General features: G+C 76.1%; 41 protein-coding genes and 1 tRNA gene (1 of these 42 running past the window's edge). 30 read left to right on the forward strand and 12 right to left on the reverse strand.

The features are described 5' to 3' along the window. Positions 1-656, reverse strand: a 656-nt coding sequence (locus tag EDC03_RS00005) for a DUF222 domain-containing protein (protein WP_148057963.1), incomplete at its 3' end; no start/stop codon positions are given. A gap of 500 nt (positions 657-1156) precedes the next feature. Beyond that, positions 1157-1864 carry a TIGR03085 family metal-binding protein gene (locus tag EDC03_RS00010; protein ID WP_199719805.1) on the reverse strand — a complete coding sequence of 236 codons (708 nt, stop codon included), beginning with the start codon at positions 1862-1864 and terminating at the stop codon, positions 1157-1159. 345 nt (positions 1865-2209) lie between these two features. Between EDC03_RS00010 and EDC03_RS00015 the strand changes: the two genes are divergently transcribed. The 7 genes from EDC03_RS00015 (at position 2210) to EDC03_RS00045 (ending at position 9815) form a co-directional block, all read left to right on the forward strand. Then, positions 2210-4300 (forward strand): ABC transporter ATP-binding protein, encoded by a 2091-nt coding sequence (locus EDC03_RS00015; protein WP_241966931.1) that lies wholly within the window; start codon positions 2210-2212, stop codon positions 4298-4300. Continuing rightward, positions 4297-6213 (forward strand): ABC transporter ATP-binding protein, encoded by a 1917-nt coding sequence (locus EDC03_RS00020; protein WP_123378195.1) that lies wholly within the window; start codon positions 4297-4299, stop codon positions 6211-6213. Before EDC03_RS00015 ends, EDC03_RS00020 begins: the two co-directional genes overlap by 4 nt. Further along, complete coding sequence (hisI, locus tag EDC03_RS00025; RefSeq protein ID WP_123378196.1) at positions 6210-6620, forward strand: phosphoribosyl-AMP cyclohydrolase; 411 nt, start codon at positions 6210-6212, stop codon at positions 6618-6620. The genes EDC03_RS00020 and hisI overlap by 4 nt, the downstream gene beginning before the upstream one ends. Further along, positions 6617-8209, forward strand: coding sequence for an anthranilate synthase component I (locus EDC03_RS00030; RefSeq protein WP_123378197.1), 1593 nt, complete (start codon positions 6617-6619; stop codon positions 8207-8209). The genes hisI and EDC03_RS00030 overlap by 4 nt, the downstream gene beginning before the upstream one ends. Then, positions 8206-8862 (forward strand): Trp biosynthesis-associated membrane protein, encoded by a 657-nt coding sequence (locus EDC03_RS00035; protein ID WP_158674148.1) that lies wholly within the window; start codon positions 8206-8208, stop codon positions 8860-8862. Before EDC03_RS00030 ends, EDC03_RS00035 begins: the two co-directional genes overlap by 4 nt. Positions 8863-9037: 175 nt before the next feature. Continuing rightward, entirely contained in the window at positions 9038-9337 is a 300-nt protein-coding gene (locus tag EDC03_RS00040) for an HGxxPAAW family protein (protein WP_123378199.1), read from the forward strand. 58 nt (positions 9338-9395) lie between these two features. Next, entirely contained in the window at positions 9396-9815 is a 420-nt protein-coding gene (locus EDC03_RS00045) for a DUF2752 domain-containing protein (protein ID WP_199719806.1), read from the forward strand. A gap of 122 nt (positions 9816-9937) precedes the next feature. Here EDC03_RS00045 and EDC03_RS00050 read toward each other — a convergent pair whose 3' ends face one another. Further along, positions 9938-10549: a DUF4190 domain-containing protein gene (locus EDC03_RS00050; RefSeq protein ID WP_123378201.1), complete on the reverse strand. Its 612-nt coding sequence runs from the start codon at positions 10547-10549 to the stop codon at positions 9938-9940. Positions 10550-10882: 333 nt separating this feature from the next. Between EDC03_RS00050 and trpC the strand changes: the two genes are divergently transcribed. The 7 genes from trpC (at position 10883) to pyk (ending at position 22982) form a co-directional block, all read left to right on the forward strand. Next, positions 10883-11710, forward strand: coding sequence for an indole-3-glycerol phosphate synthase TrpC (trpC, locus tag EDC03_RS00055; protein WP_123378202.1), 828 nt, complete (start codon positions 10883-10885; stop codon positions 11708-11710). Then, positions 11710-13122, forward strand: coding sequence for a tryptophan synthase subunit beta (gene trpB / locus EDC03_RS00060; protein ID WP_123378203.1), 1413 nt, complete (start codon positions 11710-11712; stop codon positions 13120-13122). Before trpC ends, trpB begins: the two co-directional genes overlap by 1 nt. Next, entirely contained in the window at positions 13119-13943 is an 825-nt protein-coding gene (gene trpA / locus EDC03_RS00065; RefSeq protein ID WP_241966932.1) for a tryptophan synthase subunit alpha, read from the forward strand. The genes trpB and trpA overlap by 4 nt, the downstream gene beginning before the upstream one ends. Beyond that, positions 13940-15037: a prolipoprotein diacylglyceryl transferase gene (gene lgt / locus EDC03_RS00070; RefSeq protein WP_199719807.1), complete on the forward strand. Its 1098-nt coding sequence runs from the start codon at positions 13940-13942 to the stop codon at positions 15035-15037. The genes trpA and lgt overlap by 4 nt, the downstream gene beginning before the upstream one ends. 201 nt (positions 15038-15238) lie before the next feature. Further along, entirely contained in the window at positions 15239-19897 is a 4659-nt protein-coding gene (gene gltB, locus EDC03_RS00075) for a glutamate synthase large subunit (protein ID WP_123378204.1), read from the forward strand. Next, a complete protein-coding gene (locus EDC03_RS00080; protein WP_123378205.1) occupies positions 19890-21383 on the forward strand; it encodes a glutamate synthase subunit beta in 1494 nt (497 codons plus the stop codon). Before gltB ends, EDC03_RS00080 begins: the two co-directional genes overlap by 8 nt. Positions 21384-21491: 108 nt before the next feature. Next, entirely contained in the window at positions 21492-22982 is a 1491-nt protein-coding gene (gene pyk, locus EDC03_RS00085) for a pyruvate kinase (RefSeq protein WP_123378206.1), read from the forward strand. A 63-nt stretch (positions 22983-23045) separates the two neighbouring features. On the opposite strand, the gene EDC03_RS00090 is transcribed toward pyk, so the two are convergent. Further along, positions 23046-23119, reverse strand: a tRNA-Leu gene (locus EDC03_RS00090). A gap of 75 nt (positions 23120-23194) precedes the next feature. On the opposite strand from EDC03_RS00090, the gene EDC03_RS00095 reads away from it, so the two are divergent. Both EDC03_RS00095 and EDC03_RS00100 read left to right on the forward strand, forming a co-directional pair. Continuing rightward, complete coding sequence (locus tag EDC03_RS00095; protein WP_123378207.1) at positions 23195-23863, forward strand: ANTAR domain-containing response regulator; 669 nt, start codon at positions 23195-23197, stop codon at positions 23861-23863. A gap of 254 nt (positions 23864-24117) precedes the next feature. Then, positions 24118-25470 (forward strand): ABC transporter substrate-binding protein, encoded by a 1353-nt coding sequence (locus EDC03_RS00100; protein ID WP_123378208.1) that lies wholly within the window; start codon positions 24118-24120, stop codon positions 25468-25470. Between the two features lie 286 nt (positions 25471-25756). On the opposite strand, the gene EDC03_RS00105 is transcribed toward EDC03_RS00100, so the two are convergent. The 4 genes from EDC03_RS00105 to EDC03_RS00120 are packed head-to-tail and all read right to left on the reverse strand — an operon-like array spanning position 25757 to position 29939. After that, on the reverse strand, positions 25757-26533 hold the full coding sequence (locus EDC03_RS00105; RefSeq protein ID WP_123378209.1) for an ABC transporter ATP-binding protein: 777 nt from the start codon (positions 26531-26533) through the stop codon (positions 25757-25759). Then, the gene (locus tag EDC03_RS00110; protein WP_123378210.1) at positions 26530-27627 is read right to left on the reverse strand and encodes an ABC transporter ATP-binding protein; all 1098 of its coding nucleotides are present in this window, start codon (positions 27625-27627) and stop codon (positions 26530-26532) included. The genes EDC03_RS00105 and EDC03_RS00110 overlap by 4 nt, the downstream gene beginning before the upstream one ends. Beyond that, positions 27617-28609, reverse strand: coding sequence for a branched-chain amino acid ABC transporter permease (locus tag EDC03_RS00115; protein WP_123378211.1), 993 nt, complete (start codon positions 28607-28609; stop codon positions 27617-27619). Before EDC03_RS00115 ends, EDC03_RS00110 begins: the two co-directional genes overlap by 11 nt. Before the next feature lie 13 nt (positions 28610-28622). Beyond that, complete coding sequence (locus EDC03_RS00120) at positions 28623-29939, reverse strand: branched-chain amino acid ABC transporter permease (RefSeq protein ID WP_199719808.1); 1317 nt, start codon at positions 29937-29939, stop codon at positions 28623-28625. Between the two features lie 345 nt (positions 29940-30284). On the opposite strand from EDC03_RS00120, the gene EDC03_RS00125 reads away from it, so the two are divergent. Continuing rightward, positions 30285-30818 (forward strand): GNAT family N-acetyltransferase, encoded by a 534-nt coding sequence (locus tag EDC03_RS00125; RefSeq protein ID WP_158674149.1) that lies wholly within the window; start codon positions 30285-30287, stop codon positions 30816-30818. A gap of 24 nt (positions 30819-30842) precedes the next feature. Here EDC03_RS00125 and EDC03_RS00130 read toward each other — a convergent pair whose 3' ends face one another. Then, complete coding sequence (locus EDC03_RS00130; RefSeq protein ID WP_241966933.1) at positions 30843-31376, reverse strand: hotdog fold thioesterase; 534 nt, start codon at positions 31374-31376, stop codon at positions 30843-30845. 114 nt (positions 31377-31490) lie between these two features. On the opposite strand from EDC03_RS00130, the gene polA reads away from it, so the two are divergent. Next, complete coding sequence (gene polA, locus EDC03_RS00135; protein WP_422393775.1) at positions 31491-34259, forward strand: DNA polymerase I; 2769 nt, start codon at positions 31491-31493, stop codon at positions 34257-34259. A gap of 67 nt (positions 34260-34326) precedes the next feature. Here polA and EDC03_RS00140 read toward each other — a convergent pair whose 3' ends face one another. Continuing rightward, positions 34327-35169 (reverse strand): class I SAM-dependent methyltransferase, encoded by an 843-nt coding sequence (locus EDC03_RS00140; RefSeq protein WP_123378213.1) that lies wholly within the window; start codon positions 35167-35169, stop codon positions 34327-34329. A 322-nt stretch (positions 35170-35491) separates the two neighbouring features. Here EDC03_RS00140 and rpsA point away from each other — a divergent pair, with 322 nt between their 5' ends. The 5 genes from rpsA to EDC03_RS00165 all read left to right on the forward strand — a co-directional run bounded on the left by rpsA (position 35492) and on the right by EDC03_RS00165 (position 42895). Beyond that, the gene (gene rpsA, locus EDC03_RS00145) at positions 35492-37033 is read left to right on the forward strand and encodes a 30S ribosomal protein S1 (protein WP_123378214.1); all 1542 of its coding nucleotides are present in this window, start codon (positions 35492-35494) and stop codon (positions 37031-37033) included. Positions 37034-37198: 165 nt separating this feature from the next. Further along, complete coding sequence (gene coaE / locus EDC03_RS00150) at positions 37199-38344, forward strand: dephospho-CoA kinase (protein WP_123378215.1); 1146 nt, start codon at positions 37199-37201, stop codon at positions 38342-38344. Between the two features lie 58 nt (positions 38345-38402). Continuing rightward, positions 38403-40514, forward strand: a complete 2112-nt coding sequence (gene uvrB, locus EDC03_RS00155) for an excinuclease ABC subunit UvrB (RefSeq protein WP_123378216.1) — start codon at positions 38403-38405, stop codon at positions 40512-40514. A gap of 246 nt (positions 40515-40760) precedes the next feature. After that, on the forward strand, positions 40761-41906 hold the full coding sequence (locus EDC03_RS00160; protein WP_123378217.1) for a TerC family protein: 1146 nt from the start codon (positions 40761-40763) through the stop codon (positions 41904-41906). Further along, positions 41903-42895 carry a TerC/Alx family metal homeostasis membrane protein gene (locus tag EDC03_RS00165; RefSeq protein ID WP_123378218.1) on the forward strand — a complete coding sequence of 331 codons (993 nt, stop codon included), beginning with the start codon at positions 41903-41905 and terminating at the stop codon, positions 42893-42895. The genes EDC03_RS00160 and EDC03_RS00165 overlap by 4 nt, the downstream gene beginning before the upstream one ends. Positions 42896-42911: 16 nt before the next feature. Here EDC03_RS00165 and EDC03_RS00170 read toward each other — a convergent pair whose 3' ends face one another. Beyond that, positions 42912-43568 carry an MBL fold metallo-hydrolase gene (locus EDC03_RS00170; RefSeq protein ID WP_241966935.1) on the reverse strand — a complete coding sequence of 219 codons (657 nt, stop codon included), beginning with the start codon at positions 43566-43568 and terminating at the stop codon, positions 42912-42914. Then, on the reverse strand, positions 43565-45403 hold the full coding sequence (locus tag EDC03_RS00175) for a glycoside hydrolase family 15 protein (RefSeq protein WP_123378219.1): 1839 nt from the start codon (positions 45401-45403) through the stop codon (positions 43565-43567). The genes EDC03_RS00170 and EDC03_RS00175 overlap by 4 nt, the downstream gene beginning before the upstream one ends. A gap of 193 nt (positions 45404-45596) precedes the next feature. On the opposite strand from EDC03_RS00175, the gene EDC03_RS00180 reads away from it, so the two are divergent. The 7 genes from EDC03_RS00180 to whiA form a co-directional block, all read left to right on the forward strand. Then, a complete protein-coding gene (locus tag EDC03_RS00180) occupies positions 45597-47060 on the forward strand; it encodes a glucose-6-phosphate dehydrogenase (RefSeq protein ID WP_199719809.1) in 1464 nt (487 codons plus the stop codon). A gap of 77 nt (positions 47061-47137) precedes the next feature. After that, positions 47138-50041, forward strand: coding sequence for an excinuclease ABC subunit UvrA (gene uvrA, locus EDC03_RS00185; protein WP_123378221.1), 2904 nt, complete (start codon positions 47138-47140; stop codon positions 50039-50041). Between the two features lie 313 nt (positions 50042-50354). Continuing rightward, a complete protein-coding gene (locus EDC03_RS17415; protein WP_158674150.1) occupies positions 50355-52622 on the forward strand; it encodes a bifunctional diguanylate cyclase/phosphodiesterase in 2268 nt (755 codons plus the stop codon). A gap of 30 nt (positions 52623-52652) precedes the next feature. Beyond that, the gene (uvrC, locus tag EDC03_RS00200; protein ID WP_123378222.1) at positions 52653-54836 is read left to right on the forward strand and encodes an excinuclease ABC subunit UvrC; all 2184 of its coding nucleotides are present in this window, start codon (positions 52653-52655) and stop codon (positions 54834-54836) included. A gap of 424 nt (positions 54837-55260) precedes the next feature. Further along, positions 55261-56109 carry an RNase adapter RapZ gene (gene rapZ / locus EDC03_RS00205; protein ID WP_422393776.1) on the forward strand — a complete coding sequence of 283 codons (849 nt, stop codon included), beginning with the start codon at positions 55261-55263 and terminating at the stop codon, positions 56107-56109. A 47-nt stretch (positions 56110-56156) separates the two neighbouring features. Next, the gene (locus EDC03_RS00210; RefSeq protein WP_123378698.1) at positions 56157-57155 is read left to right on the forward strand and encodes a gluconeogenesis factor YvcK family protein; all 999 of its coding nucleotides are present in this window, start codon (positions 56157-56159) and stop codon (positions 57153-57155) included. Positions 57156-57250: 95 nt separating this feature from the next. Continuing rightward, on the forward strand, positions 57251-57671 hold the beginning of the coding sequence (whiA, locus tag EDC03_RS00215; protein WP_123378223.1) for a DNA-binding protein WhiA. Its footprint extends 560 nt past the window's final position; 421 of the gene's 981 nt are visible here — the first part of the coding sequence; its start codon is at positions 57251-57253; the stop codon falls past the right edge of the window.

A 57671-nucleotide genomic window follows, 5' to 3' on the forward strand; every position in this document is an offset into this window, starting at 1 on the left:
GGGCCGGTGCGGGTGGTGGCCCAGGTGGTGAGGCGGTGGAACAGGGCGGTGATGTCGGCGACGGGGCCGGTGGCGACGAGCTCGGCCGCCCCGTCACCGAGCGGCTGGACGAGAACCCGGCGGCGGCACGTCTCGTACCGGACCCGGCGGTTGGTCGCGTCGACCTCGAGCCGGGCCACGAGGGCCCGGACCTTGCGCTTCACGCCGGGCGGGTCCAGGCGGGGCAGGTCGTCGGCGAGGTGGGTGTCGACCCAACGGGCCTGCTCCGGGGTGAGGCCGGCGGTGCCGGTGACGACGGCGTGCGCCTGTGCGGGGCAGATCGTCCCGGCGCTCAGTGCGGCGCCGGTCTCGGGGAGCACGGTCGTGAGCGCGAGCGCGTCGGTGACCAGCCGCCGAGCACCCGCGACCCCCACGCGGAGCGCGAGGGCGATCTCGGTGACCACGGCCTCGGCGGGGTCCCCGCCGAGCCGGCCGAAGCGGGCGAGCTCGACCGGGTCCCCGTCGACTGGCACACCCAGGGCCGCGGCCGTCTCGTCGACGAGGTCGGCCACCAGCCCCAGCATCGCGGCGTGCTGGGCCGCCGCCGCGGCGTGGGCGTCGCGGAGCTGGTCGAGGACTGCTCGACCTGCCCGCCGGGAAAGGGGAAGGTGGTCCACCGGCACGTCCGTCAGGCCGGCCGACGCCGAGGCGTCGGGGGCGGCACCGGCAGGAGCACCGGAAGGAGCACCGGACGGAGCACCCGACGGAGCACCGGACGCGTCGAGGTTGTCGGCCGCCCGCGGGGCGTGATCGCGCGGGCGGTCCTCCTCGTGCTCGTGCTGCTGCGCCACCTCGACCACCCCCTCGACCGTCGTCGTCCGAACGTGTGTTCGAATGCTAGTCGAGGGGTCCGACAATGGCCCGGCAGACGGCGGAGACGGCCGCCTCGCGTCGTCAGCTCCGCAGGTGCGGGGGGTCGGCGCGAGAGCTGTCGGAGCCGAGGACAGCGGTCACCCGACGAGCGGCGGCGCAGAGGGGGGCGGCACGGACCGGCGGGAACCGCGGTCGACTCTGACGGCTCAGGCCTGACGGCTCACACCTGACGGCTCACACCCGACGGCTCACACCCGACGGCTCACACCCGACGGCTCACACCCGACGGCTCAGCCCCGACGGCTCACACCCGGCGGCTCAGCCCCCGGTAGGCGGCGACGTCGTCGGGCGCCCCCTCCAGCTCGACGCGGGCGACGCCCTCGCGGCCGAAGGAGTGGAGGATGACCTCGCCGACGTCCCCCCGCACGCGGACGGTGCCGGTCCCCTCGCGAGCCCGGCGCACGACGGCGCTGCCCCGGTCGGTGACGAGCTCGACGCCCACGGGGCAGCGGCGGTGGATCAGCCGGGCGCGCCCGGACAGGGTGCGCCACAGGGCGTCCGCGACCTGCTCCGCGAGCACGCGCGGCTCGACGTCCGTCGCGGGCGCGCCCCCGGGTCCCGCGCGGCGGACATCCTCGGTGTGGACGAAGTGCTCGCCGGTGTTCACGGCGGCGTCGAGCGCCTTGACCGCGAAGGGGGACAGCCGCGGCGGGCCGGCCGCGAAGACGGCGACGAGCGCGGTGAACGGACGCCGCAGCACCGCGGCGCGCACGGACTCGGCGTGGCCCGCGAGGGCGGGCACGACCATCCCGAGCGCCGCGTCGGGCCGGCGCTCCCGCATGACGAGGTGGGCCGCGAGGTCGCGGGCCGTCCAGCCGCTGCAGAGCGTCGGCGCGTCGGGACCTGCGGCCAGCAGCGCGGCGACCAGCGCCGCCCGCTCGACGTCGGACGGGGAGGCGTCGGCGGGCGTCCCGCCGGGGCCGTCGGGGGCAGCAGTGCTGTCGGCGCTCACGGGGGACATCGTGCCCCGGACCCCCGGGGCGGCGACCCGAGCGGGCCGGGCGGTCGACATGACGGCCACGGCCGGAGCGACGGCCACGAGACGGCCGGGCGCGTCGACCACGTGCACCGAGCCGCGCCCCGAGCCGTCCGACGACGCCCCGACGACGCCCCGACGACGTCCCGGCGGACGCTGCGGCGGACGCCCCGACGGACGCCCCGACGGATGCCCTCCCGCCCCGCCAGAGGGCTTCCGTCAGGGGGTCGTGCGAAGGTGTGAGCGCGCTCCCGCACCGCCCCGCGCCCCCGTGGCCCGGCGACGGCGGAGGGAGGCGCGCCCGCCCCCGGAAGGACCGCCGTGCCCCGCCGCGCCCCCGCGCCGTCTCCCGACCAGCCCGACCAGCAGCCCACCGCCCCTCCCGCCGACCCGGGCGTCGCCCCCGCCGGTGCCCTCGGCGACCCCGGGGACACCGCGGTCGACCCGGTGGACGGCCGCACCGACGGCGCGGCCCCCGGCCCCCGCGGTCGTCGCGCGCGTCGCGGGCGCGGGCGTCGTGGCGGCACCGGCACCGGCCGCCCCCGCAGCGCGACCGCGCAGGGCCTCCGCGTCGTCGGCCGCGGCGCGAAGGACGAGCCGTGGCTGCTGGGCCTGGCCGTCCTGGTCTCCGGCATCTACGGCGCGGGCACCGCCGCCACCGGCTGGCTGCTGGGCCGCTCCACCGACCGCGTCCTCGTCCCGCTCTTCCGCGGCGAGCCGGGCGTCGACCTCGGCGACGTCGTCGTCGCGGGCCTGCAGATCGCCGGCGTCGTGCTCGTCACCGCGGTGGCGGTCGCGCTGCGCCGCATCGTCGCCGGCCGCGTCTACGCCAACCTCGTCGCCCGCTACCGCCGCCGCCTGTCCCACCAGTACCTCCGGCTGCCGCTCGCGTGGCACCACCGCCACCCGGCGGGCCAGCTCCTCGCCAACGCGGCCTCCGACGTCGAGGCGGCCTTCCAGGTCTTCCAGCCGCTGCCGATGGCGCTCGGCGTCGTCGTCATGGCCGTCGTGGCGGCCGTCGCGATGATCGCGGCCGACCCGGTCCTCGCGGCGGTCGGCCTGCTGGCCATCCCGGCCATGGCGGTCGCCAACATCGCCTACCAGCGCGCCATGTCGCCCAAGGTCGTCCGGGCCCAGGCGCTGCGCGGCGAGGTCTCCTCGCTCGCCCACGAGTCCTTCGACGGCGCCGTCGTCGTCAAGACGCTGGGCCGCGAGGCCCTCGAGACGGAGCGCTTCGGCGCGGCCGCCGACCGCCTCCGCGGCGCGAACGTCGCCGTGGGCCGCACCCGCGGCGCCTTCGACCCCGTCGTCGAGGCGCTGCCGTCGCTCGCGAGCCTCGCCGTCCTCGTCACCGGCGCCGTGCGTGCCGCGCAGGGCGAGGTCGGCGTGGGCGAGGTCGTCCAGGTCGTCTACCTCCTCTCCGTCCTCTCCGCCCCCGTCCGCGCGTTCGGCTGGGTGCTCGCCGAGCTCCCGCGCGCCGCCGTCGGCTTCGGGCGCGTCGAGGCGGTCCTCGCGGCCACCGGCCGGATGCGCTGGGGCACCGAGCCCCTGCCCGCGGGCGGCCTCTCCCTGCAGATGCGCGGCGTCACGCTCGCCCACGCGCCGCAGGTCGACGAGGACCTCGGCGCCCTCGTCGCGGCGGCCCACGACGACGACGCCGGCCGCGTCCCCGCCCTCCGCGGGGTCGACCTCGACGTCCCGGCCGGCTCGACGACGGCGCTCGTCGGCCCCACCGGCTCCGGCAAGTCCACGCTGGCCTCGCTGGCCGTCCGGCTCGTCGACCCGGACGCGGGCACCGTCCGGCTCGGTGGCACGGACGTGCGGGCGCTGGCCGAGGGGTCGCTGCCCGAGGACGTCGCCCTCGTGCCGCAGCAGACCTTCGTCTTCGACGACACGGTGCGCGAGAACGTCACGCTCGGCGCGGACGTCGACGACGCGACCGTCCGTCGGGCGCTCGTCACCGCCCAGGCCGCCGAGTTCGTCGACGCCCTGCCCGACGGCGACGCGACGCGCGTGGGGGAGCGCGGCACCTCCTTGTCCGGCGGCCAGCGGCAGCGCCTGGCGCTGGCCCGCGCCCTCGTCCGTGCGCCCCGCCTGCTCGTCCTCGACGACGCGACGTCCGCCGTCGACCCGGCCGTGGAGGCGCAGATCCTCGAGGCGCTGCGTCGGCCCGCCGCGCCCGGCGCGCCCCGCCCGACCGTCCTGCTCGTCGCCTACCGCCGCGCCACCATCGCGCTGGCCGACCGGGTGGCGTGGATGGAGCACGGCCGGGTCGTCGACGAGGGCACCCACGACGAGCTCATGGCGCGCCGCCCGGCCTACCGGCAGCTCGTCACCGCCTACGAGGAGGCCGCCGTCGCGGCCCGGGTCGTCGCGCCCCGCCGCGCGCCCGCGGACCAGGAGGTCCGATGACGTCCACGACCACGGGGCCGCCGACCGGCCCCGCCACCGCCCCGGCGCCCGGGGCCGCGCCGGCCGGCACGCGGATCGCCCGCGAGGCCGACGACGGCGTCGTCGCCACCGTCCGCCGGGGGCTCGCGCTATCGCCGCTCATGCGCCGCGGCCTCACCGGGACGCTCGTCCTCGGCGTCGTGGCGACGGCCGGCCGCGTCGTCGTCCCGCTCGTCGCCTCGCGCGCCGTCGACGAGGGCATCGGCGGCCCCGGCGGGCCCGACCCGTCCGCGGTCCTCACGGTGGCCCTCCTCGGCGCGGGCGTCGTCCTCCTCACGGCCGTGCTGTCCTACGCCGTCAACCGACGGCTCTTCACGGCCACCGAGGCGGGCCTCGCCGAGCTGAGGACGACCGCGTTCCGCCGCGTGCACGACCTCTCCGCCCTCACGCAGGGCTCGGAGCAGCGCGGGGCGCTCGTCTCCCGCGTGACGAGCGACGTCGACACCATCTCGACGTTCCTCCAGTTCGGCGGGCTGCTGCTCGTGCTCTCGCTCGGCCAGCTCGTCGTCGTGACGATCATCATCGGCGTCATCTCGTGGCAGCTGCTGCTCGTCGTCGTCGCGTGCCTGCTGCCGGCCGTGCTCCTCGGCCGGGCCCTCCAGCCGCGGCTCTCGCGGGCCTTCGCCGAGGTCCGCGCCCGCGTGGGCCGCGTGCTCGGCGGCATCTCCGAGACCGTCGTCGGCGCCGACACGATCCGCGCCTACGGCGCCGAGCGCCGCACGCAGGGGCGCGTCGACACCGCGGTGGAGGACCAGCGGCAGGCCCAGGTGCGCGCCCAGACGCTCGTGGCGACGAGCTTCTCCGCCGGCGTCCTCGCCGCCGGCCTCGTCGTCGCGGCGGTCGTCGTCGTCGGCGCGTGGCTCGGCGTCTCCGGGGGCCTGACGCTCGGCCAGCTGACCGCCGTCCTCCTCCTCGTCCAGCTCCTCACCGGGCCCGTCCAGCAGCTGACGGAGGTCCTCAACGAGCTCCAGAACGCCGTCGCCGGCTGGCGCCGCGTGCTCGCGCTGCTCGACACCCCCGTCGACCTCGCCGACCCAGGCCCCGCCGGGCGCGACCTGCCGCCCGGTCCTCTCGACGTCCGGGTCGAGGGCCTCGGCTACGCCTACCCCGGCGGCCCCCCGGCCCTCTCCGACGTCGACCTCGACCTGCCCGCGGGCACGCGCGTCGCCGTCGTGGGCCGCACGGGCTCGGGCAAGACGACGCTCGCCCGCCTGCTCGTCCGGCTCCAGGACCCGTCCGCGGGACGCGTGCTCGTCGGCGGCGAGGACCTCCGGGAGGTCCGGTCGGCCAGCCTCCGCGGCCGGGTCGCGATGGTCCCGCAGGAGGGCTTCCTCTTCGACGGCACCGTCGCGGAGAACGTGGCGCTGGGCCGCGAGGGCGCCGGGCGCGCCGCCGTCGAGGAGGCCGTCGCCGACCTCGGGCTGCGGCCCTGGGCCGCCGGCCTGGCGGACGGCCTCGACACCCGCGTCGGCCAGCGCGGCGAGGCCCTGTCGGCGGGGGAGCGGCAGCTCGTCGCCCTGGCGCGGGCTCGCCTCGCGGACCCCGACCTCCTCGTCCTCGACGAGGCGACCTCGGCCGTCGACCCGGCGCTCGACGTCGCCATCGGCGCCGCGCTCGAGCGCCTCATGGCCGGCCGCACCTCGGTGACCGTGGCGCACCGGCTCTCGACGGCCGAGCGCGCCGACCTCGTCGTCGTCGTGGCGGACGGGCGCGTCGCCCAGACGGGCCGGCACGCCGAGCTCGTCGACGCGCCCGGCCCCTACGCCGGGCTGCACCGCGCGTGGGCCTCGCAGCTCGACCCCGCGGCGGCGTCGCCGGGGGCCGCGGGCGGCACCGCGGGCACCGCCGCGCCGGTGGGAGGATCCGGGGCGTGAGCCCGACCCCCGCCGGCCCCGACGCCGCCCCCGCCGCCGCGCCGGCCCCGCCGCGCCTGGACCCGGCGGTGGCCGCCCGGCTGAAGCAGGACCCGTCCGGCCTCGTCGCCGCCGTCGTCCAGCAGCACGGGACCGGTGAGGTCCTCATGCTGGCGTGGATGGACGAGCAGGCCCTCGCCCTCACGCTGACGACCGGCCGGGCCACCTACTGGAGCCGCAGCCGCGGCGAGCTGTGGCGCAAGGGCGACACGTCGGGCCACGTCCAGCACGTGCGCTCGGTGGCGCTCGACTGCGACGGGGACGCGCTGCTCGTCGTCGTCGACCAGGTCGGCGCCGCGTGCCACACGGGCACCGCGACGTGCTTCGACGGCCGCGACCTCGGCGCCGTCGTGGGCGGGACGCCGTGAGCGCCGGGCCCGACGGGCGGCTCGGCGTCACCTGGCCGTCCCCGGACGTCTTCCGCGAGCTGGCCGCCGACCGCCGCGTCATCCCGGTCACGCGGCGCGTGCTCGCCGACGGCGAGACCCCGGTCGGGCTGTACCGCAAGCTCGCCCGGGACGCCCCCGGCTCGTTCCTCCTCGAGTCCGCCGAGCACGGCGGCCGCTGGGCGCGCTGGTCGATCGTCGGCGCCCGGTCCGGCGCGATGCTCCTCGGCGTCGACGGCGAGGCCTCCTGGGTGGGGGAGCCGCCCGCCGGCGTCCCCACCTCGGGCGAGCCGACGGCGGTCCTCGCCGAGGTCATGCGGACGCTCCACACCCCGCGGCTGCCCGGCCTCCCGCCGCTCACCGGCGGCATGGTCGGGGTCCTCGGGTACGACGTCGTCCGCGCCTGGGAGCGGCTGCCCGTGCCCGCCGACCGGCCGGACGAGCTCGGCGCGCCCGCCGTGATGATGGCGCTGGCCACCGACGTGGCGGTGCTCGACCACAGCGACGGGACGCTCCTGCTCGTCGCCAACGCGGTCAACCACGACGGCACGGACGAGCGCGTCGACGAGGCGTACGCCGACGCCGTCGCCCGCCTCGACCGGATGGTCGGCGAGCTCGCCGCGCCCGCGCCCTCGACCGTCGCCGTCCACGACGGCGGCGCGCCCGACGCCCCGGCCCCGGACGTGCGCGAGCGCACCCGGCGCGAGGACTACCTCGAGGCCGTCCGGGCGGGGCAGCGCGCCATCGTCGACGGCGAGGTCTTCCAGGTCGTCCTGTCCCAGCGCTTCGAGCTGGACTGCGCCGCCGACGCCCTCGAGGTCTACCGCTGCCTGCGGGCGACGAACCCCAGCCCGTACATGTACCTCTTCCGCGGGCAGCGGCCCGACGGCAGCCGGGTCGACGTCGTCGGCTCCAGCCCGGAGGCCCTCGTCAAGGTCGAGGGGGGCCGCGTCATGGCGCACCCCATCGCCGGCACCCGGCCGCGCGGCGCCAAGCCCGAGGACGACGTCCGCCTGGCCGACGAGCTGCTGGCCGACGCGAAGGAGCGCAGCGAGCACCTCATGCTCGTCGACCTCGCGCGCAACGACCTCGCCCGCGTCTGCGCGCCGGGGACCGTCGACGTCGTCGAGTTCATGGCCGTGGAGCGCTACAGCCACGTCATGCACCTCGTCTCGACGGTGGTCGGCGACGCCCGCCCCGGGGAGGCCGCCCTGGCGGTCCTGCGGGCGGCCTTCCCCGCCGGGACGCTCTCCGGGGCGCCCAAGCCGCGCGCCATGGAGCTCATCGACGCGCTGGAGCCCGTCCGCCGCGGCGTCTACGGCGGCGTCGTCGGCTACCTCGACTTCGCCGGGGACCTCGACATGGCCATCGCCATCCGCACCGCCGTCCTCACCGGCGGCGTCGCGCACGTGCAGGCCGGCGCGGGCGTCGTCGCGGCGTCGGTGCCGGAGAGCGAGGACGCCGAGTGCCGGGCGAAGGCGGCCGCCGTCCTGCGCGCCGTCGCGGCGGCGACGACGCTGAGGGCGCCCGGCACCGCCCGACCCGCTGCCGCCGCGGGCGGCGCCGCGTGAGCCGCGCGACCAGGGCCCGCACCGTCCTCCTGCTCGTCGCGCTGGCCGCGCTCGTCGTCGTCGCGGGCGCGCTGCCCTGGACGCGGGCCGAGGTCGCCGGGGCGCTCGCCGGCGGCGGCGAGGTCGTGGCGAACGGCGGTGCCGCCGCCCCGCTCGTCCCCGCGCTCGGCCTCGTCGCCCTCGCCGGCGCGGCCGCGGCCTCGACGACCCGGCGGGCCGGGACGGTCGTGGCGCTCGTCGCGGCCGCGCTGGCCGGGGCCGGCGTCGTCGCCGGGTCCGCCCTCGTGCTCGCCGACCCGCTCGCGGCCACGACGGCGGAGGTCGGCGCCGTCCTCGGCGTGACGGCCGGCTCGGTCCGGGCCGGGGACGCGGACGTGGCCGCCACGGCCTGGCCGGTCGTCACGCTCGTGCTGGGGCTCCTCCTGACCGCCGCCGCGGCGGCTGGCGCCGTCGTCTCGCCGCGCTGGGCCCGGGACCGGCGGCACGAGGTGGTGACGGCCGGCGCGGGCAGCGACGGCGACGACGACGCCCCCGCGGCACCGGCGGACCCGGCGGCCGAGCGCGTCCGCCGTCGCGGCGAGGCCTTCGACGCGTGGGACGCCCTCTCCCGCGGGGAGGACCCCACCGGCGGGGGAGCCGGCCCGCGCCCCTGACCCGGCACGCCCGCACCGGGCGGCGGGAGGGCCGCGCCCGGGGGCGGCTGGCATGATGGCCGCGCTGCCGTCGCGGCGCCCGACCCGGCGCCGCAGGCAGGACCAGCACCGAGCACGACGAGCACGACGCACCACCGCACCGGCCCCGCGCGGGCCCCCCACGAGGAGGACCGGCATGGCCGACCAGCAGCAGCAGCAGACCGACCGCGGCCCGGTGCTGCCCCCGCACACCGAGGACCACGGCCACAGCCTCGCGGCCTGGGTGGGCGTCTCGATCGTCGCCCTCGGCGCTCTCATCTCCTGCCTCGCGACGGTCTTCACCATCTGGCCGGCGTTCTGGGCCGGTTTCGTCGTCATGGCGATCGGGCCGGCGGTCGGCAAGTTCCTGGCCTCGAAGGGCCACGGCGCGTCGAAGCCCGAGCAGTCCTCGGACGCCCCCCACGACACCCCGCACGACCTCCACGGCCCGCGCTGACGCCGAGCGCCCTGCGCCGGGTGACGACCCGACCGGGACGGGGGCACCCGTGACACCCGTGGGTCCGAGGGCGGCGCGCACGACGGCGGCCCTGGCCACGGGCCTCGTGGGCGCGGCCGGCCTCGCCGCCGTCGCCCTCCGTGACCCCCACGTCCCCGGGAGCTGGGGCACGTGCCCGGTCCTGGCCCTCACCGGCCTGCCCTGCCCGGGCTGCGGCGGCCTCCGCGCGACGGCGGACCTCCTCGCCGGTCGTCCCCTCGAGGCCCTCGGCAGCAACGCACTGGCCGTCGTCCTCGTCGTCGGCGCCGTCGCCGTCTGGACGGTGTGGGCCCTCGCCGCCGTCCGCGGCCGGCCGTCCCCCGTGCCGCGGCTCGTCGCGGCGGTGACGGACCGCCGCGTCGCCGTCGGCGCGGTGCTGCTCGTCGCCTTCACGGTGCTCCGGTGGCTGCCCGCCACCGCCCCGCTCCTCGGCCCCTGACCCGCCCGACCCGAGGCGCCCGACCGGAGCCGCCCGACCGGCTGAGGGTCGTTCGATCAGAGCCCTGACGCACGGAGGCCCCCCACCCGGTCGGGTGGGGGGCCTCCGTGCTGCGCGGGACGTCAGCCGCCCAGCGCGTCCTCCAGCGACTGCTCGATGCAGGCCTGCTGCTCCGCCTGCGTCGGGAGGTTCACGCACTCCTCCGCGTTCTGGCCGAGGAAGGCGGCGCCGAAGGACCAGGCGACGACACCGGCGATGCCGAGCAGGAGGGCGATGATCGAGAGCACGAGGCCCGCCAGGGCGGCGCCGCCGTTCGTGGCCTCGCCCCGCTTGGCGCGCTTGCGGCCGAGGACGCCGAGCACGATGCCGGCGATGGCGATGACCGCCGTCAGCACCCCGAGGAAGGGGACGATGCCGAGGCAGACGGACAGCAGCGCGACGATGCCGACGACGAGCGCCGCGACGCCGAGGCCGTTGCGGGGGGCGGCACCGCCCCGGTGGTCGCCGCCGTAGGCGGGCCGGTCGTCGCCGAAGCCGGGCTGGTCGCCGCCGTAGCGGGCGGGCTCCGAGCCGCCGGCCCCGTAGCCGGGGGCCGAGCCGTGGCCGGGCGTGCCGCCCTGGCCGGGGGTCGAGCCGTAGCCGGGCGTCGAGCCGTAGCCGGGGGCGCCGTCGCGGCCGGGCTCCGAGCCGCCGTAGCGCGGCTGGTCGTTCGGGTCCTGCGGGGGAGTGCTCACGTCGTCTCCTGGCGGGTCGGGCCGTGGACGGCGCCGTGCGCCGCGCCCACCGGTCGGCGGGTCCCCGGGACGCTATCGGCGGGAGGCCCGGCCCGCCCCCGGGCGCGCCGGACGGGCCCCGCCCCGTCGGGCCGACCGGGGCGCCCCGCCCGACGCGGCCCGTCGCCGTCCGCCGTGGCCCGCCGTGGCACGCCGTGGCACGCCGCGGCGCGGACCGGGGCTGTCCGGGGCTGCGACTAGAGTCGGCGGCGCACGACCCCCCGGCCGTCCCTGCCCCCGGCGGACCGGTGCGGGGCGGGCACGACCGCACCGGCCGGCAGCAGGGAGATCTCCGTGACCGTCCTCGACGACATCCTCGCGGGCGTCCACGCGGACCTCGCCGACCGCCAGGGGCGGACGACCCTCGACGAGCTCAAGGAGCGGGCCGCGCGCCGGCCCGACGCCGTGGACGCCGTCGAGAGGCTCCGCCGCGTGCCGGGCGACGAGCACCGCGGCGGCGTCAAGGTCATCGGCGAGGTCAAGCGGTCGAGCCCGAGCAAGGGCGCGCTGGCCGCCATCGGGGACCCGGCCGGCCTGGCGCGCGACTACGAGGCCGGGGGCGCCGCCGTCATCAGCGTCCTCACCGAGCGCCGCCGCTTCGGGGGCAGCCTCGAGGACCTCGACGCCGTCCGCGCCGTCGTCGACGTCCCCGTGCTCCGCAAGGACTTCGTCACCACCGCCTACCAGGTGTGGGAGGCGCGGGCGCACGGCGCCGACGTCGTCCTCCTCATCGTCGCCGCGCTGGAGCAGCCCGCCCTCGTCTCGCTCGTCGAGCGCGTGCACTCCCTCGGCATGACGGCCCTCGTCGAGGTGCACGACGCCGAGGAGACCGCCCGCGCGCTCGACGCGGGGGCGAAGGTCGTCGGCGTCAACGCGCGCGACCTCAAGACCCTCCACGTCGACCGCGGCGTCTTCGCCACGCTCCGCCCGCTCGTGCCCGAGGGGGTCGTCGTCGTCGCCGAGTCCGGCGTGCGCGGCCCCCACGACGTCTTCGACTACGCCCGTGCGGGCGCCGACGCCGTGCTCGTCGGCGAGGCGCTCGTCACCGGCGGCGACCCCCGGGCGGCCGTGGCCGACCTCGTCGCCGCCGGCAGCCACCCCTCGACCAGGGCAGGACGCTGATGAGCACCTCCACCCCCTCCCGCGGGCGGCTGGCCGACGGCCTCCCGCTCTCGTCCGCCGCCGGGCCGTACTTCGGCGAGTTCGGCGGCCGCTTCGTCCCGGAGGCGCTCGTCGCCGCCCTCGACGAGCTCGACGCCGCCTTCACGACGGCGTGGGCCGACCCGGCGTACCGGGCCGAGCTCGCGGAGCTCGAGCGCACGTACACCGGCCGGCCGAGCATCCTCACCGAGGTGCCCCGCTTCGCCGCGCACGCGGGCGGCGCGCGGGTGCTCCTCAAGCGCGAGGACCTCAACCACACAGGCTCGCACAAGATCAACAACGTGCTGGGCCAGGCGCTGCTCACCAAGCGCATGGGCAAGACCCGCGTCATCGCGGAGACGGGCGCCGGCCAGCACGGCGTCGCCACGGCCACGGCCGCCGCCCTCATGGACCTCGAGTGCGTCGTGTACATGGGCGAGGAGGACACGCGCCGCCAGGCGCTCAACGTCGCCCGGATGCGGCTGCTCGGCGCCGAGGTCGTGCCCGTCACCACCGGCTCGCGCACCCTCAAGGACGCCATCAACGAGGCGATGCGCGACTGGGTGGCGAACGTCGAGAGCACGCACTACCTGCTCGGCACGGTGGCCGGCCCGCACCCCTTCCCCACGATGGTCCGCGAGCTGCACCGCGTCATCGGCGTGGAGGCGCGCGCCCAGGTGCTCGACCTCGTCGGCCGCCTGCCCGACGTCGTCGCGGCGTGCGTCGGCGGCGGCTCGAACGCCATGGGCATCTTCCACGCCTTCCTCGACGACGAGGGCGTGCGCCTGCTCGGCCTCGAGGCCGGCGGCGACGGCGTCGAGACGGGCCGCCACGCGGCCTCCATCACCGGCGGTGCGCCGGGCGTCCTCCACGGCACCCGCTCGTACCTCCTGCAGGACGAGGACGGCCAGACCGTCGAGTCGCACTCGATCTCCGCGGGCCTCGACTACCCGTCGGTCGGCCCCGAGCACGCGTGGCTCGCCGCCACCGGCCGCGCCGAGTACCGCCCGGTGACCGACGACCAGGCCATGCAGGCCATGCGCCTGCTCAGCCGCACCGAGGGCATCATCCCGGCCATCGAGTCCGCCCACGCCCTCGCCGGGGCCCTCGAGGAGGGCCGCCGGCTCGGGCCGGACGGCGTCGTCCTCGTCAACCTCTCCGGCCGCGGGGACAAGGACGTCGACACGGCCGCGCGCTGGTTCGAGCTCGTCGACGCCGGGGACATGGTGGAGGCCGAGGACGTCCGCACCGCGCGCGCCGACGAGGGCGTCCACGACGGACCGGACCTCCCGGGCTCCGCGGCCCCGGCCGGCCCCGGCCGCCGCGACGAGGGCGTGCCCGCGTCGGGCCCCGGCTCGCGCGCCGACCGCGGCGACGCGCAGGGCCCGGCGTGAGCGCGCCGACCGTGCCCCCCGCCGTGCCCGCCGCCGCGGGCACCAGCCGCACCGCGGCGGCGCTCGACGCCGCCCGCGCCCGGGGCGGCGCCGCCCTCGTGGGGTACCTCCCGGTGGGCTTCCCCGACGTGGCGACGTCCGTCGAGGCCGCCCGCGCGATGGTCGGCGAGGGCGTCGACGTCGTCGAGCTCGGGCTGCCGTACTCGGACCCCGTCATGGACGGCCCGACCATCCAGGCGGCCGCCCAGACGGCGCTCGACCGGGGCACCCGCCCCCGCGACGTCCTCGCCGCCGTCGAGCAGGTGGCGGCCACGGGGGCCGCCGTCCTCGTCATGACGTACTGGAACCCCGTCGTCCGGTACGGGGTCGACGCCTGGTCGCGCGACCTCGCGGCCGCCGGGGGAGCGGGCCTCATCACCCCGGACCTCGTCCCCGACGAGGGCGCGGACTGGCTCGAGGCCTCGGCGGCGCACGACCTCGACCGGGTCTTCCTCGTGGCGCCGTCGTCCTCGCCGGCGCGGCTCGCCAGCACGGCCGCGGCCTGCCGCGGCTTCGTCTACGCGGCGTCGACCATGGGCGTCACCGGGGCCCGGGCCTCGGTCGGCCCGGCCGCCGAGCAGCTCGTCGCCGACACGCGCGGCGCGGGCGCGGAGCGCGTGTGCGTCGGCCTCGGCGTGTCGACGCCGGCGCAGGCCGCCGAGGTCGGCGCCTACGCGGACGGCGTCATCGTCGGCTCGGCCCTCGTCCGGGCCCTCGGCGACGGCGGCGTGCCCGCGGTCGCCCGTCTCGCCGCCGACCTCGTGCAGGGTGTGCGTCCGTGACCACGTTCCTGCCGCCGGGGCTGCTCTCCGCCGCCGCGCCCGTCCTCGCGACGATCCCCAGCCCGTCGACGGGCGTCTGGCACCTCGGGCCCGTCCCGGTCCGGGCCTACGCCCTCTGCATCCTCGTGGGCGTCCTCGTCGGCGTCGTCGTGGGCGAGCGCCGGCTGCGCGCCCGCGGCGGCCCGCCCGGGGCCGTCGTCGACATCGCCGTGTGGGCCGTGCCCTTCGGCATCGTCGGCGCGCGGATCTACCACGTGCTGTCCTCGCCGGACGCCTACTTCGGCGAGGGCGGGGAGCTCGTCCGCGCCCTGTACGTGTGGGAGGGCGGCCTCGGCATCTGGGGCGCCATCGCCGGCGGCTTCGTCGGCGCGCTCGTCGCGATCCGCCAGCTCGGGCTGCGCGTCGCCGTCGTCGCGGACGCCCTCGCGCCCGCGCTCCTGCTCTCGCAGGCCATCGGGCGCCTCGGCAACTGGTTCAACCAGGAGCTCTTCGGCCGGCCGACGGACCTGCCGTGGGGCCTGGCCATCGACCCGCAGAACCGCCCGGCCGAGTACGCCGACGCCACGGCGTTCCACCCGACCTTCCTCTACGAGGCGCTCTGGTGCCTCGTGGCCTTCGGCCTCCTCCTGCTGCTCGAGAAGCGCTTCAGGCTGGGTCACGGCCGGGTCTTCCTCACGTACGTCCTGCTGTACGTGATCGGTCGCGGCGTCATCGAGACCTTCCGCGTGGACCCGGCCGAGATCGTCGGCGGCCTGCGCCTCAACGTGTGGACGTGCGTCGTCCTCGGGCTCGCGGCGGTCCTCGGCCTGCTCGTCAGCGCGATGCGCCACCCCGGCCGGGAGGCGTCCGCCCTCAAGGAGACGACGCCGGGGGAGGCCGCCGCGGCCGCCGAGGTCGAGGCCCTCGACGCGGGCGCCGACCCGGAGGAGGCGGCCGACGCCGGCGAGCGCGCGGCGCTCGAGGCCGAGGACGCCGAGGTCACGACGACCGGCGGGACCGGCTCCACCGGCACCCCGACGTCCGGCGCGACCGCGCCCGGCGGCACCACCACCGGCCGGCCCCCGGCCGGCGGGAGCCACGACCCCGCTCCCTGACCCGCCGGCCCCGCGAGGGGCCGGCCGCCCGGACCACGGCGGCGTCGTCCGCCCCCTGGTCGCACGGGCCGGACGCGCCCGTCCCCGGTGTACCTTCACGCGACCCGGGGCCGACGACGTCCCCTCCCGTCCCCCCGCCCCACCGCCCGGTGGGGCACGTCGACCGCCCCCGGGCGGTCCCCGTGAGGATGGTGCGACGCCATGACCACCCCCCGCCCCAGCACGCCCGACGCGACGACCGGCACCCCGGCCACGGCTCCTGACGCCGCCGCGCCCGCCGGCGCCCGTCCCGCCCACGCCCCCGGCGCGCAGACGCCGCCCGCCCAGGGCCTCTACGACGGCGCCCACGAGCACGACGCCTGCGGCGTCGCCTTCGTGGCGACGCTGCGCGGCGAGCCCGGCCACGACGTCGTCGACCACGCGCTCACCGCGCTGCGCAACCTCGACCACCGCGGCGCCGTCGGCGCCGAGGTCGACACGGGCGACGGCGCCGGGATCCTCACGCAGGTCCCCGACGAGCTCTTCCGCGCCGTCCTGGCCGAGGAGCACGGCGTCGACCTGCCGCCGCGCGGCGCCTACGCCGTCGGCACGGTGCACCTGCCGACGGACCCGGCCGAGCGCGCGGAGGCCGTCCGCCACCTCGGCACGATCGCCGAGGAGGAGGACCTCGCCGTCCTCGCGTGGCGCGACGTGCCCGTCGCCGCCGACCTCGTCGGCGCCACGGCGCGCGCGACGATGCCGCACCTGGCCCAGGTCTTCGTCGCCGGCCGGTCCGCCCGGATCACGGGCACCGCCCTCGAGCGCCGCGCCTTCTGCCTGCGCAAGCGCGCCGAGCGCGAGGTCGGCACCTACGTCGCGTCGCTGTCCTGCCGCACCATCACCTACAAGGGGATGCTGACGACGGGCCAGCTCGAGCCCTTCTTCCCCGACCTGTCGGACCGGCGCTACACGACCGTCCTCGCCGTCGTGCACTCGCGCTTCTCGACGAACACCTTCCCGTCGTGGCCGCTGGCGCACCCGTTCCGCCTCATCGCCCACAACGGCGAGATCAACACGGTCCAGGGCAACCGGAACTGGATGCGGGCCCGCGAGAGCATGCTCGCGTCGTCGGTCATCCCCGGTGACCTCGAGCGGCTCTTCCCCATCTGCACGCCGGGCGCCAGCGACTCGGCCTCGTTCGACGAGGTCCTCGAGCTGCTCCACCTGTCCGGCCGCTCGCTGCCGCACGCGATGCTCATGATGATCCCGGAGGCCTGGGAGAACGACGAGCAGATGGACCCGTCGCTGCGGGCCTTCTACGAGTACCACTCGATGTTCAGCGAGGCGTGGGACGGCCCGGCCGACGTCGTCTTCACCGACGGCACGCTCGTCGGCGCGGTCCTCGACCGCAACGGCCTGCGCCCCTCCCGCTACAGCGTCACCGACGACGGCCTCGTCGTCCTCGCCAGCGAGACCGGCGTCCTCGAGCTCGACCCGGCCACGGTCGTGCAGCGCGGCCGCCTGCAGCCCGGGCGCATGCTCCTCGTCGACACGGCCGCCGGCCGGATCGTCGACGACCGCGAGGTCAAGGCCGAGCTCGCCGCGGCCCGGCCCTACGACGAGTGGCTGCACGCCGGCCTCGTCACGCTGGGGGACCTGCCCGAGCGGGAGCACGTGGCGCACACCCACGCGTCCGTCACCCGCCGCCAGCAGACCTTCGGCTACACGGAGGAGGAGCTGCGCCTCCTCGTCGCGCCGATGGCGCGGGCCGGCGCAGAGCCCATCGGCTCCATGGGCACGGACACGCCCATCGCCGTGCTCTCCACCCGGCCGCGGCTGATCTTCGACTACTTCACGCAGAACTTCGCGCAGGTCACCAACCCGCCGCTGGACGCCATCCGCGAGGAGCTCGTCACCTCGCTCGTCACGGGCATCGGCCCCGAGCTCAACATGCTCGACAGCACGCCGGCCCACTGCCGCCAGCTGCTGATCCCGTTCCCCGTCGTCGACAACGACGAGCTGGCGAAGATCGTCCACGTCAACGCGGACGGCAACCTGCCCGGCTTCCGCACGGTCCGCGTCAGCGGCCTCTACCGGGTGGACGGGGGCGGGCGGGCCCTGTCCGAGCGCCTCGACGAGATCTGCGCCGAGGTCAGCGCGGCCATCGCCGACGGGGCGCGCTTCGTCGTCCTGTCCGACCGCGACTCCGACAGCGTCATGGCGCCCATCCCGTCGCTGCTGCTCACCGGCGCGGTGCACCACCACCTGCTGCGCGAGAAGACGCGCACGCAGGTCGGGCTCGTCGTCGAGGCCGGGGACGTCCGCGAGGTCCACCACGTCGCGCTGCTCATCGGCTACGGCGCCGCGTGCGTCAACCCGTACCTCGCCATGGAGTCCGTCGAGGACCAGGTGCGCTCCGGCGTCGTCACCGGCCTCGAGCCGGCGGACGCCGTCCGCCGCCTCATCTACGCGCTCGGCAAGGGCGTGCTCAAGGTCATGAGCAAGATGGGCATCTCCACGGTGGCGTCCTACCGCGGCGCCCAGACCTTCGAGGCCGTCGGCCTCGCCCGCGACCTCGTCGACCGCTGCTTCACCGGCACGACGACGCAGCTCGGCGGCATCGGCCTCGACGTCGTCGCCGAGGAGGTCGCCCGGCGCCACGCCACGGCCTACCCGGTCGGCGGCGTGCAGCCGGCGCACCGCCGCCTCGAGGTGGGCGGCGAGTACCAGTGGCGCCGCGAGGGCGAGCACCACCTTTTCGACCCCGAGACGGTCTTCCGCCTCCAGCACGCCACCCGCTCCGGGCGGATGGACGTCTTCCGCCAGTACACGCAGCGCGTCGACGACGCCTCCGAGCGGCTCATGACGCTGCGCGGGCTCTTCCGCCTCCGGGACGACCTGCGCCCGCCGGTGCCGCTCGACGAGGTGGAGCCGGTCAGCGAGATCGTCAAGCGCTTCTCCACAGGAGCGATGAGCTACGGCTCGATCTCCGAGGAGGCGCACGCCACCCTCGCCGTCGCGATGAACCGCCTCGGCGGCCGCAGCAACACGGGGGAGGGCGGCGAGGACGTCGCCCGCCTGCTCGACCCCGAGCGCCGCAGCGCCGTCAAGCAGGTCGCCTCGGGCCGCTTCGGCGTGACGAGCATGTACCTCACCCACGCCGACGACCTGCAGATCAAGATCGCGCAGGGCGCCAAGCCGGGCGAGGGCGGCCAGCTGCCGGGCCACAAGGTCTACCCGTGGATCGCGCGCACCCGCTTCTCGACGCCGGGCGTCGGCCTCATCTCGCCGCCGCCGCACCACGACATCTACTCGATCGAGGACATCGCCCAGCTCATCCACGACCTCAAGAACGCCAACCCCTCCGCCCGGGTGCACGTCAAGCTCGTCAGCGAGAGCGGCGTCGGCACGGTCGCGGCGGGCGTCAGCAAGGCGCACGCGGACGTCGTCCTCATCTCCGGGCACGACGGCGGCACGGGCGCCAGCCCGCTGACCTCGCTCAAGCACGCGGGCGGCCCCTGGGAGGTCGGGCTGGCCGAGGCGCAGCAGACCCTCCTGCTCAACGGGCTGCGCGACCGCATCACCGTGCAGGTGGACGGCCAGCTGAAGACGGGCCGCGACGTCGTCGTGGCGGCGCTGCTCGGGGCCGAGGAGTACGGCTTCTCCACCGCCCCGCTCGTCGTGTCCGGCTGCATCCTCATGCGCGCCTGCCACCTCGACACCTGCCCCGTCGGCATCGCCACGCAGAACCCCGAGCTGCGGGCGCGCTACGGCGGCAAGGCGGAGTTCGTCGTCAGCTTCTTCGAGTTCGTCGCCCAGGAGGTCCGCGAGCACCTCGCCGCCCTGGGTTTCCGCTCGCTCGACGAGGCCGTGGGCCGCTCCGAGGTGCTCGACGCCCGCCGCGCCGTCGACCACTGGAAGGCGTCGGGCCTCGACCTCGCGCCGGTCCTCCACCAGGTCGAGCTGCCCGAGGGCAGCGCCCGCCGGCGCACGCAGAGCCAGGACCACGGCCTCGAGAAGGCCCTGGACCACCAGCTCATCGCGATGAGCCGGGACGCGCTGGAGCACGGGACCGCCGTCGAGGTGGCGTCGCCCGTCCGCAACGTCAACCGCACCGTCGGGACGATGCTCGGCCACGAGGTCACCAAGCGCTACGGCGAGGAGGGCCTGCCGGACGGCACCGTCGACGTCACCCTCACGGGGGCCGCGGGCCAGTCGCTCGGCGCCTTCCTCCCGCGCGGGATCACGCTGCGCCTGCTCGGCGACGCCAACGACTACGTCGGCAAGGGCCTGTCGGGCGGCCGGGTCGTCGTCCGGCCGCACCCGTCGTCGCCCGCGGTCGACCCGACCGACGTCGTCGCCGGCAACACCATCGCCTACGGCGCGACGTCGGGGGAGCTCTTCCTGCGGGGGACCGTGGGCGAGCGCTTCTGCGTCCGCAACTCCGGCGCGACCGCCGTCGTCGAGGGCGTGGGCGACCACGCCTGCGAGTACATGACCGGCGGCACGGTGCTCGTCCTCGGGCACACGGGGCGGAACGTCGCGGCGGGCATGTCGGGCGGCACGGCGTACGTCCTCGACCTCGACCGCGGGCGGGTCAACGCCGCGGCCGTGGCCTCGGGGGAGCTGGGCCTGCACCCGCTCGACGAGGCCGACCGGGTCCTCGTCGCCGACCTGCTCGTGCGCCACCGCGACGAGACGGGCTCGGAGGTGGCCGCGGCGCTCCTCGCGGAGGGCGACGCCGGCCTCGACCGGGTCACCAAGCTGCTGCCGCGCGAGTTCTCCCGCGTCCTCGCGGTCCGGGAGCAGGCGCGCACCGAAGGACTCGACCTCGACGGCGACGCCGTCTGGTCCCGCATCGTGGAGGCGACCCGTGGCTGACCCGAAGGGCTTCCTGACCCAGCGCGAGCGCGAGCTCCCGCGCCGCCGTCCCGTCGACGTCCGCCTCATGGACTGGCGCGAGGTCTACGAGCAGCGGGACGAAGGGGCGCTCCTGCGCCAGGCCGGCCGCTGCATGGACTGCGGCATCCCGTTCTGCCACCAGGGCTGCCCGCTGGGCAACCTCATCCCCGAGTGGAACGACCTCACGTGGCGCGGCGACTGGTCCGAGGCCGTCGAGCGGCTGCACGCCACGAACAACTTCCCCGAGGTCACGGGCCGGCTGTGCCCCGCGCCCTGCGAGAGCGCGTGCGTGCTGGGCATCAACCAGCCCCCGGTGACGATCAAGCAGGTCGAGGTCGCCATCGCGGACCGTGCCTTCGACGAGCGGTGGGTCGTGCCGCAGCCGCCGGACCGCCTCACGGGGCGCACGGTGGCGGTCGTCGGGTCCGGGCCGGCCGGCCTCGCCGCGGCCCAGCAGCTGACGCGCGCCGGGCACACGGTCGCCGTCTACGAGCGGGACGACGCCATCGGCGGCCTCCTGCGCTACGGCATCCCCGAGTTCAAGATGGAGAAGGACCTCCTCGACGCCCGGCTCGCGCAGATGGCCGCCGAGGGCACGCGCTTCCGCCCCGGCACGCCGGTGGGCGGGACGGCGCGCGGCGCGGTCTCCGGGCTCGCGCTCACCGCGCGGTACGACGCCGTCCTCCTCGCCGTCGGGGCCACGGTCCCGCGTGACCTGCCCCTGCCCGGTCGCCACCTCGCCGGCGTCATGCCGGCCATGGACTACCTCGTGCCCGCCAACCGTGCCGCCCGCGGCGCGGGGGAGGGCGAGGACGGCACCGCCGTGCCCGCGCACCTCGACGCCCGCGGCAAGGACGTCGTCATCATCGGCGGCGGCGACACCGGGGCGGACTGCCTCGGCACCGCGCTGCGCCAGGGGGCCCGGTCGGTCACCCAGCTCGCCCACGGCGAGCAGCCGCCCGCCGAGCGGGCGGCGTCGGAGCCGTGGCCGGTCGACCCGCGCCTCTTCGAGGTCACCTCGGCGCACGAGGAGGGCGGCGACCGCCGCTTCACCGCCTCGACGACCGAGTTCGTCGAGGGCCCCGACGGCGCCCTGGCCGGCCTGCGGCTCGTCAAGGCCGAGCGGCGCGGACGGGAGGTCGTGCCGGTCGAGGGCACGGAGGAGGTGCTGCCCGCGCAGCTCGTCCTTATCGCGACCGGGTACACCGGCCCGGAGCGCGGGCCGCTCGTCGACGAGCTGGGCGTCGCGCTCGACGAGCGCGGGAACGTCGCCCGCGGCGCGTCGTACGAGACCTCGGTCCCCGGCGTCTTCGTCGCCGGCGACGCGGGCCGCGGCCAGTCGCTCATCGTGTGGGCCATCGCCGAGGGGCGGGCCGCCGCGGCCGCCGTCGACGAGCACCTCACCGGCCGGCCCAGCACGCTGCCGTCCCCGGTCCGGCCGACGGACCGTCCGCTCGTCGTCTGAGCGCCACCCGCGCGACGTCGTCGGGACCCCGTCCCGACGGCGTCCCGACGATGTCCCGGGGCCGCGCGGCGGCGTGGTCGGCGAGGCCGCATCTGTAGTCTGCGTCACATGCGCCGTGCCAAGATCGTCTGCACCCTGGGGCCCGCCACGTCCAGCGCCGAGCAGATCCGCGAGCTCGTGGACGCCGGCATGGACGTGGCCCGCCTGAACCTCAGCCACGGGTCCTACGCCGACCACGAGAACTCCTACCGGAACGTCCGTCGGGCGGCCGAGGAGTGCGGCCGCGCCGTCGCGGTCCTCGTGGACCTGCAGGGCCCGAAGATCCGCCTCGGCCGCTTCGGCTCGGGCCCCCAGTCGCTCGCCGTGGGCGACGTCTTCACCATCACCACCGAGGACGTCGTCGGCGACGCGCAGATCTGCTCGACGACCTACCCCGGCCTGCCGGGCGACGTCGACCCGGGCGACCTCGTCCTCGTCGACGACGGCAAGGTCACCCTGCGGGTCACCGCCGTCGAGGGCCCCCGCGTGACGACCGAGGTCGTCGTCGCGGGCGTCGTCTCCGACAACAAGGGCCTCAACCTGCCGGGCGTGGCCGTCAGCGTCCCCGCCATGTCCGAGAAGGACGTCGCGGACCTGCGCTGGGGCCTGCGCCAGGGCGCCGACCTCATCGCCCTCTCCTTCGTCCGCGACGCGTCCGACGCCGCGGACGTCCGGCGCATCATGGACGAGGAGGGCGTCCACGTCCCCGTCATCGCCAAGGTGGAGAAGCCGCAGGCCGTGGCCAACCTCGAGGCCGTCGTCGACGCCTTCGACGGCGTCATGGTCGCCCGCGGCGACCTCGGCGTCGAGCTCCCGCTCGAGCAGGTCCCGCTCGTCCAGAAGCAGGCCGTGGACCTGTGCCGGCGCCAGGCCAAGCCGGTCATCGTCGCCACCCAGGTGCTCGAGTCGATGATCGCCGCCCCGCGCCCGACGCGCGCCGAGGCCTCCGACTGCGCGAACGCCGTCCTCGACGGCGCCGACGCGATCATGCTGTCGGGGGAGACGAGCGTCGGGCAGTACCCCTTCGAGGCCGTCCGCACGATGGCCCGGATCATCGAGAGCACCGAGCAGCACGGCCTCGACCGCATCCGCCCGCTGGGCACCAACCCGCACACCAAGGGCGGGGCCATCACGCGCGCCGCGCTCGACGTCGCGGTGAACCTCAGCTGCCAGTACCTCGCGGTCTTCACGACGACGGGCGACTCGGCCCGCCGCATGGCGCGCCTGCGCAGCAAGATCCCGCTCATCGTCTTCACGCCCGAGCCGTCCGTGCGCACACAGCTCGCGCTCACGTGGGGCGTGCAGACGTTCTTCATGGACTACGTCACGCACACCGACGAGATGGTGCTCCGCCTCGACGAGATGCTCCTCGCCGACGGGGTGGCGCAGGAGGGCGACCTCGTCGTCGTCGTCGCGGGGGCGCCCCCGGGCATCCCCGGCTCCACCAACGCCCTGCGCGTGCACAAGATGGGCGACGCCGTCGGCGGCCGCGCCCAGGCGTACCGCGAGGTGGCGGCCGAGCCGGCCTCCCGGCCGGCCGGGGCGCCGCCCGCCGGCTGACCCGTCGTCACGACGACGCAGGGCCCGTCCCCCTCGGGGGACGGGCCCTGCGTCGTCGTACGGTGCCCCGGGTGGGACTCGAACCCACACTGGGTGGATTTTGAGGCCACTTCCTCTGCCGATTGGGATACCGGGGCCGGCGGCGCCCCGGCCGGGCGCCGTCCCGCGGGCGCGGCGGCGCCGTCCCACGAGGCGCCAGTAGGCTAGCCGACGTGACCACGCAGCCCCCCAGCCCCGACGGCGACGACGCCGCCACCGCCGCCCAGACCACTGCGGCCCCCGTCGACGACGCCCCCTCGGGCCCCCGCCGCCGTGTCGTGGTCGCCGAGGACGAGGCGATCATCCGCCTCGACGTCGTCGAGACGCTGACGGAGGCCGGCTTCGACGTCGTCGGCGAGGCCGGCGACGGCGAGAGCGCCGTCCGGCTCGTCGAGGAGCAGACCCCCGACCTCGTCGTCATGGACGTGAAGATGCCCGTCCTCGACGGCATCTCCGCGGCGGAGCGGATCGGCCGTGCGGGTCGCACCGCGGTCGTCCTCCTCACCGCCTTCTCGCAGAAGGAGCTCGTGGACCGGGCCCGCGACGCCGGGGCCATGGCCTACGTCGTCAAGCCCTTCACGGCCGCCGACCTGCTGCCCGCCGTGGAGATCGCCCTCAGCCGCCACACCGAGCTGCGGGCGCTCGAGGACGAGGTGGCCGACCTCTCCGAGCGCTTCGAGACGCGCAAGCGGGTCGAGCGGGCCAAGGGCCTGCTCATGCAGCAGATGGGCCTGTCCGAGCCCGAGGCCTTCCGCTGGATCCAGAAGACGTCCATGGACCGTCGACTGACGATGCGCGAGGTCGCCGACGTCGTCCTCGAGCAGGTCGGCGGCAAGGGCTGACCGACGCCCCGCCCCGCCACGGCGCCGTACCCCGCGAGGGGTGCGGCGCCGTCGTCGTCCGGGGGCGGGGACGCAGCGGGCGAGACGCGACGGACCGCCATCCGAGACGGTGGCGTCGGGTCACAAGTGGGTGACGACATGCCCCGGTGCGCTCAGGTCCTCCCCGAGGTGGCCTGCGGTCGACTACTTTTCCGGCACCCACCGAGAACTCGTCGTCGGCCGAGCGCCGGCGGCGGGACGAAGGAGACCCCTGCATGAAGCGATCCACTCTCGCCTGGCGCACCGTGGCCGTCGCCGGTGTCGCGGCCCTGGCCCTCGCCGGCTGCGGCGGCGGCGACGACGGCGCGGACGAGACGCCGGGCGGCTCCGGCGAGCCGACCGCCTCCTCCTCGGCCTCGCCCTCGGAGGACACCGACGCCGGCGGCGCGGACTGCGAGCCCCAGACCCCCGAGGCGGCGGAGGGCGACGGCGTCCTCACCATCGGCTCGGTCCTGCCGCAGACGGGCAACCTCGCCTTCCTCGGCCCGCCCGAGTTCGCGGGCGTCCAGCTGGCGATCAACGAGATCAACGAGGCCGGCGGCTTCAACGGCCAGGACGTCGCCTACCAGGAGGGCGACTCCGGCGACACCGCCACCGACATCGCCTCCCAGACGGTCGGCAGCCTCCTCTCGGCGGGCACCGACGCCATCGTCGGCGCGGCCTCCTCGGGCGTCTCGTTCACCATCCTCGACCAGATCACCGGTGCGGGCGTCGTCCAGATCTCCCCGGCCAACACGTCGCCGGACTTCACCTGCGCCGAGGACAACGGGCTGTACTTCCGCACGGCCCCCTCGGACGTCCTCCAGGGCCGCGTCATGGGCGACCTCGTCGTCAGCGACGGGTACCTCGAGGTCGGCATCATGGCCATCGACGACCCGTACGGCACGGGCCTCGCCGACAACGTCACCTCGACGCTCGAGGCCGGCGGTGCCTCGGTGGCCGGCGGCGAGCCGATCATCTACAACCCGCAGGCGCCGAACTTCAGCGCCGAGGTCTCGCAGCTCGCGCAGACCGACCCCGAGGCCATCGTCCTCATCGGCTTCGACGAGTCGCTGCGCGTCATCCCCGAGCTGATCTCGCAGGGCATCGGCCCCAACGACGTCCCGCTCTACCTCGTCGACGGCAACCTCGCGAACTACAGCGACGACGGCCTCGAGCCGGGCTCGCTCATCGGCACCAAGGGCACGCTGCCCGGCGCTGCGGCGGGCGACGAGTTCCAGGCCCGCCTCACCGAGGTGGACCCGTCGCTGCAGGACTTCAGCTACGCCCCGGAGTCCTACGACGCGGTCGTCCTCGTCGCCCTGGCCGCCCAGGCCGCCGGCGACGACAGCGGGGCGAGCATCGCCTCCGAGCTGCCGAACGTCAGCCGCGACGGCACGAAGTGCACGGTGTACGCCGAGTGCCTCGAGCTCCTCACGGCGGGCGAGGACATCGACTACGACGGCGTCTCCGGCCCCGTGGAGTTCTCCGACCTCGGTGACCCGACCGAGGCCACCATCGGGATCTACGAGTACGTCGAGGACAACAGCTACGAGAACGTCGACTACGTGACGGGCTCGCTCAGCTGACCTGAGCCGCAGCACGACGGAGCCCCCCGGTCCGCGAGGACCGGGGGGCTCCGTCGTGCGTGATGGCTCGTGCCCAGGGGCACCCCGCCGGGGCGTCGGTGGTCGGCGCGGACGTCCCGGCCCCCACGGCAGCCGCCCGGCCGTCCGCCGTGGTCCGGGCACGGGGACGCCGCCGCCGGACGGCGCCACCGGACGGGCCGGGGACGGCACCACCGGACGGGCCGGGGACGGACGCAGCCCCCGGACCCGACGGGTCCGGGGGCTGCTCGGGGCGTCGTACGGGGCGTCAGGCCTTGGCCAGCGTGCCGAGGTAGAGCTCGACGACCTTGGGGTCCTGCGCCAGCTGCTTGCCCGAGCCGGAGTAGGCGTTGCGGCCCTGGTCGAGCACGTAGCCCCGGTCGCAGATCTGCAGGCAGCGGCGGGCGTTCTGCTCGACCATGACGATCGAGACGCCGGTGCGGTTGATCTGGCGGGTCCGGATGAAGACCTCGTCCTGGAGGGCGGGGGAGAGGCCGGCCGACGGCTCGTCGAGCAGCAGCACGCTCGGCTCCATCATGAGCGCGCGGCCCATGGCGACCATCTGCCGCTCGCCGCCGGACAGCGAGCCGGCGCGCTGGGCGCGCCGCTTGCCGAGGGTGGGGAAGAGGTCGACCACCGCGTCGAAGCGCTCCTGGAAGCGCTTGGGCGCCTGGAAGATGCCCATCTGCAGGTTCTCGGCGATCGACAAGGACGGGAAGACGTTGTTCGTCTGGGGGACGAAGCCGACCCCCTTGGTGACGAGCTTGTCGGCCCCCATCCCCGTGATGTCCTCGCCGCCCAGCCGCACCGTGCCGGAGCGCACCTTGACGAGGCCGAACAGCGCCTTGAGGAGCGTCGACTTGCCGGCGCCGTTCGGCCCGATGATGGCCACGAGCTCGCCCGGCGTGACGTACAGGTCGCAGCTGTTGAGGATGTTGACGCCCGGCAGGTACCCGGCCACGAGGCTGTCGGCGCGCAGGACGGCGCCCTCGGCCCCGGCCAGGTGCTCGGTGCGGTCCTGCGGTGCGGTCTCGCGCGCGCTCACCGGCCCGCCTCCCTCTCGTGCTCCAGCTCCGCCTCGGCGGCGGCCAGCTGCTCGGCCTCGTCCTCCTCGGTGAGGGGCGCGTCGTGGTGCCCCCCGAGGTAGGCGTCGATGACGGCCGGGTCGGCCATGACGGCGTCGGGCGGTCCCTCGGCGACGACGGAGCCCTGCGCCATGACGATCACCCAGTCCGAGATGTCGCGGACCATGTCCATGTCGTGCTCGACGAAGAGCACGGTCATGCCCTGCTCGCGGAGGTCCTTGACGTGCCCGAGCAGCGACTGGGTGAGCGCGGGGTTCACGCCCGCCATCGGCTCGTCGAGCATGACCATGCGCGGCTCGGTCATGAGGGCGCGGGCCATCTCGAGGAGCTTCCGCTGGCCGCCGGAGAGGCTGCCGGCGAAGTCCTCGCGCTTGGCGTCCAGCTTGAAGCGGCGCAGGAGCTCGTCGGCCCGGCGGGTGTTGGAGTCCTCCTGGCCCTTCCACAGCCGGCGGAACATCGCCGACGCGAAGCGCTCGCCCACCTGGCCGGCGGCGCCGAGCCGCATGTTCTCGATGACGGTGAGGCGGCTCAGCGCCTTCGTCAGCTGGAACGTGCGGACCATGCCGCGCCGGGCGACCCGGTGCGCCGGCACGCGGGAGAGGCTGCGGCCCTCGAAGGTCCACGAGCCCTCGTCGGGGCGGTCGAAGCCCGTCAGCAGGTTGAAGAAGGTCGTCTTCCCGGCGCCGTTGGGGCCGATGAGGGCCGTGATGGCCCCCCGCTGGATCTCCACGTGCTCGACGTCGACGGCCGTGAGGCCGCCGAACCGGCGCACGACGCCCTCCGCCACGAGGACGGGGTCGGGCTTGGGCGCACCGGGGACGCGCGGCACGTCGCGGAGCGCCGCGCGGGCGGCCAGGGCGCGCGGCCCCGGCCCGGCGGGCGTCCCGTGGTCGACCGGGGCGCCGTCGACGCCGTCGAGGTCGTCCGGGGACGCCGGGGAGGGGGCCCCGGCGGGGTGGCTGCCCGTCGCCAGCGGCGTGGGCGGCGACGGCGGCGTGGGGTCGGGCCCCGGGCCGTCGGCGGTGGGCTCGTACGTGCGGTCGTCAGCGGGCATCGATCGCCAGCTCCCTCCGGTCGCCGAAGATGCCTTGCGGCCTGTAGATCATCAAGAGCATGAGCGCCAGGCCCACGAGCATGAAGCGGAACTGGCCGACCTGGGTCGAGGTCATGAGCCACGACGGCATGTAGCCGGCGTTGACCATGTTCACGAGGACCCCCTGGGTGAGGGACAGGACGACCCAGAAGATGGCCGCGCCGACGACCGGGCCGAAGACGCGGGCGGCCCCGCCGAGCAGCAGCACGGTGTAGACGAAGAAGGTCAGCTCGGTGCCGTAGAGGTCCGGCTGCACCGAGGCGCGGCCCACCGCGAAGACGAAGCCGGCGAGGGCTCCGATGACGCCGCCCAGGACGAGCGCCTGCATCTTGTAGGCGTAGACGTTCTTGCCGAGGCTGCGCACGGCGTCCTCGTCCTCGCGGATGCCCTTGAGCACGCGCCCCCAGGGGCTGCGCATGAGGAGGAACACGACGAGGCAGGACAGGGCCACGAGGACCCAGCCCACGAGGAGGATCCACGTGAGCCGCTCGCTGAACTGCCACGGGCCGAAGCCGTACGTGTCCCGGGGGAGCGGGTTGAGGGCGTAGAAGCCCTCCGCGAAGCCGGTGAGGCCGCTGGAGCCACCGGTCTGCTCCCGGAGCGTCGAGCTCCGGACGACGAGCCGCACGATCTCCGCGGCCGCGATCGTCGCGATGGCGAGGTAGTCCGCGCGCAGCCGCAGGGTCGGGATGCCGAGGAGGACGGCGAGGAGCACCGCCCCCACGAGCCCGACGGCGAGGCCGACGAAGAAGGGGAAGCCGGCGACGGTCACCGTGATGGCGAGGCCGTAGGCGCCGATGGCGACGAAGGCCGCCTGGCCGAAGTTGAGCAGGCCGGCGTAGCCGAACTGCACGTTGAGGCCGATGGCCGCGAGGCCGTAGATGACCGTCTCCAGCCCGATGGCGGAGCGCGCGGCGTCGCTGAGGATCGAGGACCAGTCCACGGGTGTGCTCCGCTCAGCCGATGCGCGACGCCCGGCCCAGGATGCCCTGCGGCCGGACGAGGAGGATGAGGATGAGGACGAGGAGCGCGCCGACGTTGCGCAGCTCCGTCGGCACGACGAGCGTGCTGACCTCGAGGAAGATGCCGACGACGATCGCGCCGAACATGGCGCCGAACGCCGTGCCGAGGCCGCCGAGCGTCACTGCGGCGAAGACGAGCAGCAGGACCTGGAAGCCCATCTGGTACTGCACCTGCTGGGCGAGGCCGAGGAGCACCCCGGCCAGGCCGGCGAGCGCCGCGCCGACGACCCACACCGTCCGGATGACCTTGTCGACGTCGATGCCGGAGGCCGACGCGAGCGCGGGGTTGTCCGAGACGGCCCGGGTGGCCTTGCCGAGCCGCGTCCGCACGAGCGCCAGGCCGACGGCCACGAGGACGACGACCGCGAGGCCCATGCTGAAGAGGTCGATGGGCCGCAGCGTGAAGAGGCCCAGGTCGAGGCCGCGCTGCCCCTGGTAGTCGGCGTAGGTCTGCGTCGACCCGCCGAAGACGTAGAGGTAGAGGTAGCGCAGGAAGAGCGCGAGGCCGATCGACACGATCATCATCGCGACGAGCCCCGTGCCGCGGCGCCGCAGCGGGCGCCAGACGACGCGGTCGTTGAGGAAGCCGAAGAGGCCGGAGAGCACGACGGCGAGCGGCGCGGCCACGAGGAAGGGCAGGCCGGCGACGGCGTTGAGGAAGTACGTCGAGATGGCGCCGAAGGTGATGAGCTCGCCGTGGGCGAAGTTCGTCAGCCCGGTGGTGCCGAAGATCATCGACAGGCCGATCGCGGCCAGCGCGATGATGAGGCCGAAGCGGAGGCCGCTCGCCAGGAGCTGGGCGACGCGCTCGGCCGTGATGCCGCCGCCCGACGCCTCCTGGGCGCCCTCCTCCGTGAGCTGGAAGACGACCGGGTTGGCGCTGCCCGAGGTGACGGACCGCTCGACGGGGTTGGCCTGCGGCAGCAGCCCCTCGGCCGGGCCCGTGAGGCTCTCGGGGTCGATCCCGACGCTGTAGGTGCCGGGCGCCGGGACGACCAGGCGGACGGCACCGCCGTCGTCGGTCGTCCCGGTCACCTCGGTGCCGTCGGGGCCGGTCGCGGTGACCTCGGCCCCCTCGACGTCCTCGCGGTCACCGGTGCGGACGCGGACCGTGATGGTCTCGCCCTCCTCGGCGCCGGCGGTGGCGGTGGGCGCCGGGGTGGCGGCCGCCGCGGGCGTCGCACCCCCGGCGAGCGCCGGGGCGAGGCCCAGCAGCAGCGTGAGCGCCACGAGGGCGAGCAGCCCTCTCACGGCGGCGAGCGACGGCAACCTGGTCTCCCCTCGGCAGGGCGGCACGCAGGGGCGCCGCTCGGCACGTCCCGGCGGACGGCGAGCGGTACTCAACCACGCGGCACCCGCCGTCGGGGCGCACCTCGCCCAGGTCGTCGGTCGCGGTGCGCGCCGCGGACCCCCCTCCGGCGCACCGGGAGCCGGGCACCGGTGACGGACGGTGGTGATGCGTGACCCGACCGTGACCCGGCCGGGTGGCAGCGCTCCCACCGCCCTGGGCGGGAGGCCGGCCGCGGTCTACGCTCCCCCCGCCGGGGGGCCGACGACGAGGTGGTGGCGGTGGGCTGGTCGAGGACGACCGTGCGCGTGGCACGCGCCGAGGACGCAGGGGCCGTGGCCGCCGCGCTCGGGACGGCCGGCGACCGCCGGGACGGCGGCGCCGTCGCGCCGTCGGCGGTCGAGGCGACCCTGGCCCGGGCGGACGTCACCGTCCTCCTGGCCGAGGTCGGCACCACGACCGTGGGGGTCCTCGTCTTGCGGCACGGCGAGACGCTGCCGCTCGGGGCCGCCGCCGCCTCCGTGCACCAGATGGCGGTCACGCCGTCCCACCGGCGCCGCGGCGTGGGGCGGGCCCTGCTCGCGGCGGCCGTGCAGCTGGCGGAGGCCGACGGCGCGCAGCACCTCGTCGTCTCGGCGCCGCCCGGCGGCCGCGAGGCGCACCGCTTCCTGGCCCGGCTGGGCTTCTCGCCCCTCGTCGTGCAGCGCAGCGCGCCCGTGGCGACCCTGCGCCGCAGCCTCGGTGCGCCGGCCGTCGGCGGCGAGGTGGCCCTGCGCCGCGCCGCCGTCGAGCGGGTGCTCCTGCGGCGCCGGCGCGAGCGCGGTCTCGCCGGGACCGCCTGACGGCGCGGCAGGACCCCGGCGCCCTCAGGCGTCGGGCAGCGGCACCAGCTGGCAGGTGAGGCGCGCGGTGCACACGCGGCGCCCCCCGTCGTCGACGAGGACGACCTCGTAGCTGACGACGCGGCGGCCCACGTGGAGCGGCCGTCCCGTCGCCGTCACCCACGTCGAGCGCGCCGGCGTGACGGCCCGGTGGTGCGTGGCGTTGAGGTCGACGCCCACCGCGGCCGTGCCGGGCCCGCCCGCGAGGGAGGCGCCCATGCTGCCGACCGTCTCGGCGAGGGCCGCCGACGCGCCGCCGTGGAGGAGGCCCGCGGGCTGGGTGTTGCCCGCGACGGGCATCCGCGCGACGACCTCCTCGGCGCCGAGGACGAGGAACTCCGTGCCCGTCCGCCCCGCGAGGGTGCCGGCGCCCATCTCCGTGGCGAGGGCCGCGGCCGCCCGCGGGTCCTCGGCCGCGACGTCGTGCAGGCGCCGCCACCGGGCCGCCGCGCCCTCGGGCGCCGCGGCGCGGGGGGAGCGGTCGGGGGCGGTGCTGCTGCCGGGCTCGCTGTCGGTCACGCCGCCTAGTCTGCCGCCGTGACCGACAGCGACCTCCTCCGCCCCGACGCCGCGGCCGACACGTCGCTGACCGGCCCGGCCGCCGACGCCCTCGTCGACCCCCCGGCCGACCCCCTGGCGGACCCGCGGCTCGACGCCGTCGGGGACGGCCCGCGGCCGCGCCTGCTCCTCGTCGACGGCCACTCCATGGCCTACCGCGCCTTCTTCGCCCTGCCGGCGGACAACTTCTCCACGAGCACCGGCCAGGTCACCAACGCCGTCTACGGCTTCACGTCGATGCTCATCAACGTCCTGCGCGACGAGGCGCCCACGCACGTCGCCGTGGCCTTCGACGTCTCGCGCCAGACCTTCCGGGCGGCGGAGTACGCCGAGTACAAGGCCGGCCGCGCCAAGACGCCCACGGAGTTCGCGGGGCAGGTGCCGCTCGTCAAGGAGGTCCTCGCCGCGCTGCGCATCACCGTGGTGGAGAAGGAGGGCTACGAGGCGGACGACGTCATCGCGACCCTCGCCACCCAGGCCCGGGCGCGGGGCTTCGAGACGCTCGTCTCGACGGGGGACCGGGACGCGCTCCAGCTCGTCGACGAGGCCACCACCGTCCTCTACCCCCGCAAGGGCGTCTCCGACCTCGTCCGCATGACGCCGGACGCCGTCGAGGAGAAGTACGGGGTGCGGCCGGCGCGCTACCCCGACCTCGCCGCGCTCGTCGGCGAGACGAGCGACAACCTGCCGGGCGTGCCCGGCGTGGGGCCCAAGACGGCCGCCAAGTGGCTGGCGACCCACGACGGCCTCGAGGGCGTCGTCGCCGCCGTCGACACCATCTCCGGCAAGGCGGGCGCCTCGCTGCGCGAGCACCTCGACCAGGTGCTGCGCAACCGGCGGCTCAACCGCCTCGTCGCCGACCTCGACCTCCCGGTGGGCGTCGACGACCTCGCGCTCGTCGCCTGGGACCGGGAGGAGGTCCACCGCGTCTTCGACTCCCTCGAGTTCCGGGTGCTGCGCGACCGTCTCTTCGCCACCCTCCAGGCCGCCGAGCCGGAGGCGGAGGGCGGCTTCGCCGTCGAGGTCGCCCGGCCGCGCGGCGCGGACGTCGCGGCGTGGCTCGACGCGCGGGCGGCGGGGCGGGCCGCGCTGCACGTCACGGGCCGCTGGGGCGGCGGCACCGGCGAGGTCACGGGTCTCGCCGTGGCGGGCGAGGGCGGGGCCGCCTGGTTCCCCCTCGGCGGCGACGACGAGCCGGACCCCCTCGACGACGAGGGGCGCGCGGCGGTGGCGGCCTGGCTCGCCGACGCCGACCGGCCGAAGGTGCTCCACGACGCCAAGGGCCCCCTCCTCGCGCTGGCGGGCAGCGGCCTGCCCGTCGCCGGCCTCGTCGACGACACGGCGCTCGCGGCGTACCTGTGCCGGCCGGACCAGCGCTCCTTCGACCTCGCCGACCTCGTGCTGCGGCACCTGCACCGCGAGCTGCGGCTCGAGGAGCCGGCCGGCGAGGCCGCCGCCCCCGCGGACGCGGACGACCAGCTGGCGCTCGACGTCGACGGCACGGGCGCGGCGACGACGCCCGACCCGGCGCCCGCCGCGGCCGTCCGGGCCGCCGCCGTCCTCGAGCTGTCCGGCGTGCTCGCCGGCGAGCTGGCCGAGCGGGGCGGTTCGGCGCTGCTCGCCGAGCTCGAGCTGCCGCTCGTCGGCGTGCTGGCGCGGATGGAGCGCCGCGGCGTGGCCGCCGACCGGGCCCACCTCGAGGCGCTGGAGGAGCAGTTCGCCGCCACCGTCTCCGAGCAGGCCGAGGCGGCGTACGCCGTCATCGACCGGCGCGTGAACCTCGGCTCGCCCAAGCAGCTGCAGGAGGTGCTCTTCGAGCAGCTCGGCATGCCGAAGACGAAGCGCAACAAGACGGGGTACACGACCGACGCCGAGGCGCTGGCCGACCTGCTCGTCAAGACCGAGGACACGGAGGGCAGCGAGTTCCTCGTGCGCCTGCTCGCCCACCGCGACGCGAGCCGGCTGCGCCAGACGGTCGAGGGCCTGCTCAAGACGGTGGCGCCCGACGGGCGGATCCACACCACGTACCAGCAGACCATCGCGGCCACCGGGCGGCTGTCGTCGACCGACCCCAACCTGCAGAACATCCCCATCCGCACGGAGGAGGGCCGCCGCATCCGCCAGGCCTTCGTCGTCGGGGAGGGCTACGAGAGCCTGCTCACCGCCGACTACAGCCAGATCGAGATGCGGATCATGGCGCACCTGTCCGGCGACGAGGGGCTCGTCGAGGCGTTCCGCTCGGGGGAGGACCTCCACAGCTTCGTCGGCAGCCGTGTCTTCGAGGTCGAGCCGGCCGAGGTGACGCCGGCCATGCGCAGCAAGATCAAGGCCATGTCGTACGGGCTGGCCTACGGCCTGTCCGCCTTCGGGCTCTCCCGCCAGCTGCGCATCGCCGTCGACGAGGCCCGCGGCCTCATGGACGACTACTTCGAGCGCTTCGGCGGGGTCCGCGACTACCTGCGCGGGGTGGTCGACGCGGCCCGGACGACGGGGTACACCGAGACCATCCTCGGGCGGCGCCGCTACCTGCCGGACCTCACGAGCGACAACCGGCAGCGGCGCGAGATGGCCGAGCGGATGGCGCTCAACGCGCCCATCCAGGGCTCGGCCGCCGACGTCATCAAGGTGGCCATGCTGGGCGTCGAGCGCGCCCTGGCCGAGGAGGGCCTCCGCTCGCGGATGCTGCTCCAGGTCCACGACGAGCTGGTGCTCGAGGTCGCCCCGGGGGAGCGCGAGGTGCTCGAGGCGCTCGTGCGCCGCGAGATGGGCGGCGCGGCGGAGCTCTCCGTGCCCCTCGACGTGTCCGTCGGCGTCGGCACGTCCTGGCACGAGGCCGGCCACTGACGCGTCGGCCCGCGGCGGGCGCCCCCGCCGCGGGCCGGGCCACGGCACCCGTGCGCCGCGGCCGCGGTCAGCCCGGCAGGTCGCAGACGAGGACCGCCGTCCCGGGGAGGTGGCGTCCCCGCAGGGGGCTCCAGCCGCCCCACACGACGTCGCGGCCGGCGGGCCAGCGCGGCTCGACGAGGTCGACGAGCCGGAAGCCGGCGGCGACGACCTCGCGGACCCGGTCGCCGAGCGTCCGGTGGTGCTCGGCGTAGAGCACGGCGCCGTCCTCGCCCGTCTCCGCGTACGGCGTCGTGTCGAAGTAGCTCGACGTCGCCGTGAGCCCCGCCTCGCCCGGGTCGTCGGGGAAGGCCCAGCGGACGGGGTGGGTGAGGCTGAAGACCCAGCGGCCGCCCGGGCGCAGCACCCGCGCGACCTCGGCGTGGACGCGCTCCGGCTCGGCCGTGAAGGGCAGCGCGCCGTAGGCGGAGGCGGCGACGTCGACGCACGCGTCGGCCAGCGGCAGGCGGGCGGCGTCCGCCTGGAGGAGCGGCAGGCGCGCGTCGGCGGCCCGTCCCTCCCGCAGCATCCCCCCGGACAGGTCGAGGCCGACCACCTCGGCGCCGGCGTCGGCGAGCCAGCGGCTGCCGTGCGCCGCGCCGCAGCCCACCTCGAGCACCCGTCGTCCGCGGACGTCGCCGAGCAGCCGCGCGTCCGCCTCGCGCAGCCCCTCCGGCCCCCACACGAGGTCGCGCCCGCCGAGGTGCCCGTCGTGCTCGGCGACGTACCCGGCGGCGGCCTCGTCCCACCACCCGCGGTTGGCCCGCACGCTCTCCGCGGCGTCCACCGCCCGGTGACCGGCCGCCGCGAGGGGCGACCGGCCCCCGGGGGCGTCGGCGCGGTCGGGGGTCCCGGTGACGTCGGTGCTCACCGGCGCATCGTCGCGCGCCACGGCCCCCCGGGTGCCGGGCGGGGTGCGGGACCCGCGTCGGCGCCGACCGCCTGGCGTTACCGGCGGACACGCGGGCGCCTCCTGCTTTGACCCCCCGTGACGGCCGCGCGTACTCTTGGCAGGCGCGCGTCCAGCGCGCGGCGAACGTCATCCTCGCCCCCCGCCGCCGGCCCTGCCGCGGCGCCGGGCGCCGATCTCGCGGTCCGCGCCCGTGCGCGCACGTCCACCGACCGCAGAGGCGGTGCCGCGAGCCACGCGGCCCCGCCGCGACGCCCAGCCCGTAACGGAGCCCGACGACTTCATGACCACCACCACCGAGCGCACCGCGCCCCAGGTCGCGATCAACGACATCGGCACGGCCGAGGACTTCCTCGCCGCGATCGACGCGACCATCAAGTACTTCAACGACGGGGACATCGTCTCCGGGACGATCGTCAAGGTCGACCGGGACGAGGTGCTCCTCGACATCGGGTACAAGACCGAGGGCGTCATCCCCTCGCGCGAGCTGTCGATCAAGCACGACGTCGACCCCAACGAGGTCGTCGGCGTCGGCGACGAGGTCGAGGCCCTGGTCCTCCAGAAGGAGGACAAGGAGGGCCGGCTCATCCTGTCCAAGAAGCGCGCCCAGTACGAGCGCGCCTGGGGCACGATCGAGCGCATCAAGGAGGAGGAGGGTGTCGTCACCGGCACCGTCATCGAGGTCGTCAAGGGCGGCCTCATCCTCGACATCGGCCTCCGCGGCTTCCTCCCCGCCTCGCTCGTCGAGATGCGTCGGGTCCGCGACCTGCAGCCGTACGTCGGCCAGGAGCTCGAGGCGAAGATCATCGAGCTCGACAAGAACCGCAACAACGTCGTCCTCTCGCGCCGTGCCTGGCTCGAGGAGACGCAGTCGGCGGTGCGCCACAACTTCCTGCAGACCCTGCAGAAGGGCCAGGTCCGGTCGGGCGTCGTCTCGTCGATCGTCAACTTCGGCGCCTTCGTCGACCTCGGCGGCGTGGACGGGCTCGTCCACGTGTCCGAGCTCTCCTGGAAGCACATCGACCACCCCTCCGAGGTGGTCGAGGTCGGCCAGCAGGTCACCGTCGAGGTCCTCGACGTCGACATGGACCGCGAGCGGGTCTCCCTGTCGCTGAAGGCGACGCAGGAGGACCCGTGGCAGCAGTTCGCCCGGACCCACGCCATCGGCCAGGTCGTCCCGGGCAAGGTCACGAAGCTCGTCCCCTTCGGCGCGTTCGTGCGCGTCGAGGAGGGCATCGAGGGCCTCGTCCACATCTCGGAGCTGGCCGTGCGCCACGTCGAGGTGCCGGAGCAGATCGTCGGCGTCGGCAACGACATCTTCGTCAAGGTCATCGACATCGACCTCGAGCGTCGTCGCATCTCGCTCTCCCTCAAGCAGGCCAACGAGGGCGTCGACCCCACGAGCGACGAGTTCGACCCGTCGCTCTACGGCATGGCGCAGGAGTACGACGAGGCCGGCAACTACAAGTACCCCGAGGGCTTCGACCCCGAGACCAACGAGTGGCTCGAGGGCTTCGAGACCCAGCGCGAGGAGTGGGAGCGGCAGTACGCCGAGGCCCAGGCGCGCTGGGAGGCCCACAAGGCGCAGGTCGCGGCAGCCAGCCAGGCCGAGGCCGAGGCCGTCACGGCGGGCGACGCCACGCCGACGACCTACTCCTCGGGCGGCCCCGCCGACCGCGGCACCTCCTCGGGCTCCGGCTCGTCGAGCAGCTCCTCCTCGAGCTCCTCGTCGTCGTCCTCCTCGGCCCCCGCGTCGGAGGGCACCCTCGCCTCCGACGAGGCCCTGGCGGCGCTGCGCGAGAAGCTCACCGGCGCCGGCAGCTGACACCAGCCGCACGCCCCGCACGACCGCACGACCGCACCACCAGCACGGCCCGCAGGGGCCCGGCGCCACGGCGCCGGGCCCCTGCGGCGTCCTCCGGCCCGGCGGGGCCGGGGGCACCGGCCCCGCTCCGACGCGCCCGTGGCCGGCGGCTCGTAGGGTCGGCCCGTGCTGCGGGTGGGGCTGACGGGCGGGACGGGCGCGGGGAAGACGACGGCCGCGCGGCGGCTGGCGGCGCGGGGGGCGGTCGTCGTCGACGCCGACGCGCTCGCCCGCGAGGTGGTGGCGCCCGGCACGCCGGGCCTGGCCGCCGTCGTGGCCGCCTTCGGCGAGGGCGTCCTCGGGCCCGACGGCGCGCTCGACCGGCCCGCGCTGGGCCGCGTCGTCTTCGCCGACGCGGACCGCCGCCGCGAGCTCGAGGCGATCACGCACCCCCTCGTCCGCCGTCGGCGCGACGAGCTCGTCGCCGCGGCGCCGGACGACGCCGTCGTCGTCGACGACATCCCCCTGCTCGTCGAGACCGGCCGCGCCGCGGAGTGGCCGCTCGTCGCCGTCGTCGACGCCCCGGCCGAGGTCCGGGTGGCACGCCTCGTGGCCTCGCGCGGCCTGCCCGCCGAGGACGCGTGGGCGCGGGTCCGGGCGCAGGCCGACGACGACGGGCGCCGTGCCGCCGCCGACGTCGTCCTCGACGGCGCGGGGGACGTGGCCGCGCTCGAGCGGCAGGTGGACGCCCTGTGGGAGGAGCGGCTCCTGCCCTTCGAGGAGCACCTGCGGCACGGCCGCCGCGCGCCCCGGCCGGACCACGCCGTCCTCGTCGCCCCGGACCCCACGTGGCCGGCCCAGGCCGCCCGTGTCCTCGCGCGGGTCCGGCGCGCGGCCGGGGACCGGGCCCGGTCGGTCGACCACGTCGGCTCGACCTCGGTCCCGGGGCTGCCGGCCAAGGACGTCCTCGACGTCCAGGTCGTCGTGGACGACCTCGCGACCGCCGGCGCGGTGGCGGACGACCTGCGTGCCGCGGGCCTCGTGCGGCCGCCGGGGGAGTGGTGGGACGAGCTGCCGGAGGGCCCGCGGCCCAAGGCCTTCGCCACCGAGGCGGACCGCGCGCGGCCGGTCAACTGCCACGTCCGGGTGGCGGGCGGCCAGGAGCGCGACGTGCTGGCGCTGCGCGACCTCCTGCGCCGCGACCCGGCGGAGCGCGACGCCTACGCCGCCCTGAAGGCCCGGCTGGCCGCGGAGCCGCACGACTCGGTCGACCACTACGCCGAGCGCAAGGGGCCGTGGATCCGCGCGGCCCTGGCCCGGGCGCGCGGCTGAGGGACGTCGACGGGCTCCGCCGGGGCCGCTGTCGGTGGGGGCGCCTACCGTTGTCGGCATGAGACCGGTCACCGACCTCCAGCGTCGCGTCGCCCCCTTCGAGGTGGTGTCGGAGTTCTCGCCGAGCGGTGACCAGCCCACGGCCATCGCCGACCTGGAGCGGCGCGTGCGGGCGGGGGAGAAGGACGTCGTCCTGCTGGGGGCCACCGGCACCGGCAAGTCGGCCACGACGGCGTGGATGATCGAGAAGCTCCAGCGCCCCACGCTCGTCATGGCGCCCAACAAGACCCTCGCGGCGCAGCTCGCCAACGAGTTCCGCGAGCTGCTCCCGCACAACGCCGTCGAGTACTTCGTCTCGTACTACGACTACTACCAGCCCGAGGCGTACGTCCCGCAGACGGACACGTACATCGAGAAGGACAGCTCCATCAACGACGAGGTGGAGCGGCTGCGGCACTCCGCCACCAACTCGCTGCTCACCCGGCGGGACGTCGTCGTCGTCGCCTCGGTGTCGTGCATCTACGGCCTCGGCACGCCGCAGGAGTACGTCGACCGCATGGCACGGCTGCACGTCGGCCAGCAGGTCGAGCGCGACGAGCTGCTCCGGAAGTTCGTCGGCATGCAGTACACGCGCAACGACCTGGCCTTCACGCGCGGCACCTTCCGTGCCCGGGGCGACACGGTCGAGATCATCCCCGTCTACGAGGAGCTCGCCCTCCGCATCGAGTTCTTCGGCGACGAGATCGAGTCGCTGTACACGCTCAATCCGCTCACCGGCGAGGTCGTCGCCGAGGAGCAGGAGATGTACGTCTTCCCGGCCACCCACTACGTCGCCGGCCCCGAGCGCATGGAGCGGGCCATCGGCTCCATCGAGGCCGAGCTGCAGGGCCGCCTGGCCGAGATGGAGCAGCAGGGCAAGCTGCTCGAGGCGCAGCGGCTCCGCATGAGGACGACCTACGACATCGAGATGATGCGGCAGGTCGGCTCCTGCTCGGGCATCGAGAACTACTCCCGGCACATCGACGGCCGCGAGGCCGGCACCGCGCCGCACACGCTGCTCGACTACTTCCCCGAGGACTTCCTCCTCGTGCTCGACGAGTCCCACGTCACCGTCCCGCAGATCGGGGCGATGTACGAGGGCGACATGTCGCGCAAGCGGACCCTCGTCGACCACGGCTTCCGGCTGCCGAGCGCCATGGACAACCGGCCGCTCAAGTGGGAGGAGTTCCTCACCCGCATCGGGCAGACCGTCTACCTGTCGGCCACCCCGGGCTCCTACGAGCTGGGCCGCGGCGACGGGTACGTCGAGCAGATCATCCGCCCGACGGGGCTCGTCGACCCGGAGGTCGTCGTCAAGCCGACGAAGGGCCAGATCGACGACCTGCTCGAGGAGATCCGCCGTCGTGCCGAGCGCGACGAGCGCGTCCTCGTCACCACGCTGACGAAGAAGATGGCCGAGGACCTCACCGACTACCTGCTCGAGCACGGCGTGCAGGTGCGGTACCTGCACTCGGAGGTCGACACGCTGCGGCGTGTCGAGCTGCTCCGCGAGCTGCGGCAGGGCGACTTCGACGTCCTCGTCGGCATCAACCTGCTCCGCGAGGGCCTGGACCTGCCCGAGGTCTCTCTCGTCAGCATCCTCGACGCGGACAAGGAGGGCTTCCTCCGGAGCAGCACGTCGCTCATCCAGACCATCGGGCGCGCGGCCCGCAACGTGTCGGGCCAGGTGCACATGTACGCGGACCGCATCACGCCGTCGATGGCCCAGGCCATCGACGAGACCAACCGTCGTCGTGACGTGCAGCTCGCCTACAACCGCGAGAACGGCGTCACGCCGACCGCCCTGCGCAAGAAGATCCGCGACATCACCGACATGCTCGCCCGGGAGGACGCGGACACCGCGGCGCTGCTCGGCGGGGCGGGGCGGCAGCAGTCGCGCGGCAAGACCCCGGTGCCCGGCATGGCCTCCCGGCCCGGTGAGGACGACGCGACGCGACGGGCCCGGGTGGCCGCCATGCCGGCGGCCGACCTGTCCCAGCTCATCCAGGACCTCACCGACCAGATGCACGCCGCCGCGGCCGAGCTGCAGTTCGAGCTCGCGGGGCGGCTGCGCGACGAGCTCGGGGACCTCAAGAAGGAGCTGCGCGGCATGCAGGCCGCCACCGGCTGACCCCCGCGGGGAGCGGCGGGGACGTCGGGGCGCGGCCCGTCGTGGCGGGCCGGGTGGTCGGGGGACCGGTACTCTCCGCGCGGAGGGGAGTATCCCTGCGCGTCGGTCTCGTCAACACGGGGCAGCCGTCGGTCACGCCGACGCTGTGCCTCCGGGGCCGGCGGTCCGTGCCCACCCGGCCTGCCGGTCGGGTGGTGGGCGGGAGAGACCTCCGGTCGTGAACACCACCCACCGGAGGACAACCCCATGGACGTGCCCATCTGGGTCTGGGCGATCACCGTGGCCGGCATCGTCGGCATGATCGCGTACGACTTCGTGGTCCACGTGCGGACCCCGCACAGCCCGAGCATCCGCGAGGCGGCCATCTGGTCGGCCGCCTACATCGGCATCGCCGTGCTCTTCGGCGTCGGCGTGCTCGTCTTCGCCGGCCCGACGTTCGGCGGCGAGTACTTCGCCGGCTACATCACCGAGAAGAGCCTGTCGGTCGACAACCTCTTCGTCTTCGTGCTCATCATGAGCAGCTTCGCCGTGCCGCGCGAGTACCAGCAGAAGGTGCTGCTCATCGGCATCGCGCTGGCCCTCGTCTTCCGCACGATCTTCATCGCGCTGGGCTCGGCCGTCATCGAGAACTTCGCCTGGGTGTTCTACATCTTCGGCGCGTTCCTCATCTACACCGCGTGGGCGCAGGCGCGGGCGGGCCGGACGGACTCCCACGAGGACGAGGAGTTCAAGGAGAACGGCGTCCTGCGGCTGGCCAAGAAGGTCCTGCCCACGACGGACGAGTACCACGGCGACAAGTTCACCGTGAAGATCGACGGCAAGCGCCTCGTCACGCCGATGCTCGTCGTGATGATCGCCATCGGCAGCGCGGACCTGCTCTTCGCGGTCGACTCGATCCCGGCCATCTTCGGCCTCACGCAGGAGCCGTACCTCGTCTTCACGGCCAACGCGTTCTCGCTGCTCGGCCTCCGCCAGCTCTACTTCCTCATCGACGGCCTGCTCGACCGCCTCGTCTACCTGCACTACGGCCTCGCGGCGATCCTCGGCTTCATCGGCATCAAGCTCCTCATCCACGCCCTCCACGAGAACGAGCTGCCGTTCATCAACGGCGGCGAGCACGTGACGGCGATCCCGGAGATCCCGACCTGGCTGTCGCTGCTCTTCATCCTCCTCGCGCTGGGCGTGACGACCGTGCTGTCCCTGCGCGAGAACAAGCGCATGGCGTCGGCCGCGGCCGTCGACCAGCGCGGCGCGGGCCGTCCCGACGAGGCGCCCACGCCCAGCCGCACGCCGGTCGGCGAGGGGCAGCGCGACGGCGGCGCCCTCGAGGACGTCCCGGACGACACGCCGCGCGGCCCGCGTGACGCCGGCCGCGGGGGCGCGTCGCGGTGACCGTCCCGGGGTGGCTGTGGGCCGCCACGATCGTCGCCGCGGTGGTGTTCCTCACCGCGGACGTGGTCCTCAGCCGGCGCAACCCGCACGTGCCGAGCACGGCGGAGAGCGCCCGTCACCTGGCCGGCTTCGTCGCCGCCGCCGTGGTGTTCGGCCTCGGGCTCTGGTACTTCGCGGGGGGTCAGGCGGCGGGCGAGTTCTACGCGGGCTGGCTCACCGAGTACTCGCTCTCGGTGGACAACCTCTTCGTCTTCCTCCTGATCTTCCGGCGGTTCGCCGTCCCGCAGCACCTCCAGCAGAACGCGCTGCTCATCGGCATCGTGCTGGCCCTGGTGCTGCGGGCGGCGGTCATCGCCGTCGGTGCGAGCCTCATCGAGGCCTTCAGCTGGGTGTTCTTCCTCTTCGGCGCCTTCCTCCTCCTCACCGCGGTCAACCTCGTCCGCGGCGCGGGCGGTGACGACGAGGAGGAGTTCCACGAGAACCGGCTCGTCGGGCTCGTGCGGCGGGTCGTCCCCGTGACGCCCGACTACCGCGGGCCGACGCTCGTCGTGCGCGAGGCCGGTCGCCGCGCCGTCACGCCGATGCTGCTCGTGCTCGTGGCGCTCGGGACGACGGACCTGCTCTTCGCGCTCGACTCGATCCCGGCGATCTTCGGCCTCACGAGCGAGCCGTACATCGTCCTCACGGCCAATCTCTTCGCCCTCATGGGGCTCCGGCAGCTGTTCTTCCTCGTGGGGGACCTGCTGAAGAAGCTCATCTACCTCGACATCGGCCTGGCGGTCCTGCTGGCCTTCGTCGGCGTGAAGCTCGTCCTCGAGGCGCTGCACGAGAACTCGCTGCCGTTCCTCAACGGCGGCGAGCCCGTCGAGTGGGCGCCGGTCGTGCCCATCTGGCTGTCGCTGTCCGCCATCGTCGTCATCCTCGGCGTGACGGCGGCGGTGTCGCTGGCCGTCAGCCGGCGGCGCGAGCGCGCCGGCCGGACGACCTGAGCCGCGCGCGCGGGGCTCACCAGCCCCGCGCGCGCCACGCGGCGAGGGACGGCCGCTCGGCGCCGAGCGTGGTCGGCGCCCCGTGGCCGGGCAGCACCTCCGTGCGGTCCGGCAGCACCTCGAAGAGCCGGGCCTCGACGTCGTCGAGCAGGGTCGTGAAGGCCGCGGGGTCGCCGAAGGTGTTCCCCACCCCGCCGGGGAAGAGGCTGTCGCCGGTGAGGGCGAGCACGCGGCCGCCGCGGTCGCGGTGCACGAGGGCCACCGAGCCCGGCGTGTGGCCGCGGAGGTGGACCACCTCGAGCGCCAGGTCGCCGGCGCGCACGACGTCGCCGTGGTGCAGCCCCTCGTCGACGGGCACGGGCAGGGCGTCGGCGTCGTCCGCGCCCGCGAGCGTCCGGGCGCCCGTGGCGGCGACGACGTCGGCCAGGGCCGCGTGGTGGTCGTCGTGGCGGTGCGTCGTCACGACGACGTCGAGGCGGTCCCCGACGAGGGCCAGCAGGCGCGGCGCCTCGGCGGCGGCGTCGACGAGCAGCCCGGCGCCGGTGGCGCGGCAGCGCAGGAGGTACGCGACGTTGTCCATGGGTCCCACGTGGACGACGTGCAGCTGCGCGTCCTCGAGGCCGTCGTCCACGACGGCCCCGCCCGCGGCGTCGTCGCCGGTCGCCGGGCTCACCGGGACGCCTCGGGGGTGCAGTCGGCCAGGGCGTCGGCCGCGCGGACGAGGGCGAGGTGGCTCAGCGCCTGCGGGACGTTGCCCGCCTGCCGCCCGGCCCGGGTGTCGTACTCCTCCGACAGCAGGCCGAGGTCGCTGCTGCAGGCCAGCGCCCGCTCCATGAGCGCGTGGGCGTCGCCCAGCCGCCCGCTCCGGGCGTGCTGCTCGACGAGCCAGAAGGTGCAGGCGAGGAACGGGTGCTCGTCGCCGGCGAGGCCGTCGAGGCCCGGCCCGGTGTCGTAGCGGAGCACGAGGCCGTCCCGCAGGAGGTCGGCCTCGATGGCGGCCACGGTGCCGAGCATCCGGGGGTCGTCGGCCGCGAGGAAGCCGACCTGGGGGAGCATGAGGAGGGACGCGTCGACGTGGGTCGACCCGTACACCTGCGTGTACGTGCCCCGCTCCGCGTCCCAGCCGTGCTCCTCGACCTCGGCGCGGACCCGGTCCCGCAGCGCGGCCCACCGCTCGACGGGGCCGTCCATGCCCCCCTCCTGCACGGCGCGGACCCCGCGGTCCAGGGCGGCCCACACCATGACGCGCGAGTGCGTGAAGTGCTGCAGGTCCCCCCGCATCTCCCAGATGCCGTGGTCGCGGCGGTCCCAGTGCTCCTCGACGTACCCGAGGAGCGCGCGCTGCAGCGGCCAGGAGAACTCGTCCTCGGCCACGCCCTCGCGGCGCGCGCGGTCGAGCGCGACGAGCACCTCGCCGAGGACGTCCGCCTGGTACTGGTCGACGGCCCCGTTGCCGACGCGGACGGGCAGCGACCCCGCGTAGCCGGGCAGGTGCGGGAGCTCGCGCTCGGGCAGCTCCCGCTCGCCGGCGAGGCCGTACATGATCTGGACGTCCGCCGGGTCGCCGGCGACGGCGCGCAGCAGCCAGCGGCGCCAGCCCTCGGCCTCCTCCCGGTAGCCGTGCGTCAGGAGTGCCTCGAGCGTCAGCGCGGCGTCGCGCAGCCACACGTAGCGGTAGTCCCAGTTGCGCTCGCCGCCGAAGTCCTCGGGCAGCGACGTCGTCGCCGCCGCGACGATGCCGCCGGTGTCGGCGTGGGTGAGGGCGCGGAGCACGAGCAGCGACCGCTGGACGGCCGCGGGGTGGTGGTGGCCGGGGTCGGCCCGGTCCGCCCAGTCCTGCCACCACGCCAGCGTCGCCGTGAGGCGCTCCTGCACGTCGAGGCGCCGGGGCATGTCCCGGTACGACCGGTACCAGGTGAGGCTCACGTCGTGGCGCTCGCCCGCCGCCAGGTCCCACTCGCCGACGTGGCGGTGGTCGACGGGCGTCGGCATCGGCCCGCCGCGCAACAGGTAGGCGTCCGGGCCCGCGACGGCGAGCAGCCCGTCGAGCCCGTCCGGGTCGGTGACGCGGCGGACCCAGGGGACGACCGTGCCGTACTGCGGGCGGACGACGAGCTCCTGGCGGACACGGACGACGCCCTCGAGCGTCTCGACACGACGCACGACGTCGGCGCGGTCGTCGTTGGTCGGCATGAGGTCGGTGACCCGCAGGACCCCTGTCTCGGTGGTCCACGTCGTCTCGAGGACGAAGGAGTCGCCGACGTAGCGCCGCTGCGAGGTGGCGGCGTCGTCCGCCGGGCGCAGCTGCCAGCGCCCGTGGGACGGGTCGCCGAGCAGGGCCGCGAAGACGGCGGCGGAGTCGTAGCGGGGGAGGCAGAGCCAGTCGACGCTGCCGTCGCGGCTCACGAGCGCGGCGCTGTGGCAGTCGCTGAGGAGGGCGTGGTCCTCGATCCGGGACTGGCCGCCCGGGAGGTCGGGGGCGGCGGTCGGACGGTCCTCCGGGGGCATGGGGGCGAGGCTCCCACGGCCGGGGCGCGGCGGCACGGGCGCCCGCCCGGCTGGGCGCCCGCCCGGCGGGGCGGCGACCGCGCGCGGCCGCCGGGGCGGACGCCCCGCGGTTGCGGGGGCCGGGGCCCCGCGGTTGTGTCCGGGGCGCGACGGCCGGACGGCCGGCGCACCGCCCGCAGCGAGGAGATCTCCCGTGACCACGCTCGTCGTCCTCGGCGCCGGCGGCGACCTCGCCTCCCGCCTCCTCCTGCCCGGTCTCGCCGACCTGCTGTCCTCGGGCGACGTCCCCGGCGCGCCCGTCCGGCTCGTCGGCGCCGACCGCGCCGAGCACGACGACGCCTGGTGGCACGAGCGCGTGCGCGCGGCCGTCGACGCCGCCGGCGCGACGGGGGCCGCCGTCGACGAGCTGCTGGCGACGACCCGCTACGAGCCGGTCGACGTCACCGCCGAGGGCGGTCTGGCCGGGCTGCTGGCCCGGGCCGCGCGCCCCGACGGCGACGGGGCGGGCGGGGACGACGGCGACGACGAGCAGGTCGTCTGCTACTTCGCGCTGCCGCCGGAGGTCACCGGGGCCGCCTGCCGCGCGCTCGACCCGTCGGAGGTGCCCGACGGCCTCCGGCTCGTGCTCGAGAAGCCCTTCGGGCACGACCACCCGTCGTCCGTCGAGCTCGACGCGGTGCTGCGCCGCCTCGTCCCCGAGGAGCGCGTCCACCGGGTCGACCACTTCCTCGGCAAGTCGACCGTCCTCAACGTCCTCGGGCTGCGCTTCGCCAACCGGCTGCTGGAGAACTCCTGGACCGCGCGCGACGTCGAGCGCGTCGACGTCGTCTTCGACGAGGACCTCGCGCTCGAGGGGCGGGCCGGCTACTACGACCACGCGGGCGCCCTCGTCGACATGGTGCAGAGCCACCTCCTCCAGCTGCTGGCCCTGCTCGCCATGGACCCGCCGGCGACCGTCTCCGAGCGCGACCTGCGCGACCGCAAGGCCGAGGTGCTGCGCGCGACGCGGCTGTGGGACCCCGAGGACCCGGCCGCCTGCACCCGGCGGGCGCGGTGGACCGCCGGCCGGCTCGGCGACCGCGAGGTGGGCGCCTACGCCGACTCCGACGGCGTCGACCCGGACCGGGGCACCGAGACGCTCGCCGAGGTGGTGCTGGCCGTCGACACGTGGCGGTGGGCGGGCGTGCCGTTCCGGCTGCGCTCCGGCAAGGCCCTCGGCACGCGCCGCAAGGAGGCCGTCGTCACCTTCCGGCACGTCCCGCACCTGCCGACGGGGCTGCTGGGGACGCCGTCGCCGACGCGGCTGCGGATCGGCTTCGGCCCCGACGACCTCACCCTCGAGCTCGACGTCAACGGCGAGGACGACGCCTTCACCCTCGAGCGGACGTCGTTGACCACCCAGCTCTCGCCGGGGAGCCTCTCGGCGTACGCGCAGGTGCTGCACGGCGTCCTCGCCGGCGACCCGACGCTGTCGGTCCGCGGGGACATCGCCGAGGAGTGCTGGCGGGTCGTCGACCCGGTGCTCGCGGCCTGGCGGGGCGGGCGCGTGCCGCTGGAGGAGTACCCGGCCGGCTCGGGCGGCCCCCGCGGCACCGGGCTCCTCGAGGACGTCGACGTGCTCGAGGCCGTCGAGGACGCCGCCGCGCCCCGACCCTGACGCGGGGCCACGGGCGGCGGGGGCGGACGGCCCCCGCCGCGGTCGGCGCCGTCGGTCCCCGGACATACGATCGAGCCGTGCAGCCTGAGCTCATCGTCCGTGGCGCGCGCGAGCACAACCTGCGCGACGTGTCCCTCGACCTGCCGCGCGACGCGATGGTCGTCTTCACCGGCCTCTCGGGCTCGGGCAAGTCGTCGCTCGCGTTCGACACGATCTTCGCCGAGGGGCAGCGCCGGTACGTCGAGTCGCTCTCCGCCTACGCGCGCCAGTTCCTCGGGCAGATGGACAAGCCCGACGTCGACTTCATCGAGGGCCTGTCCCCGGCGGTGTCGATCGACCAGAAGTCGACGAGCCGCAACCCGCGCTCGACCGTCGGCACCATCACCGAGGTCTACGACTACCTGCGGCTGCTGTGGGCCCGCGCCGGCCAGCCGCACTGCCCGGTCTGCGGCGAGGCCATCGGCCGCCAGACGCCGCAGCAGGTCGTCGACCGTCTGCTCGAGATGCCCGAGGGCACCCGCTTCCTCGTCCTCGCGCCGGTCGTCCGCGGCCGCAAGGGCGAGTTCGTCGAGCTCTTCGCGGACCTGCAGACCAAGGGCTTCTCCCGCGCCCGGGTCGACGGCGAGGTGGTCTCCCTGGCCACGCCGCCGCAGCTCGACAAGAAGTTCAAGCACGACATCGAGGTCGTCGTCGACCGCCTCGTCGTCCGCGAGGGCGTGCAGCGCCGGCTGACCGACTCCGTCGAGACGGCCCTGGGGCTCGCCGAGGGGGTCCTGCTCGTGGACCTCGTCGACGCCGCGGAGGGCGAGCAGCGCGAGCGCCGCTTCTCCGAGAAGCTGGCGTGCCCCAACGAGCACCCGCTGCAGCTCGACGAGGTCGAGCCGCGCACCTTCTCCTTCAACGCCCCCTACGGCGCCTGCCCCGAGTGCTCCGGCATCGGCACCCGGCTCGAGGTCGACCCGGACCTGCTCGTGCCCGACGACGAGCTGACCCTCGCCGAGGGCGCCATCGCGCCGTGGGCCACCGCGGCGGGCTCGGCGGAGTACTTCCAGCGCGTCATGCGGGGCCTCGCCGACCAGCTCGGCTTCTCCATGGACGTCCCGTGGCGCGGCCTCCCCGAGCGCGCCCGCACGGCCCTGCTCGAGGGCCACGAGCACGAGGTGCACGTCCGCTACAAGAACCGCTTCGGCCGCGAGCGGGCGTACTCCACGGGCTTCGAGGGCGTCGTCCCCTTCGTCCGGCGCCGGCACGCCGAGACCGACTCGGACTGGTCGCGGGAGCGCTACGAGGGCTACATGCGGGAGACGCCCTGCCCCGTCTGCAAGGGGACGCGCCTGCGCCCCGAGGTCCTCGCCGTCACCGTCGGCGGACGGTCCATCGCCGAGGTCTGCGCGCTGCCGGTCGACGAGGCGGCGCAGTTCCTGCGCGAGCTCGAGCTGGGCGCGCGCGAGCGCCAGATCGCCGCGGCGGTGCTCAAGGAGATCAACGCCCGCCTCGGCTTCCTCCTCGACGTCGGGCTCGACTACCTCTCCCTCGACCGGGCGGCCGGGACGCTGTCCGGCGGCGAGGCGCAGCGCATCCGGCTCGCCACGCAGATCGGGTCGGGCCTCGTCGGCGTCCTCTACGTGCTCGACGAGCCGAGCATCGGGCTGCACCAGCGCGACAACCGCCGGCTCATCGACACGCTGACGCGGCTGCGCGACCTCGGCAACACCCTCATCGTCGTCGAGCACGACGAGGACACGATCCGGGCGAGCGACTGGGTCGTCGACGTCGGCCCCGGCGCGGGGGAGCACGGCGGGCACGTCGTCCACTCCGGCCCCGTCCAGGGGCTGCTCGACCACCCGACCTCGGTGACCGGCGCCTACCTGTCCGGGCGCCAGACCGTCCCGGTGCCCACCACGCGCCGCAAGCGCGACAAGGAGCGCCAGGTCGTCGTCAAGGGCGCCCGGCAGAACAACCTGCGGGGCGTCGACGTCGCCTTCCCGCTGGGCTGCTTCGTCGCCGTCACCGGCGTCTCTGGCTCGGGCAAGTCGACGCTCGTCAACGACATCCTCTACACCGTCCTCGCCAACAAGCTCAACGGCGCGCGTCGCGTCCCGGGCCGTCACCGCACGGTCACGGGGCTCGACCACCTCGACAAGGTCGTCCACGTCGACCAGAGCCCCATCGGCCGCACGCCCCGCTCGAACCCGGCCACGTACACGGGCGTGTGGGACCACGTGCGCAAGCTCTTCGCCACGACGACCGAGGCGAAGGTCCGCGGCTACCAGCCCGGCCGCTTCTCCTTCAACGTCAAGGGCGGCCGCTGCGAGAACTGCCAGGGCGACGGCACGATCAAGATCGAGATGAACTTCCTGCCGGACGTCTACGTGCCGTGCGAGGTGTGCCAGGGCGCCCGCTACAACCGCGAGACGCTCGAGGTGCACTTCAAGGGCAAGACCGTCGCGGACGTCCTCGACATGCCGATCTCCGAGGCGGTCGACTTCTTCGCGGCGGTGCCGGCCATCGCGCGGCACCTGCGGACGCTCGTCGACGTCGGCCTCGGCTACGTGCGGCTGGGGCAGAGCGCCCCGACGCTGTCGGGCGGCGAGGCCCAGCGCGTCAAGCTGGCCTCGGAGCTGCAGAAGCGGTCCTCCGGCCGGACGGTCTACGTCCTCGACGAGCCGACCACCGGCCTGCACTTCGAGGACGTCCGCAAGCTGCTCGGGGTCCTCCAGGGGCTCGTGGACAAGGGCAACACCGTCCTCGTCATCGAGCACAACCTCGACGTCGTCAAGAGCGCCGACTGGGTCGTCGACATGGGGCCCGAGGGCGGCGGCGGGGGCGGCAAGGTCGTGGCCGAGGGCACGCCCGAGCAGGTCGCGCGCGTGGCGGCCAGCCACACGGGCCGCTTCCTCGCCGCGTCGCTCGGGCTGCCGGCCGCGTCGACGGACGGCCCCGCGGCACCGCCGCGCCGGCGGGTGGCCACGCCCGCCTGACCCGACCGGGCCGCCCCGGACGGGGCCGTCCGGGGGACACCGGGCCCCCGCCGGGCCCGGGCCCCCGCCGGCCCGCCTCAAGCGGGGGAGGGGCCCGGCCGATCGGGGGAGGGTGACCACCGCCCCCGCCCCGAGCGCCTCCGGGCGCCCCGCGGCGTCGGCGTCGCCGCCGCGCCCCCGCACGCCCGCCGACGACGTCGGCGCGGCGCCCGCCGGACCGCCGTCCCCGACCGGCACGCCGTCCGGCCGCCGGCATCCCGGCGCCGCCGCCCGGCGCCCGCGCCGTCACGACGGCCGGGGCGCCCTGCTGCCCGTGGTCACCGGGTCCCTCGTGGGGCTCCTCTGCGCCGTCGCGGTCGTCGCCGTCGGCATGGCCGCCCCGGCGGCCGCACCCCTCACGGCCTCCTTCGTCGTCGCCGTCACCGGCCTCGTCGGCGCCGCCGTCGTCCTCGCCCGCCGCGGCCCCGTCCGCGGCCGCTCGGCCCGGCGCTGGTTCGCCGCCTCGGCCGCCGCCTGGTGCGGCGGCGAGCTCGTCAGCGCGTTCGTCGTCGTGCTCGCCACCGGGCCGCCGCCTCGGCCCAACCTCGGCGACGCCATCAGCATCTGCGCGGGGCCCCTCGCCCTCGTGGGCGTGCTCCGCCTGCCCCGTCCGGCGGGCCGGGTCGGCGCGCTCCGCACGCTCGGCGTCGACGCCGTCGTCCTCGCCCTCGGCGCCGCCGTGGCCGTCTGGATGGGCTTCTTCCCCTCCGGCGCCGGCGAGGCCCCCGGGCTCGTCGTCTTCTGCGTCCTCGTCGTCGTCCTCTACCTCGTCATCGGCTCCCTCATCGCGCAGGTCGCGATGGTCGGCCGCGACCTCGGCGTCGCCGTCCTCCTCGTCGGCCTCGCCGCCCTCGCGGTCGGCGACCTCGCCGTCACCCGCGAGCTGCTCGCCGGCGCGGCGCTGTGGTCCTGGCCGCTCGCCGCCACCCAGTGCCTCGCGTGGCCGGTGATCCTCGGCGGCGTCGACGCCATCGCCCGACGGCGTCCCCTCACCGCCCGCTCGGGGCGCACCGACGAGGGCGAGTCCTCCGCCACCGTCATGACGACGGCGGCCGTCTACGTCGCCTGGCTGGGCGCGCTCGCCGCGCTGCCCCGCAACGGCGGCGGGACCGTCGCCGTGGTCCTGGGCCTGCTCGCCGTCGGCTCCGCCGGCCTGCGCGAGGTGCTCCGGCTGCGCGCCCGGCTGCGGGCGGTGCGCCGCCTCGCCGAGGAGGCGCGCCACGACGCGCTCACCGGGCTCGGCAACGCCCGCGCGCTCACCGGCCGCCTCGCGGGCCTCCTCGACGATGGGTCGCCCGCCTCCGTGGTCCTCCTCGACGTCGACGACTTCGCCGCCCTCGACGAGCGCCTGGGGCGCACGGCGTCCGACGAGCTCCTCGTCCGCCTCGCCGCCACCCTGGCCGCCCGCTTCGGCGACGACCGGACGCACCGCCTCGGGGCGGACGACCTCGCCCTCCTCTGCCCGACCGGCCCCACCGAGGCCGAGGCGGTCGCGGAGGAGGCCCGTGCCCTCCTCGTCGCCGCGGCCGGGCCGGCGCTGCGGCTCACCGCCCGGGCCGGCGTCGCCGGCGTGGACGCCCTGCCCGCCGCCACCGCGGCCGTCGCGCCGACGACGGCCGCCCAGCTCCTCGCCGAGGCGACGACGGCCGTCACCGCGGCCGGCCGCGCCGGCGGCGACCGCACGGCCCTCTTCCGCGGCGAGGTCGCGGAGCGCGTGCGACGCCGCGCGCTCGTCGAGCACCGGCTGCGCCAGGCCGTCACCGCCGACGCGCTCTCCGTCGAGCTCCAGCCGCTCGTGCACCTCGCGGACGGCCGGCTCAAGGGCTTCGAGGTGCTCTCGCGCTGGACCGACGAGGTCCTCGGCCGCGTGGGCCCCGACGAGTTCGTGCCCGTCGCCGAGGCCGCCGGCCTCGTGCCCGCGGTCGGCCGGGCGGCGCTGCGCCGGGGGCTCGCGGCGCTCGTCGCGGCCGGCGGGCCCGCCCGCGGCCTGACGCTGTCGGTCAACGCCTCGCCGCTCGAGCTGCGCGACCCCGGCTACCCGGACGTCGTCCTCGCCGAGCTGGCGGCGGCCGGCGTGGCACCGGGCCTGCTCGTCGTCGAGGTCACCGAGGGCCTGCTCGTCACCGAGGACGACCCGGCGCTCGACGTGCTGCGCGCGCTGCGCGACGGCGGCTGCCGCGTGGCGCTCGACGACGTCGGCGCCGGCTACGCCTCGATGACCTACCTCGCCCGTCTCCCCGTCGACGTCGTCAAGGTCGACCGCTCCCTCGTCGCCGGCGTCGGGACGCCCCGCACCGGCCGCGTCCTCGAGGCCCTCGTCCAGCTCTCCTGCTCGCTCGGCCTCGTGGTCCTCGTCGAGGGCGTCGAGGAGGAGCACCAGGTGGCCCCGCTGCTCGCCACCGGCGCGACGCTGGGCCAGGGGTGGCTCTGGTCGCGCGCCCTGCCCGTGGACGAGCTGCCCGCGCTCGTCGCCGCGGACGCCGCGGCCCACCCCGGGCCCGCCCGCGCCGTCGGGGCCGTCGGGGCCGTCGGGGCCGTCTGAGCCGTCGCAGGGCCCGCCTAGGCTGAGGCGGTGGCAGACCCGTCGACCTACCGCCCCCGGCCGGGGGAGGTGCCCGACTCCCCGGGCGTCTACCGGTTCCGCGACGCCGCCGGCCGGGTCGTCTACGTCGGCAAGGCGCGCAGCCTGCGGCAGCGGCTCGCCTCCTACTTCCAGGACGTCGCCGGGCTCCACCCGCGGACGCAGACGATGGTCACGACCGCGGCCTCCGTCGAGTGGACGACCGTGGCCACCGAGGTCGAGGCGCTGCAGCTCGAGTACGCCTGGATCAAGGAGTTCGACCCGCGGTTCAACGTCAAGTACCGCGACGACAAGTCCTACCCCTACCTCGCCGTGACGATGGGGGAGAAGTACCCCCGCGTCCAGGTCCTGCGCGGCGCCAAGCGCCCCGGCACCCGCTACTTCGGGCCGTACACGCACGCGTGGGCCATCCGCGAGACCGTCGACCTCCTCCTGCGGGTCTTCCCCATCCGGAGCTGCTCGGCCGGCGTCCTCAAGCGCGCCGCGCAGGTCGGGCGGCCGTGCCTGCTGGGCTACATCGGCAAGTGCTCGGCCCCCTGCGTCGGCAAGATCAGCGAGGAGGACCACCGCGCGCTCGCCGAGGACCTCGCCGACTTCATGGCGGGAAGCACCCAGAAGTTCGTCCGTCGCCTCGAGGACGAGATGAGGGCGGCGTCGGCCGACCTCGACTTCGAGCGGGCGGCCCGCCGCCGCGACGACCTCGGCGCGCTGCGCCGGGCGCTCGAGAAGAGCGCCGTCGTCCTCCCCGACGCCACCGACGCCGACGTCTTCGCCCTCGCCGAGGACGAGCTGCAGGCCGCGGTGCAGGTCTTCCACGTCCGCGGCGGGCGCGTGCGCGGCCAGCGGGGCTGGGTCGTCGAGAAGGTCGAGGACGTCACGACGGCGGACCTCGTCGAGCACCTCCTGCAGCAGGTGTACGGCGAGCAGGGCGGCGAGGGCGGGGCGCCCGCCCCCGCCGAGGCGGTCGGCGGCGGCGGCGTGCGCGGCGACCGGGCCGAGCTCGCCGAGCGGGCCGCCCGGGCCCGGCGCTCGGCGCCCGGGGCGGTGCCGCGTGAGGTGCTCGTCCCCGTGCAGCCCACCGACGCCGAGGGCGTGACGACCTGGCTGTCCGGCCTGCGCGGCGCGGCCGTCGACGTCCGCGTGCCCCAGCGGGGCGACAAGCGCGCCCTCATGGAGACGGTGGCCAAGAACGCCTCGCAGGCGCTCGCGCTGCACAAGACGCGCCGGGGCGGCGACCTCACGACCCGCAGCCTCGCGCTCGCCGAGCTGCAGGACGCCCTCGGCCTCGACGAGGCCCCGCTGAGGATCGAGTGCTACGACGTCTCCAACCTCCAGGGCACGGAGGTCGTCGCGTCGATGGTCGTCTTCGAGGACGGCCTGCCGCGCAAGGGCGAGTACCGGCGCTTCGCCGTGCGCGGCGAGTCGGTGCGGGCCGGCGACGCGCAGGACGACACCGCCGCGATGCACGAGGTGATGGTGCGGCGGTTCCGTCGGCACCTGGAGGCGGCGCGGGGAGCGGCGGACGACGGCGTCGCCGTCACCGGCCGTTCCGGCGCCGACGTGCCCGCGGACCCCGACGACCCCGCGGGCGAGGACGACGCCGTCGGGCAGCCCGTCGACCCCCGCACCGGCCGGCCGCGCCGCTTCGCCTACCCGCCCCAGCTCGTCGTCGTCGACGGCGGTCCGCCGCAGGTCGCCGCGGCCGCGCGGGCGCTGGAGGAGCTGGGCGTCTCGGACGTCGCGCTGTGCGGCCTCGCCAAGCGCCTCGAGGAGGTGTGGTTGCCGGGGGAGGAGTTCCCCGTCGTCCTGCCGCGGCAGAGCGAGGGGCTCTACCTCCTCCAGCGCGTCCGCGACGAGGCCCACCGCTTCGCCATCACCTACCACCGGCAGCGCCGGAGCTCGTCGATGACCCGGAGCGCGCTCGACGACGTCCCCGGGCTCGGCCCGGCCCGCCGGCAGGCCCTGCTCAAGCGCTTCGGCTCGCTCAAGCGGCTGCGGGCGGCGACCGTCGACGAGGTGTGCGAGGTCCCGGGCGTCGGCCCGGCGACGGCGCGGGCCGTGCTCGACGCCCTCGCCCCGGCCGCGGCCACCGCCGGGCGGACGGGCGAGGCGTCGACGACCGACGAGGGCCTGCGGGTCAACACCGCGACGGGCGAGCTGCTCGACGACGAGTGAGCCGCGCGGGCTGCGCCGGACGACGGACGGGCGCCCCGGCGGCGCGGGCGCCGTCGACGGGCGGGCCCGGCGCTGCGAGGATCAGCCCGTGGCGCACCCGGACGGACCCGACACCACCGACGGGCGGTCGCGGCGCGACCGCGGCAACCTCGAGGAGACCGGCGAGATCCCCGTGCTCGTGCCCGGCCGGGCCGGCGAGCCGGGCCGGTCCACGGCGCCGCCGGACGACGACGAGCCCCCCGGCTGGTCGACCGGCCCGGCGGGCCCCGCGGCCGCCCTCCCCGACCAGGTGCCCGTGCCGGCGGGCGGCGACGCCCCCGAGGGCATCTCCGTGACCGGGCCCCTGCCCTCCCGCCCGCCCGCCGCCGAGGACGGCGGCCCCGCCGACGCCCCCGAGGACGGGGCCACCGGCCGCGGCACCGAGGTGCTCGTCATCACCGGCATGTCCGGCGCCGGCCGGTCCACCGTGGCGGACCGGCTCGAGGACGTCGGCTGGTACGTCGTCGACAACCTCCCGCCGCAGATGCTCTCCGCGCTGGCCGGGGTCGCCTCGCGGGCGCGGCGGGCGCTCCCGCGCGTCGCCGTCGTCCTCGACGTGCGCGGCCAGGAGTTCTTCCCCGAGGTCCAGACCGCCCTCGGCGAGCTGCGCGAGCAGGGCGTCGTCGTCCGGGTGCTCTTCCTCGACGCGAGCGACGAGGCCCTCGTCCGCCGTTTCGAGTCGGTCCGCCGCCCCCACCCGCTGCAGGCGGACGGCCGCATCCTCGACGGCATCCGGCGGGAGCGGGAGCTCGTCGCGGCGCTGCGCGGCGGCGCCGACCTCCTCGTCGACACGAGCGACCTCAACGTCCACCAGCTCGGCGCCCGCGTCACCGACTCCTTCGGCGAGGAGGGCCGGCCGCGGCTGCGCCTCACGGTCATGTCCTTCGGCTTCAAGTACGGCATCCCCGTCGACGCCGACCACGTCGTCGACGTCCGCTTCCTGCCCAACCCGTACTGGGACCCGGCGCTGCGGGGGCACACCGGCCAGGAGCCGGTCGTCCGCGACTTCGTCCTCCAGCAGGACGGCGCGCTCGAGTGGCTCGACCGTTACGCCGCCGCCCTCGAGCCGGTCGTCGCCGGGTACCGCCGCGAGCACCGCGGCTTCGCCACCGTCGCCGTCGGGTGCACCGGCGGCAAGCACCGCTCCGTCGCGCTGAGCGAGCAGCTGGCGCGCCGGCTGCGGGGCGACGACGTGGCCGCCCGCGTCGTCCACCGCGACCTGGGGCGCGAGTGACCGCGGGCCCCCCGACCGGCGCCCTCCACCTGCCGTCCCTCGGCGCCCTGCCCGTCCCCACGGGCGCGGCCGCCGTGCCCCCGCCCCCGTCGGTCGTGGCGCTCGGCGGCGGCCACGGCCTGTCGGCGTCCCTGCAGGCGCTGCGGCACCTCACCGACCGCCTCACCGCCGTCGTCACCGTCGCCGACGACGGCGGCTCGAGCGGGCGCCTGCGCGAGGAGCTCGGCGTGCTGCCGCCCGGCGACCTGCGGATGGCCCTCGCCGCGCTCTGCGACGACGCCGACTGGGGCCGCACGTGGCGCGACGTCGTCCAGCACCGCTTCGGCAGCGACGGCGACCTGCGCGGCCACGCCGTCGGCAACCTCCTCATCGTCGCGCTGTGGGAGCTGCTCGACGACGTCGTCGGCGGCCTCGACTGGGTGGCGCACCTGCTGGGGGCGCGCGGCCGCGTGCTGCCCATGTCCCTCGTGCCCCTCGTCGTCGAGGGCGACGTCACCCCGCCCGGCGGGGGACCCGCGCACGTGGTCCGCGGGCAGGTCGCGCTGGCGACGGCGGACGGCCGGATCGACGAGGTCCGCCTCGACCCGGCGGAGCCCCCGGCGTGCCCGGAGGCGGTGGAGGCCGTGCTCGAGGCCGACTGGGTCGTCATGGGGCCGGGCTCGTGGTTCACGAGCGTCATGCCGCACCTGCGGGTGCCGGCGCTGGCCCGCGCCCTCGTCGAGACCCGGGCCCGGCGCTGCGTCGTCCTCAACCTGACGTCCTCGCAGGCGGAGACGGCCGGGCTGTCGGCCGCCGAGCACCTCCACGCCCTCGCCCGGCACGCCCCGGACCTCCGCGTCGACGCCGTCGTGGCCGACCCCCGCGTCATGGGGGACGGGTCGGCGCTGACGACCACCTGCGACGACCTGGGCGCCCAGCTCGTCCTGCGGCGGGTGGCGCGCTCGCGACGCTCGGCCGAGCACGACCCCCTGCGCCTGGCGGCCGCCTTCCGCGACGCGTTCGAGGGGCGCGACGAGGGGGCGGCGGTCGCCACCCCGCGGGCCTGACCCGCGCCCGCCGGACGGCGTGCGCCGCCCGGCGGGCCCCGGCGACCTCGCCCCGGCGGCACCGGGCACGGGCGCGCCGGTGCGAGGATGGGGGCATGGCCCTGACGGCGCAGGTGAAGGACGAGCTCAGCCGCCTCCCGGTCACGAGGACGTGCGACCGCCGCGCCGAGACGTCCGCCGTGCTCCGGTTCGCGGGCGGGCTCCACATCGTCTCGGGGCACGTCGTCGTCGAGGCGGAGCTGGACACCGGCGCCGCCGCCCGGCGGCTGCGCAAGGACGTCACCGAGGTCTTCGGCGCGGCCTGCGACGTCGTGGTCCTCCAGCCGAGCGGCCTGCGCCGCGGCACCCGCTACGTGGTCCGCGTCGTCAAGGACGGCGAGTCGCTCGCCCGCCAGACCGGCCTCCTCGACGGCCGCGGCCGCCCCGTGCGCGGGCTGCCGCCGCAGGTCGTCGGGGGCGGCGCGTGCTGCGCCGAGGCAGCCTGGCGCGGGGCCTTCCTCGCCCACGGCTCGCTCA

Source organism: Pseudokineococcus lusitanus (genome assembly GCF_003751265.1).
GTDB lineage: Bacteria > Actinomycetota > Actinomycetes > Actinomycetales > Quadrisphaeraceae > Pseudokineococcus > Pseudokineococcus lusitanus.

What these genes read in the sequence shown, in the direction of transcription:
- EDC03_RS00020 (WP_123378195.1), top strand. Translation starts at nt 4,297, where the DNA reads ATGACGTCCACGACCACGGGGCCGCCGACCGGCCCCGCCACCGCCCCG.
- EDC03_RS00040 (WP_123378199.1), top strand. Translation starts at nt 9,038, where the DNA reads ATGGCCGACCAGCAGCAGCAGCAGACCGACCGCGGCCCGGTGCTGCCC.
- trpB (WP_123378203.1), top strand. Translation starts at nt 11,710, where the DNA reads ATGAGCACCTCCACCCCCTCCCGCGGGCGGCTGGCCGACGGCCTCCCG.
- gltB (WP_123378204.1), top strand. Translation starts at nt 15,239, where the DNA reads ATGACCACCCCCCGCCCCAGCACGCCCGACGCGACGACCGGCACCCCG.
- pyk (WP_123378206.1), top strand. Translation starts at nt 21,492, where the DNA reads ATGCGCCGTGCCAAGATCGTCTGCACCCTGGGGCCCGCCACGTCCAGC.
- EDC03_RS00100 (WP_123378208.1), top strand. Translation starts at nt 24,118, where the DNA reads ATGAAGCGATCCACTCTCGCCTGGCGCACCGTGGCCGTCGCCGGTGTC.
- EDC03_RS00110 (WP_123378210.1), bottom strand. Translation starts at nt 27,627, where the DNA reads ATGCCCGCTGACGACCGCACGTACGAGCCCACCGCCGACGGCCCGGGG.
- rpsA (WP_123378214.1), top strand. Translation starts at nt 35,492, where the DNA reads ATGACCACCACCACCGAGCGCACCGCGCCCCAGGTCGCGATCAACGAC.
- uvrB (WP_123378216.1), top strand. Translation starts at nt 38,403, where the DNA reads ATGAGACCGGTCACCGACCTCCAGCGTCGCGTCGCCCCCTTCGAGGTG.
- EDC03_RS00160 (WP_123378217.1), top strand. Translation starts at nt 40,761, where the DNA reads ATGGACGTGCCCATCTGGGTCTGGGCGATCACCGTGGCCGGCATCGTC.
- EDC03_RS00175 (WP_123378219.1), bottom strand. Translation starts at nt 45,403, where the DNA reads ATGCCCCCGGAGGACCGTCCGACCGCCGCCCCCGACCTCCCGGGCGGC.